At 49.8% G+C, this 57,671-nt stretch carries 47 protein-coding genes, 1 tRNA gene and 1 pseudogene (1 of these 49 running past the window's edge); 8 read left to right on the forward strand and 41 right to left on the reverse strand.

Annotated features, from left to right (window positions below; all coding sequences use genetic code 11):
- The coding region (locus AC506A_RS18220) for a beta strand repeat-containing protein (RefSeq protein ID WP_495462441.1) at positions 1-2,757 on the reverse strand (2,757 nt) is incomplete at its 3' end.
- Positions 2,758-2,944: 187 nt separating this feature from the next.
- Positions 2,945-7,390: a helix-turn-helix transcriptional regulator gene (locus AC506A_RS18225; RefSeq protein WP_495462442.1), complete on the reverse strand. Its 4,446-nt coding sequence runs from the start codon at positions 7,388-7,390 to the stop codon at positions 2,945-2,947.
- Positions 7,391-7,585: 195 nt separating this feature from the next.
- Here AC506A_RS18225 and AC506A_RS18230 point away from each other — a divergent pair, with 195 nt between their 5' ends.
- A complete protein-coding gene (locus AC506A_RS18230) occupies positions 7,586-8,773 on the forward strand; it encodes a chitobiase/beta-hexosaminidase C-terminal domain-containing protein (protein WP_495462443.1) in 1,188 nt (395 codons plus the stop codon).
- On the forward strand, positions 8,686-9,273 hold the full coding sequence (locus AC506A_RS18235; protein WP_495462444.1) for an S-layer homology domain-containing protein: 588 nt from the start codon (positions 8,686-8,688) through the stop codon (positions 9,271-9,273). The genes AC506A_RS18230 and AC506A_RS18235 overlap by 88 nt, the downstream gene beginning before the upstream one ends.
- Before the next feature lie 294 nt (positions 9,274-9,567).
- On the opposite strand, the gene AC506A_RS18240 is transcribed toward AC506A_RS18235, so the two are convergent.
- The 4 genes from AC506A_RS18240 to nrdR form a co-directional block, all read right to left on the reverse strand.
- Positions 9,568-9,640, reverse strand: a tRNA-Ala gene (locus AC506A_RS18240).
- Between the two features lie 110 nt (positions 9,641-9,750).
- Complete coding sequence (locus AC506A_RS18245) at positions 9,751-10,764, reverse strand: glycoside hydrolase family 130 protein (RefSeq protein ID WP_495462445.1); 1,014 nt, start codon at positions 10,762-10,764, stop codon at positions 9,751-9,753.
- A gap of 296 nt (positions 10,765-11,060) precedes the next feature.
- Positions 11,061-11,723 (reverse strand): GOLPH3/VPS74 family protein, encoded by a 663-nt coding sequence (locus tag AC506A_RS18250; protein WP_495462446.1) that lies wholly within the window; start codon positions 11,721-11,723, stop codon positions 11,061-11,063.
- A gap of 165 nt (positions 11,724-11,888) precedes the next feature.
- Positions 11,889-12,353, reverse strand: a complete 465-nt coding sequence (gene nrdR, locus AC506A_RS18255; RefSeq protein WP_494816782.1) for a transcriptional regulator NrdR — start codon at positions 12,351-12,353, stop codon at positions 11,889-11,891.
- 135 nt (positions 12,354-12,488) lie between these two features.
- Between nrdR and AC506A_RS18260 the strand changes: the two genes are divergently transcribed.
- Positions 12,489-12,698 carry an alpha/beta-type small acid-soluble spore protein gene (locus AC506A_RS18260; RefSeq protein ID WP_091214233.1) on the forward strand — a complete coding sequence of 70 codons (210 nt, stop codon included), beginning with the start codon at positions 12,489-12,491 and terminating at the stop codon, positions 12,696-12,698.
- Between the two features lie 62 nt (positions 12,699-12,760).
- On the opposite strand, the gene AC506A_RS18265 is transcribed toward AC506A_RS18260, so the two are convergent.
- The 13 genes from AC506A_RS18265 to AC506A_RS18325 form a co-directional block, all read right to left on the reverse strand.
- A complete protein-coding gene (locus AC506A_RS18265; protein WP_495462447.1) occupies positions 12,761-13,339 on the reverse strand; it encodes a lytic transglycosylase domain-containing protein in 579 nt (192 codons plus the stop codon).
- Positions 13,336-13,935 carry a dephospho-CoA kinase gene (coaE, locus tag AC506A_RS18270; RefSeq protein ID WP_495462824.1) on the reverse strand — a complete coding sequence of 200 codons (600 nt, stop codon included), beginning with the start codon at positions 13,933-13,935 and terminating at the stop codon, positions 13,336-13,338. The genes AC506A_RS18265 and coaE overlap by 4 nt, the downstream gene beginning before the upstream one ends.
- 28 nt (positions 13,936-13,963) lie before the next feature.
- On the reverse strand, positions 13,964-14,680 hold the full coding sequence (locus AC506A_RS18275) for an MntP/YtaF family protein (protein WP_495462448.1): 717 nt from the start codon (positions 14,678-14,680) through the stop codon (positions 13,964-13,966).
- A gap of 97 nt (positions 14,681-14,777) precedes the next feature.
- On the reverse strand, positions 14,778-15,650 hold the full coding sequence (gene mutM / locus AC506A_RS18280) for a DNA-formamidopyrimidine glycosylase (protein WP_495462449.1): 873 nt from the start codon (positions 15,648-15,650) through the stop codon (positions 14,778-14,780).
- A 200-nt stretch (positions 15,651-15,850) separates the two neighbouring features.
- Positions 15,851-17,986 (reverse strand): ADP-ribosylglycohydrolase family protein, encoded by a 2,136-nt coding sequence (locus AC506A_RS18285; RefSeq protein WP_495462450.1) that lies wholly within the window; start codon positions 17,984-17,986, stop codon positions 15,851-15,853.
- Between the two features lie 160 nt (positions 17,987-18,146).
- Complete coding sequence (gene polA / locus AC506A_RS18290; protein ID WP_495462451.1) at positions 18,147-20,804, reverse strand: DNA polymerase I; 2,658 nt, start codon at positions 20,802-20,804, stop codon at positions 18,147-18,149.
- A gap of 721 nt (positions 20,805-21,525) precedes the next feature.
- On the reverse strand, positions 21,526-22,698 hold the full coding sequence (locus AC506A_RS18295) for an EAL domain-containing protein (protein WP_495462452.1): 1,173 nt from the start codon (positions 22,696-22,698) through the stop codon (positions 21,526-21,528).
- On the reverse strand, positions 22,695-24,188 hold the full coding sequence (locus AC506A_RS18300) for a GGDEF domain-containing protein (protein WP_495462453.1): 1,494 nt from the start codon (positions 24,186-24,188) through the stop codon (positions 22,695-22,697). The genes AC506A_RS18295 and AC506A_RS18300 overlap by 4 nt, the downstream gene beginning before the upstream one ends.
- A 146-nt stretch (positions 24,189-24,334) precedes the next feature.
- Positions 24,335-24,994 (reverse strand): phosphate signaling complex protein PhoU, encoded by a 660-nt coding sequence (gene phoU / locus AC506A_RS18305; protein ID WP_495462454.1) that lies wholly within the window; start codon positions 24,992-24,994, stop codon positions 24,335-24,337.
- 22 nt (positions 24,995-25,016) lie between these two features.
- Complete coding sequence (gene pstB, locus AC506A_RS18310) at positions 25,017-25,775, reverse strand: phosphate ABC transporter ATP-binding protein PstB (RefSeq protein ID WP_495462455.1); 759 nt, start codon at positions 25,773-25,775, stop codon at positions 25,017-25,019.
- 15 nt (positions 25,776-25,790) lie between these two features.
- On the reverse strand, positions 25,791-26,678 hold the full coding sequence (gene pstA, locus AC506A_RS18315) for a phosphate ABC transporter permease PstA (RefSeq protein ID WP_495462456.1): 888 nt from the start codon (positions 26,676-26,678) through the stop codon (positions 25,791-25,793).
- On the reverse strand, positions 26,675-27,613 hold the full coding sequence (pstC, locus tag AC506A_RS18320; protein ID WP_495462457.1) for a phosphate ABC transporter permease subunit PstC: 939 nt from the start codon (positions 27,611-27,613) through the stop codon (positions 26,675-26,677). Before pstC (AC506A_RS18320) ends, pstA (AC506A_RS18315) begins: the two co-directional genes overlap by 4 nt.
- Positions 27,614-27,706: 93 nt before the next feature.
- Positions 27,707-28,645, reverse strand: a complete 939-nt coding sequence (locus AC506A_RS18325) for a phosphate ABC transporter substrate-binding protein (protein ID WP_495462458.1) — start codon at positions 28,643-28,645, stop codon at positions 27,707-27,709.
- A gap of 186 nt (positions 28,646-28,831) precedes the next feature.
- Here AC506A_RS18325 and AC506A_RS18330 point away from each other — a divergent pair, with 186 nt between their 5' ends.
- Positions 28,832-29,749, forward strand: coding sequence for a LysR family transcriptional regulator (locus tag AC506A_RS18330; protein ID WP_495462459.1), 918 nt, complete (start codon positions 28,832-28,834; stop codon positions 29,747-29,749).
- Positions 29,750-29,808: 59 nt separating this feature from the next.
- On the opposite strand, the gene phoU (AC506A_RS18335) is transcribed toward AC506A_RS18330, so the two are convergent.
- The 13 genes and pseudogenes from phoU (AC506A_RS18335) to AC506A_RS18395 all read right to left on the reverse strand — a co-directional run bounded on the left by phoU (AC506A_RS18335) (position 29,809) and on the right by AC506A_RS18395 (position 42,176).
- Positions 29,809-30,468: a phosphate signaling complex protein PhoU gene (gene phoU / locus AC506A_RS18335; protein ID WP_495462825.1), complete on the reverse strand. Its 660-nt coding sequence runs from the start codon at positions 30,466-30,468 to the stop codon at positions 29,809-29,811.
- Positions 30,469-30,503: 35 nt separating this feature from the next.
- On the reverse strand, positions 30,504-31,274 hold the full coding sequence (gene pstB, locus AC506A_RS18340) for a phosphate ABC transporter ATP-binding protein PstB (RefSeq protein ID WP_091214203.1): 771 nt from the start codon (positions 31,272-31,274) through the stop codon (positions 30,504-30,506).
- 116 nt (positions 31,275-31,390) lie between these two features.
- Complete coding sequence (locus AC506A_RS18345) at positions 31,391-32,113, reverse strand: methyl-accepting chemotaxis protein (RefSeq protein WP_495462826.1); 723 nt, start codon at positions 32,111-32,113, stop codon at positions 31,391-31,393.
- Positions 32,099-32,554: pseudogene (locus tag AC506A_RS18350) on the reverse strand (CBS domain-containing protein); the annotation flags it as partial. The gene AC506A_RS18345 and the pseudogene AC506A_RS18350, both read right to left, overlap by 15 nt.
- Positions 32,555-32,590: 36 nt before the next feature.
- The gene (pstA, locus tag AC506A_RS18355) at positions 32,591-33,490 is read right to left on the reverse strand and encodes a phosphate ABC transporter permease PstA (RefSeq protein WP_495462460.1); all 900 of its coding nucleotides are present in this window, start codon (positions 33,488-33,490) and stop codon (positions 32,591-32,593) included.
- Positions 33,487-34,434 (reverse strand): phosphate ABC transporter permease subunit PstC, encoded by a 948-nt coding sequence (pstC, locus tag AC506A_RS18360; protein WP_495462461.1) that lies wholly within the window; start codon positions 34,432-34,434, stop codon positions 33,487-33,489. Before pstC (AC506A_RS18360) ends, pstA (AC506A_RS18355) begins: the two co-directional genes overlap by 4 nt.
- Before the next feature lie 81 nt (positions 34,435-34,515).
- Positions 34,516-35,373, reverse strand: coding sequence for a phosphate ABC transporter substrate-binding protein (locus AC506A_RS18365; protein WP_495462462.1), 858 nt, complete (start codon positions 35,371-35,373; stop codon positions 34,516-34,518).
- Between the two features lie 40 nt (positions 35,374-35,413).
- On the reverse strand, positions 35,414-36,805 hold the full coding sequence (locus AC506A_RS18370; RefSeq protein ID WP_495462463.1) for a stalk domain-containing protein: 1,392 nt from the start codon (positions 36,803-36,805) through the stop codon (positions 35,414-35,416).
- 352 nt (positions 36,806-37,157) lie between these two features.
- Complete coding sequence (locus AC506A_RS18375) at positions 37,158-38,003, reverse strand: hypothetical protein (protein ID WP_495462464.1); 846 nt, start codon at positions 38,001-38,003, stop codon at positions 37,158-37,160.
- A 98-nt stretch (positions 38,004-38,101) separates the two neighbouring features.
- On the reverse strand, positions 38,102-38,536 hold the full coding sequence (locus AC506A_RS18380) for a YqhG/Tai3 family protein (RefSeq protein WP_495462465.1): 435 nt from the start codon (positions 38,534-38,536) through the stop codon (positions 38,102-38,104).
- A gap of 412 nt (positions 38,537-38,948) precedes the next feature.
- Positions 38,949-40,490 carry an MDR family MFS transporter gene (locus tag AC506A_RS18385; RefSeq protein ID WP_495462827.1) on the reverse strand — a complete coding sequence of 514 codons (1,542 nt, stop codon included), beginning with the start codon at positions 40,488-40,490 and terminating at the stop codon, positions 38,949-38,951.
- 56 nt (positions 40,491-40,546) lie between these two features.
- Positions 40,547-41,173, reverse strand: a complete 627-nt coding sequence (locus AC506A_RS18390; RefSeq protein ID WP_495462466.1) for a PadR family transcriptional regulator — start codon at positions 41,171-41,173, stop codon at positions 40,547-40,549.
- Between the two features lie 157 nt (positions 41,174-41,330).
- Positions 41,331-42,176, reverse strand: a complete 846-nt coding sequence (locus AC506A_RS18395; protein ID WP_495462467.1) for an amidohydrolase family protein — start codon at positions 42,174-42,176, stop codon at positions 41,331-41,333.
- 118 nt (positions 42,177-42,294) lie between these two features.
- Here AC506A_RS18395 and AC506A_RS18400 point away from each other — a divergent pair, with 118 nt between their 5' ends.
- Positions 42,295-43,062: an endonuclease/exonuclease/phosphatase family protein gene (locus tag AC506A_RS18400; RefSeq protein ID WP_495462468.1), complete on the forward strand. Its 768-nt coding sequence runs from the start codon at positions 42,295-42,297 to the stop codon at positions 43,060-43,062.
- A 42-nt stretch (positions 43,063-43,104) separates the two neighbouring features.
- Here AC506A_RS18400 and AC506A_RS18405 read toward each other — a convergent pair whose 3' ends face one another.
- From AC506A_RS18405 to AC506A_RS18420, 4 genes are all read right to left on the reverse strand, one after another.
- Positions 43,105-44,013, reverse strand: coding sequence for a fumarylacetoacetate hydrolase family protein (locus AC506A_RS18405; protein ID WP_495462469.1), 909 nt, complete (start codon positions 44,011-44,013; stop codon positions 43,105-43,107).
- A 63-nt stretch (positions 44,014-44,076) separates the two neighbouring features.
- Positions 44,077-44,850, reverse strand: coding sequence for an SDR family NAD(P)-dependent oxidoreductase (locus AC506A_RS18410; protein ID WP_495462470.1), 774 nt, complete (start codon positions 44,848-44,850; stop codon positions 44,077-44,079).
- Between the two features lie 61 nt (positions 44,851-44,911).
- Entirely contained in the window at positions 44,912-45,670 is a 759-nt protein-coding gene (locus AC506A_RS18415) for an IclR family transcriptional regulator (protein WP_495462471.1), read from the reverse strand.
- Between the two features lie 1,126 nt (positions 45,671-46,796).
- Complete coding sequence (locus tag AC506A_RS18420; protein ID WP_495462472.1) at positions 46,797-47,498, reverse strand: stalk domain-containing protein; 702 nt, start codon at positions 47,496-47,498, stop codon at positions 46,797-46,799.
- A 184-nt stretch (positions 47,499-47,682) separates the two neighbouring features.
- Here AC506A_RS18420 and AC506A_RS18425 point away from each other — a divergent pair, with 184 nt between their 5' ends.
- Positions 47,683-48,582 carry a helix-turn-helix domain-containing protein gene (locus tag AC506A_RS18425; protein WP_495462473.1) on the forward strand — a complete coding sequence of 300 codons (900 nt, stop codon included), beginning with the start codon at positions 47,683-47,685 and terminating at the stop codon, positions 48,580-48,582.
- 92 nt (positions 48,583-48,674) lie between these two features.
- The gene (locus AC506A_RS18430) at positions 48,675-49,661 is read left to right on the forward strand and encodes a phytanoyl-CoA dioxygenase family protein (RefSeq protein ID WP_495462474.1); all 987 of its coding nucleotides are present in this window, start codon (positions 48,675-48,677) and stop codon (positions 49,659-49,661) included.
- A gap of 59 nt (positions 49,662-49,720) precedes the next feature.
- On the opposite strand, the gene AC506A_RS18435 is transcribed toward AC506A_RS18430, so the two are convergent.
- A complete protein-coding gene (locus AC506A_RS18435; RefSeq protein WP_495462475.1) occupies positions 49,721-50,506 on the reverse strand; it encodes a VOC family protein in 786 nt (261 codons plus the stop codon).
- 241 nt (positions 50,507-50,747) lie between these two features.
- Between AC506A_RS18435 and fabV the strand changes: the two genes are divergently transcribed.
- Positions 50,748-51,938, forward strand: coding sequence for an enoyl-ACP reductase FabV (gene fabV, locus AC506A_RS18440; protein ID WP_495462476.1), 1,191 nt, complete (start codon positions 50,748-50,750; stop codon positions 51,936-51,938).
- Positions 51,939-52,007: 69 nt separating this feature from the next.
- Here fabV and AC506A_RS18445 read toward each other — a convergent pair whose 3' ends face one another.
- The 4 genes from AC506A_RS18445 to AC506A_RS18460 form a co-directional block, all read right to left on the reverse strand.
- Positions 52,008-54,530, reverse strand: a complete 2,523-nt coding sequence (locus AC506A_RS18445) for an apiosidase-like domain-containing protein (protein WP_495462477.1) — start codon at positions 54,528-54,530, stop codon at positions 52,008-52,010.
- Between the two features lie 215 nt (positions 54,531-54,745).
- Positions 54,746-55,861, reverse strand: a complete 1,116-nt coding sequence (locus tag AC506A_RS18450) for a Ger(x)C family spore germination protein (protein WP_495462478.1) — start codon at positions 55,859-55,861, stop codon at positions 54,746-54,748.
- Positions 55,858-56,943: a GerAB/ArcD/ProY family transporter gene (locus AC506A_RS18455; protein ID WP_495462479.1), complete on the reverse strand. Its 1,086-nt coding sequence runs from the start codon at positions 56,941-56,943 to the stop codon at positions 55,858-55,860. Before AC506A_RS18455 ends, AC506A_RS18450 begins: the two co-directional genes overlap by 4 nt.
- 7 nt (positions 56,944-56,950) lie before the next feature.
- On the reverse strand, positions 56,951-57,671 hold the 3' portion of the coding sequence (locus AC506A_RS18460; protein WP_495462480.1) for a spore germination protein. The gene runs 704 nt beyond the window's last position; 721 of the gene's 1,425 nt are visible here — the last part of the coding sequence; its start codon lies off the right edge, out of view — the gene reads right to left on this strand; the stop codon is at positions 56,951-56,953.

The raw sequence follows: 57,671 nt of genomic DNA on the forward strand, positions 1-57,671 counted from the left end.
GTTCGCTGCTACCGTTACCGTTGCGGTATAGCTTTCTGTTGTGCTGTCTGCTGCTGTAACGGTGTACGTTACTGCGTTAGTGAAATCTTGCACGGTCGTTCCGCTCGTTTGAACATTGCTTCCTACCTTCACACTAGCACCCGTTGTTGTAAACGTAGGGACAAGCGCGGTTACATCCGTTCCGTACGGTACGGTCAATGCGATGGTTTTGTTCGTTTCGTCAACCGTTCCATTTACTGTTGGGGTCAATCCTGCGAAATCAAATGCAGTAATGGCCTTCGCTGTGCTAATCCACTTCGCATACAGCGTCGTATCAGCTGTTATCGTGAATGTCGCTGCTGCCGTATCGCTTCCGTCCGCTAACGTGCTCCATCCCGTGAAGGTGTAACCCGTCTTGACTAAATCTACTGTACCGTCATACACGTTAGCTGTTTCTCCTTTCGAGTAGTAAGTACTGTCAAACGGCGCTGTCCCTCCGGTGTTTTCATTACCATCATAGTTCACATAGCTCTGAAAAACTCTCAAATAGGGAAATCCGTCATGACGTAATGAATGTATCCCCCATGTGTCCGAAAAGTCCCAACTTAGATCAGAAGGAGTGCTGCCGTAGAAGCAATTGTTGGTTGATCCATAATTTAGACCAGCCAAGCCATCTACATAATAATCTCCTGTTACAGTTCCTGTCGCGTAGCTGTTGCTAATTGATCCCATACTAATATAACCAACCAAGCCACCTACATAATAACCTCCTGTTACAGTTCCTATAGCGTAGCTGTTGGTGATTGTTCCAGTATTCTTTCCAGCCAAGCCGCCCATATATAAACTCCCAGTCACACTTCCTGTAGCGTAGCTGTTGTTGATTGTTCTATCATTACTTCCAACCAAGCCACCTACACTTTCATTTCCACTTACACTTCCTGTAGCGTAGCTGTTGCTGATTGTTCCATTATTACTTCCAACCAAGCCGCCTACATAATCATAACCTGTAATATTTACATTTTTCAGCCTCATACCAGTAATTGAACTTCCTGTATCTATGCTACCAAATAACCCCACGAGATTCTCTTCAGACCTATGAATCTGTAGCCCTGTAATTGTGTGACCATCGCCGTCTATGTTTCCCTTGAATCGTGAACCATCAGTACCAATCGGTTCCCAGCCATCGTTGTCCTTGTAGGGACTGACGTTCAAATCAAAATCTGCTGTCAGCTTGAAATACTTGCCAGCTTCTAAATGATCCCTGATCTCATTAAGCTGATCAGCGGATGTAATCAGATAAGGATTCGCAGATGTACCTGCTCCTGTTCCTGTATACAACTTGTCCACGAACTGTCTTACTACCGCATCTTCATAACCGGTTGCCGTTACCGTGATCGTATGATTGCCTTTTGCCAGCACTCCGGCAGATATCGTGATCAGCCCGCCTGTGGCTTCGACAGTGTAATCCGTACCGAGATTCAACGTGTTCGCTCCGTCCTTCATCGCTAAGATCGCTCCGCGCCATGTAGCATTATCAGTGAAGGTAATCTCAATGGGATTCACGGTCCAGTTATTCGTCTCGTCCGCTGTTAAATCAGGCGAGGCAAGCCCTCTGATATTCGTTGCATCAACCGATACTATTTTTACGTTTGTTCCAATACGGACGGAGATCGTATTTCCCACACTTACAGCAATTTCGATAGAAGTACCCGTGATCGAAGAATAAGCACCACCGTTAAGCGAATATTCCATATCACTCGAAACACCGTTCAATTTCGTTGTTCCTAGGTTGGTTCCTTTTGCCAATGTAAAAGCCCATAATTGAGGGTATTGACCTGAAAGTATGTACCAATCTGAGCTGAAATTCCAATTACTAAATGTAGCTTGGTCTTTCATGTCTAAAGTTGTTACGCCAATGCCTTGTCCTGCATCTCCCAAAGGTTGTTCTGTTGTATCACTATCGTAGTAGCTATTGATGACTACTCCATTATTAAGGGCAAGCAAGCCACCTATTGTACCAATATCACTAGTCACACTTCCCGTGGCGTAGCTATTACTAATTGTTCCATTATTACTACCAGCCAACCCGCCAACAAAACGGTCACTACCATTCACACTTCCCGTGGCGTAGCTGTTGCTAATTGTACCATTATTTTCACCTACCAAGCCTCCGACAAGTTGACTACTACCATCCACACTCCCCATGGCGTAGCTGTTGCTAATTGTTGCTCCATTACCATTAATACCAACCAACCCGCCTACACCGAAACCACCACTCAAATCTCCACTTATGTGGCTGTTGCTGATTGATCCCCCATTCTCACCAACCAAGCCGCCTACGCGATTCATGTAACTCTGTATAATAATACCTTCAAGAATGATATTACTAATCGAACTAGTCGAACTAGTCGAACCGAATAGTCCTATATACTCAGAATTATTATTATTAATCGTTAGCCCCGTGATAATATAACCATTGCCGTCCATATTCCCTTGAAATCCTGTTATCGGTTCCCAGCCCGCACCGTCTTTGTAAGGACTGACATTCAAATCAATATCTGCTGTAAGCTTGAAATAAATGCCCGTGCCTAAGTAATTCCTCACATTATCGAGTTCAGCAGCAGTTGCAATCTGATAAGGATCAGCTTGTATACCCTGTCCTCCTGCGAAACCCGCCGCATACGCTTTGCCTCCCCCAGGCACAAGCAATCCGAACATTCCACCCATCACCATCGCCATCACTAGCATGATGGATATTCCTTTTTTCAACCTGCGCATGCCAATTCCTCCTAATTTAACCAAATCTAACTCACCAAATAAGCATAAATATAGCTCCTGCACACAAAAAAAGAGTCTTACGAAAGTTATAAAACCGCAGAAAAAGTCGAAAAAGCACCCACCCCGAGCTTCTTAAAGCTCCGGTTGAGTGCTTAGCTGTACATCTATTCGAGGAAAAGATCGTCATCTATGGCGCTATTAATTGCAGATCTCTTGCATGCGCAATCGCCTGCCCGCGCCGCTTAACTCCGAGTTTTCCATATATGCGGAACAAGTGGCTTTTGACCGTTCCTTCCGTTAATTTGAAATGATCAGCGATTTCCTTATTGGATAAACCTTCCGACAGCGCATGCAAAATCTCCATTTCACGATTGGTCAGTGGATCAATAAGCGTCTGAGCGGCTTTTGTGGATATAGCCTCAAAATCATGCTCCGAATCGTTTGTTTCGTTCACGAGAGCACGTGAATCCGTAAGCGACTTCATGTAAACCATGCGGGCCATCATCATATCCAGCACTTCCAGCCGCTCGTTTGTAAAAACGCTGGAAATAAGGTTATTCTCCAAAAATATGACGGATGGCAGCAATTGCCCCGGAAAAAGCACAGGCATACAAAGAATGGATAACGAATGGCTGCGGCGGATGTAAGGATCAGAGGCATAAGCGCTACGGGAGGCATCGGCAAGCACGATCGGTTCACCTGTTCTGACGACATAGCGAACGATAGTTGCTGCATATGAAACTTCTTCCAATGTATCGAACGCGCCGCCCGCTTCCGCTACTATGGCAAATTTGTCTTCCTGACAGCTCAATATGCACCCCTTCACGGCACCTGTATAACGGAGCGCCGCTTCGAGAAAACGAAGCATGAGCTCTCGGCTATCTGCTGCATCTGACCAGTCGGCAATTTGACGTATAACCTTTTCATCCCCTCTAAAGATCACCCTTTCGCGTATGGCTTCCTCCTGATCCTTGTCTGAAACAAACCCGTTACTCGCCTTCATCTCTGATCGTTCCGATGCTATCGCAACTTCCGCTTCTCCAACTCTAGCCAAGTCATTTTGCTGCACTGAAGCGGATGCAGGCAGCTCGGGGTATGCCCCTCTCAGCTTTCTCGCTTTGGCAGCAGCTCCCCATCGCCAATATGCGGCGTAGGCATCCGCCATTAGGACGCCTGCCCCGGTTATACTGCCTGCTTCTCTATAGAACATCGAAGCCCGCTCACAGGCGATCGCTTCCATCAACCCGTTCTCTTCTCTTCGCGCTGCCGCAATCGCGTCATCGTGTCCTTTTGCGGCAGCTATCCGATCTCCTTCGATCCACCGCAATTCAGCTGTGATGAGCAGGTAAGCGGAAGACTCTGATCCCAAATAGCCGGACCATTGCTTCATGGAACTCAGTTGCTTCATCAGCGTGGCACGAATGCCTTTACGCTCTTCCTGTGGTGCTTCCGCATAAAGGGCAGCTAGGGACAGCGACTCGTAAACATGCTGCTTGCGGGATTGAAGCGGGATTTTCTTGGTCTCGAATGAGTTGTAGCTGGAAATATTCACCCATTCAAGCGCTTTTCGGTAACGTTCTGCCAAATAATCCGTTTCCATTTTGCAGGTGCAGTAATGGAACACCTGATTTTTTCGGGACAAGTAAACCTGCTCCTCTTGCACCGGAAGACCGATCTCATCAAGAGCACCGGATTCACCCTGCATTTCCGCCATGTACATACGCGCAATACGAAATTGCATGAGCGTTTCTTTATCCAGCACTTGTCCGAATTTGTCTTCATAATCAGTCAAGAATGCAGACAAAGCATATATGTCGCCGGAATGGTTGAGAATGTGCAGCTCCATTGCATAGCCAACGAACGCACGATCGTTAGCTTCCAACCCATAACCTATCGATTTTTTAAAATAACTCACCGCCTCTTGCGGACTGCGATATTGAGCACCGAGACCCATGAGCAATTGAAGACGCCCCCTAATGAGAAAGCTTTCAAAGCCAATCGAAAGGCCATAAGCGATTTTCATTAATCGTGAACCGGTTGCGGAGCGTGGAGATGTAAAGGTAAGCATAATGCCGTATGAGCCAAGCATAAAGGTAAACGCTTCGTTGTTTCCTTGCTTCAGGCCATATCGGACAAACCTGCATCTCAACACAGCATTCAAGTCAGGATTTGTTACAAATACGGAAACCGACATCGCCATGAACAGATTCGACACTGCGCTATAGACGGGATCACGATTAATCGGCAAACCCGACAGTTCGTGACGCTTCCTATATAAGGCGAATTGTGTCAGGGCCAGATCTTTTAACAAATCAGCTTTAGAAGGTTTCACAGGTATTTCCCAGCCGAATTCTGCTAACGCCTGAAGCCCAATATTTACGGCTATCTCTTCTTTTCTTAAATAAGCATTCATTGCGATCCGAATCAGGTGAATGCGCGAACGTTCCACCAAGTCCTTGGTACGGGCCATCAACTGATCGAGCAGCTCTTCCGCACGATCTATGCGGCCGCACATATACTCGCATTCGGGCAGCTCTAGAAGTAAACGATAGGATAGCGAACCTGTTCCCTCCTCATTTTCCCCTATAAGGGTTAAACCCTTTTCCAAAAAATACACCGCAGCCGTAAATGCCGTAGAAGCTTTGGACTTCAACCCCGCCTGAAGATTATAGGCAGCCAGCTCTCTTTGCTCAGTCTCATCCACCATTTCAGCGGAACCGAGATTCAAGTGATACACGATATCAAAGATCGATTCGTCTTTCTGGTCGATTTCGCGGCCTTGCATCACGCGCCCGATCCGTAGATGCAAGGCTGCTTTATCCGATTCGGGGATGGTTCGATAAGCCACCTGCTGCACGCGATCATGCAAAAAAGTATAAAAACGATCTTCTGCATCTGCTTCCGATTCATCCGTGTCATCCTCGCGCAATATCAAACCTTCTTTCTCGGCTGGGAGCACAAAATTGCGCGCGTCAGACAAGGACAGTTCGCTTACTTGCGCAATCATTGCTAAGCGGAAGCGGTACCCAATGGCTCCTGCTGCGCCGAGCAGCGCGACGGTTTGATGCGGAAGCATACGAAGTCTGGAACCAATTAAATGAAGAATGTCAGGAACTTCAGGCATTTGATTAACCGCATCAGCATCCCAAACCCAGACAGATTGTTCCTCGTCATAATAAAGCTTTTTCTCACGAAACAGGCCGTCCAGAAAACGATGCAAATAAAGCGGATTGCCGCCTGTTCTTTGATATAGAGGCTCTGCTAGCAACCGAACGCGATCCGTATTCTCGTTAAGTACGCAAGAAGTGAATCTCTTAACGTCGGTGTAGGACAAAGGGTTGAGCGTTATATGTCGCACCCGCAGCAGCGCTTCTTCCTTAGTCAAGGAAAGCGCATGTTCAATCCATAAAGCTGCCGCAGCATGATCCTCTCCATGTTCAGTCAAGCACAGCGCCGTTTCCTCTCGGAAACCACCTACAACTAATAATCCATGTAAAGTCTGGTCATGTACGAACGCCCTAAGGACATCTATTGTAGCCGGATCGGCCCATTGAAGATCGTCAAGAAATATAACGAGCGGATGTTCTTTGCTGCAAAAATTCTTAATAAACAAAGGAAACAATCGGCGAAAACGAATAGCAGCTTCAGCAGGAGGCAGCTGTTCCACGGAAGGAAAGTCACCAAGCAGCGCTGCTGCTTCCGGTAGAAGCTCTGTAATTACACCTGCTCCTTGACCTAAATCCTCTGCTAATTGAGCCTTCAATTTCGCAACTCTTTCAGTGGGTTCACTCCAAATTTGCCGAAGCAATTTGCGAAGCGCTTGAAGGAGCGGTGAGAACGGAATATCCCGATTCATCAGATCGCATTTGCCCGCAATGAACTGTCCGCCCACATTGATAACCGGCATTTGAAGCTCGCGGATAAGCGCCGTTTTACCAACGCCCGCCCTACCCGTAACGATCACGAACGCTGTTTCGCCAGCACGAACCTGTTCGAAAGCCGCTTGCAGTTCTTCTTCTTCCTTCTCACGGCCGAAGAGAGTCCCCGGAAGTTTGAACCGACTTCTCTCATCTATGCAAGCAATCTCAAACTCGGTAATGATCCCCGTATCTTCCAGCAAGAACCGGCATTGTTTTAAATCCGCCAGCAGCCCGTATGCATGTTGATAACGCTCCTCAGGTGTTTTTGCTAAGAGCTTCATGATGATGCGGCTCAAGGAAACCGAAATCTCTGGATGCAGCTCGCTTAGCGGCTTTGGCACAATGGCAAGATGCGCATGCACCCAATCTTCCTCACTCTGCGCCTGAAACGGCAAATGTCCTGCAAGCATCTCGTAATACATGACGCCCAGCGCATACAAATTGCTGCGCTCGTCAGGCGTACGATTGATCCTGCCTGTTTGTTCAGGCGATAAATAGGCGAAATCCAGTGTACCGTTCTCTTCAAGAACCGCTGCATCCAGTTCCGACTGCATGCGAATGCAAGCCGGACTCAAATGACCAACCACCCCGTCTCGCTTATGTGCCGCAAGAACCACTTCTGCCAATGCGATTGATATATATATGAAGGATGACACTTCCATGCTCGTCCCATCTAGTAATTCCTTGAGTAGCGTATCCTCACTTAATGTCATGTTGTCCAAGCCTCCATATGAAACTATCATGCGTCCTAAATATTTATTCCTATTATAACTTCAGTGTTTCTCCATGTACAAAGATTTCCACGACTGTATTCGGCTGTCATTGCATTCGTATAGGTCATTGAAAACAGAGCAAATAATCGCCTTGCCCCTTTGTACAATGGCACGCCGATCAGTGTAACAAACGCGATGATGATCAAAGCGATCGCGGTTAAAGCAGGAATGATCGACAGTGCGATCATGGCTGAAAGCTTCACGATCATGGGGCAAGCGTCAGCACCCGTGGCGAATCCGCCAGGCGGAGCGGTAGCGTCTGGCACAGGAGTGACATTATCGACGACGACTGTCGGAGTGGCTGTCTATTATACGACAGATAGCGGCACGCCGACGATCGACAGCACGTTATACAGCGGCACGCCGATTCACGTAACGAGTGCGATGACGATTAAGGCAATCGCAGTAAAAGCAGGTATGACCAACAGTGCGGTCATGGCTGAAAGTTATACGATCCAAGCGGCGAGTGAAGATTCGCCTAATACAGCGGGAACTGCTCCGAGCACCCCAGAGCAGCATGTAGACAAAGGGGTTCAAGTGCTCGTTAACGGCAAAGCAGAAAATGCGGGTACCGCAACAACGGAGACTGTGAACGGACAATCGGTAACAACGATTGTATTAGATCCGGAGAAGCTGGAAAATAAACTTGCGGCTGAAGGTGATCATGCTGTCATTACGATACCGGTGAATACGCAATCCGATGTAGTCATCGGCGAGTTGGAAGGTCAAATGGTCAATAACATGGAGCAGAAGCAGGCTGTTGTCGAAATCAAAACCGAACAAGCGTCTTATAAACTACCAGCGCAGCAAATAAACATTCATGCGATAACGGAGCAGTTTGGAGCAAGCGTAGAGTTTCAAGATATTAAAATAAGAATTGAAATCGCAAACCCTACTGCCGACACGGTGAAGTTTATGGAAAGCTCGGTTGAAAACGGCAAGTTCGAAATTGTTGTGCCGCCGTTGAATTTCACTGTCACGGCTGTCTATAGGGACAAGACGATTGAAGTTTCCAAGTTCGATGCATACGTGGAAAGAACGATTGCGATTCCAGATGGCGTGGATCTTAACAAGATTACAACGGGCGTTGTCATTGACCCTGATGGAACTGTACGCCATGTACCAACGAAAATTGTTGTCATCGACGGCAAGTACTATGCGCAAGTAAACAGCTTAACGAACAGTACTTACTCTATCGTATGGCATCCGCTTACGTTCCAAGACGTTGAGCAGCATTGGGCGAAGGATGCGGTGAACGATATGGGCTCCAGAATGGTCATCGAAGGAACAGGAGGGGGCTGTTTAATCCGAATGAAGCGATGACGCGCGCAGAGTTTGCAGCAGTGATCGTAAGAGGCTTGGGGCTAAAGCTGGCACATGGTGCGAACTCATTTGCTGATATGAAGTCAGCAGATTGGTACAGCAGTGTGGTTCAAACCGCCGCCGCCCACAAATTGATCAACGGGTTCGAGGATGGCACGTTCCGTCCATTGGATACCATTACGCGCGAGCAGGCCATAACCATTATCGCGAAGGCGATGAAAGTGACAGGATTGCAAGCCCAGCTGAAAACCAAAGAAGCTGCTCAGCTGCTGAGTCCGTTTACGGACGCGAGCAGTGTGTCGGAATGGGCGAAGCTCGGTTTAGCCGACTGCTTGCAAGCCGGGATCGTATACGGTGGCAACGATGCGCAGCTTAAGCCGGGAGCTTCTATCACAAGAGCGGAAGTAGCTGCCATTATACAGAGACTTCTTAAGAAGTCTGATCTGATTTATCATCAAAAAGGTTACTCTAGCCGGTTCACTGTATGCACCAGCGGGTAACCTTTTTTACAATGGCTGTTCATTTTGAAGCTATTGCATGCATCCGATTTCATCTGCTTGTGTAAAACACCGAGAAAACCGTTGTTATGCGATAAACTTATGTTGGAGCCTAGGGGGTTGTCCGAATCCTGATTTAAATGGCTGACGAAGCTTAATCGACGAGGACTTTTAGCGGTAGATTCAGACGCCGTGCTCCTCCACTCTGTTCCGTCCGCGCGGGCGAACCCTGAGGGGTTCTCACCCCGTGATCCATACAAAAAACCACGATCCCGAAGGAACGTGGTTTCTATTGTATGGAGCCTAGGGGGATCGAACCCCTGACCTCTTGCATGCCATGCAAGCGCTCTCCCAGCTGAGCTAAGGCCCCGTATAAAAAGTTGAAGACAAAGCAGATTATATCACGCTTTCATCCTCGAGAACAAGCCCTTTCACAAAAGAAATAGAAGCTCCGACTCATCGAAGCTTCTTCCCTCCACTCTACTTCTTGCTTTCAGCCAGAATATAGTCTACCAGCTCATCCAACGGAACCGTCGCCAGACCAATCGCGGTATCTGTGCAGCCATAATAGATATAGAGCAAGCCATCTTTCACCACGTTTGCTGTCGGGAAAACAACATTCGGGATGAACAGACCGAATTTCTCGTAATACTCTTCCGGCTCCATAATAAAGCCCGGTGCGCGAGCGACCACTTTCTCCGGATGCTCCAGATCAAGCAGCATTGCGCCAACACGGTAGATATGGTCTGGCCCTACGCCATGATAGAGCGTCAGCCAGCCTTTATCGGTCTTAATCGGCGGTGTGGAACCTCCGATTTTCTTATATTCCCATTCCTGTTCCACGGTCGCAATCAGAATCGGATCCTCCCAATGGATCATATCCTCGGAATAGGAGATCCACATCGCCGGCTTCTCTGTGCCGTATTCTTCGCCGATGTACTCTTCCGGACGACGAAGTAAAGCATATTTTCCGCCGATTTTCTCCGGGAACAGAATATTATCGCGATCATTGATTTCAAGCGGCGTTGTATCGCATAGGAACTCCCAGTTGATCAGGTCCTTCGATGTTGCAATGGACGAACGAGTCAGCCAATCCTCCGGTTTGCCCCAGCCGTTCGGATACTCAGGCTTAGAGTTGTTCGGGAGGCCTACGCCTGTAGGATAATAGCTCATCGAGCATGGACGAAGCGCATAGTTCATATAGTACGTGTCGTCAAATTTCACGACGCGTGGATCTTGTATGCTGCCATACGGGAAGCCGAACTGCTCCGGGTGAATAACCGGCGTATCCTGCACGTGACGGAAGTTGATGCCGTCATCACTTTCGAGTAAACCCAAGAAACATTGAAACGGATCCAGACTGCCAGCTGTCCGCTCAATCATATAAAATTTATCGCCTTCGATAATAACAGCCGGGTTAAATACCGTCGCTTGGCGCCAGTCGTACAGACCGGGCGTGACGATAGGGTTTGCCTCGCAGCGCGTAATCTTCATCCTGGATCAACCTCTTTCTTGATGAGCTGAATGCGAATACTTCTTCTACCATTCGCAAATGTCACCCCACTATATCACGCCGAACATACCGTGTGAACCGGTTTCGGGCAAGTTCAAACCAAAACAAACCCTATTCAAACATTTTTCCCCCTATTCCATATCCAATCGCTTCTGACTACCGTTCAATCGAAAACCAGCTATAAAAAAGACACTGCAGCAACTTCCCCCGCAGTGTCTCATGTATCACAATCGTATTCGATAAATTTTTCCGTATCGTTATCTTCCATTCCGCTCCCTCAAATCGAAGCTTCGATCTCTTGCAACGCCCTTCGAATCATTCGGATGTGATTCCATTCTTCGCTCTGCGTTTCATGCAGCTCTGTCAGCCTTCTCTTCAGCTCAGTATGCTCATAACGCGAGAAATAATGCTTCAGCTGCTTCGAAATCTCGAGCAACATGGCCAGCGCTGCCGTTTCCCTAGAAACAGGACCATCTTCGAGCAGCTCTGCGCGAAGGTGCTGAATCATGCGATCTTTATGTTCGGTTATGGTGATATATCGCCGATAGGGGAAAATATAAAGGAATTTCTTCTTGTTTATCGCGAGGTCCCCCTCGTCAAACAACGAATTTGTCAGCGAACCGAACATAGCTTGCCGCGGTCTGACACGTGAGTAGAAATAAATAATCCAGCCCTTTAATTTCTTCGGCTTACGGGCGTTTCGGATTAGTTCCACCAGCGAGGTTGAGCTATGATCCAGGAGGCCGTTTACACCGTTGTCCACCACATGCAGATACCCTTTAGCATCCACCAGCAGCCGATCATCCATAATCAGTTCCATAATGGCAGCGCCAATCACGTAAATCTCCATATAGCTTCGACCTAATCCGTAAATACCTCGTGCAGGGAGATCAGCAGCTACGATAGCAAATTGCTCTGCAAGTCCAAACTCGCGGTTCAATTAAATCCCTCCCTCCGTACAGGCGACTTCTTCCTTACATAGAAAATAGCACATTCTCCCTTCACCGTACATCCTAATCATCCACGCTGAATGAAACAATAAACCAAAAAAGCCTGCAAACCACGAAGATCGCGGTGCAGGCTTCTAACGCTCGTCCAATCCAACTTAGCTGAGCGGATGTTTGTTCAGCAAGCTGTTCAATTCCTTCATAAACATGTCAATATCCTTGAACTGGCGGTACACCGACGCGAATCGAACATAAGCCACTTCATCAACCGGATACAGCTGTGACATAACGAGCTCACCGATTTCACGGCTCTCCACCTCAGCTTGTGCCGTTGTGCGAAGTTCCTTCTCTGCCTCGGATACGATAATTTCCAGTTGATCCACGGATACGGGACGTTTCTCGCAGGCCCTTATAAGACCGCGTAAAATTTTGTCGCGGCTGAATTCTTCCCGACTGCCGTCTTTCTTAATCACGATCAAAGGCGTTTCTTCCACCATCTCGAAGGTCGTGAACCGCCGCGTGCATTTCTCGCATTCACGGCGACGGCGTATCGATTTATTTTCGTTAGCGGGTCTGGAATCGAGCACTTTCGTCCCAGCATAATCGCAATACGGACATTTCATCGTCTTTATTCCTCCGTCTACATGCATAGTGAATACGAAATAGCACGCTATTTATCGTTTCCCAATCGTTACCTGTAATGAAAAATGATCTAACGCACATAATACTGTTACCAACCGCAAGGAGGTGAACGACAAATGGCCAACAACGGTAGCAGTCAACTCGTTGTACCACAAGCAGGTGCTGCATTAGACCAAATGAAATATGAGGTCGCACAAGAGCTGGGTATCTCCCTTCCACAAGATGGATACTACGGTAACATCACAACGAAGGATGCCGGTTCCATCGGGGGTAGCATTACCCGTAAACTAGTGCAAATCGCCGAACAATCTCTTGCAGGTCGATAATCGAAGATTGTAATCTCCAAGCTTTGGCCGGTTGCCTGTGGGCGGCCGGCCAAAGTTATTTTTTAGCTTTCCATTAAATCCGGATAAAGGTTCTTGTACTTATTATAATAATAAATGACCCGCTGTATATAGTGTCTTGTTTCCCCGAAAGGCACCTGATCCACCGTCTCCAGCTTTCCATCCCAAGTTCCGTCAGCTAGCCAGCGGCTCACATTGCCGGGTCCCGCATTGTAGGCGGCGATCACCGTATACATATTGCCATCGAACTGTTGGTTTAATGCATTCAAATACCAAGCACCGATTTCAATACTCACATCCGCTCGATTAGAAATCGCTTCGGTCGATATCTTCCCAAAGCCGCCCTTCTGAATAATCCAGTTTGCTGTGTCCGGCATCAGCTGCATAACGCCTATAGCGCCTTTACGCGATACAACCCCAGTCTTATAATTGGTTTCGACTCTTATGATAGCTGCCACCAGATGTGGTTCGAGCTTATAATTATTCGCGCTGATTACGATATCCTCGCGGAAGTGGACCGGATACATCCAGTGGCTCATCCACTCCGAACGAACAAACAGCAGCACGACAAAAGCTAACGTAATAATAAGTATGACTCTTCTTCGAAGTTTTCTCATCGTCATAGCTGCAATCCCTGCCCACGCCAAAACTGCTCGACCTGCTGCGCCGTTTCGGCAATCGTTCCACTGTTGTCAATGACGATATCCGCCAGGCGCCGTTTCTCTTCGATATCCATTTGCAGTGCCGTGCGCTCCTCAGCTTGCTCTCTCGTCAGCGAATTACGCTGCATCAGCCGTTCGATCTGAGTCTCCTTCGGTACATAAACGACCATCACAGCCTCATACAAGGCTGCTTGTCCCGTTTCATATAATAAAGGAATATCCGCTACGATCAGTTGGTTCGGATCTTCCGCCGCATAGGCGTTGATTCGCTCCCACATTCGTTCTCGAATCGCAGGATGCAGAATCCCTTCGAGCTTCGTCAACCGTTCGCGATTGCCGAATACTAGCTTGCCCACCTCAGCTCGATTCATCGTGCCGTCTTCGTTCAAGACAGCTTGTCCGAATTCATCAGCGATTGCTGCCAGCGCTGGCTCGCCGGGGAGTACGACCTCCCGGGCGACCTGGTCGGCATCGATCAGCTTGGCGCCATGCGACACAAGCATGGCGCTGACAGTGCTCTTCCCACAAGCGATGCCGCCGGTTAATCCCAGTATCAATACGTTCACCTCAAATTCTGTCCTTCACCTACATTAAACGCATAACGCCCATTACAATCAGCATAATTCCAGGCAGCACGGACAAAGCGCGCATGCCGCGCCATGCTGCGAACCGGAAACCAAGCCGCATTCCCGCAAGCAGGAATATCCCGCTTGCACCGGAAATGACAACCGCAGTCAACAGTGGATTAAAACCAACCATCGCCGCGCCAAGTCCCGCTCCGAAGCTGTCGAGCGACAGGGCAAAACCAAGCAGTACAGCCTCTGATGCGGAAATAATACCGGATCTGTCCACATCGGCCATTTGCGGCGTCCGCAAGATTTGAATCACAATGCCCAATCGTTTCAATTCCAGAATAACGATCGTGGATGCCGCCATACGAATGTTGCCCGCTGCCATCACAGCACCGGCCTCTTCGTATCCGCCACCTTCGGCGGAAGCTTCCTCCGTATCCACCGAGTCCCCTTCCGTTTTGCGTTTCCAATACTGGATAAGCGCCCAAACGCCTATCAGCATCAGCAGAACTGCACCGATCCATTTCGCTACGTCCGGCGACATATAACCCGTAAGCAGTGAGCCAATTTGCATGGACAGCCATACGACCAATCCCGAACAAAAGGCGATAATAACAATCGACGGCACCGGAATTCGGATACGCCGAAGTCCATACGTAACGCCAACGCCGAATCCATCCAAGCTAACGGCAAAAGCAAGCAGCAGCAATGATGCAGCATGAATGAGCAACTTGATGTCCCTCCCATGATGACGAAAGCGCAGGTTCTGTGCACTCGCCTAGAAAACATGAATGGTACATCATATGCACGCTGCCCGCAGTCGTTCCTTATTTAGAGGTTGGCTTGGCTGCCTCACTGCCGCCCCGCTTCTTCGGGAATGGCTGGCATTTGAGGCAAATATGTGTGCCCCGGCCGCCAACGACGGTCTTATCTATGCTTGCACCGCATTTGCGGCAAGGCTCGTTCTTACGGCCATAGATGAGCAGCTCATGCTGGAACATACCCATTTCGCCTTGGCCATTTACATAAGATTTAATCGACGATCCACCCGCATCTACTGCGCGCGAGAGTGTTGCACGAATCGCTTCATGAAGCTTCGTCCATTCAGCCGGTTTAATGGAATCCGCTGTCCGCTCGGGGTGAATGCCAGCCGTGAAGAGCGCCTCGTCCACATAAATATTGCCGAGTCCAACGATATATTCCTGGTTCAACAGGAGCGGCTTGATCTTCGTCGTACGATGGGCGACTTCCTTCTTGAAAGCCTGCAATGTAAATCCTTCTTCAAGCGGCTCGATTCCCAGCTTGTTCAGAGGTGGAAGGACTAGGTCCTCACCCGGTGCAAACAGATGCATCGTGCCGAATTGCCGTACGTCTTTATAGCGCAGCTCCGTACCATCTTCGAAATGAAAACGAACATGCGTGTGAAGCTCCACCGGTTCATCCGCTTCATAGACGCCATAACGGCCTTCCATGCGAAGATGCGAGACTAGCACAAGGCCATCTAGCAGAATGCGCAGAAACTTACCTCGGCGCTCCACGGACTCAATGGTATGACCCGCAAGCGCAGCAGCGAATATCTCCGGCTCATGCGGTCGTTGTATAATACGCGGAAGCGACACGGTTACCCGCTCGATCCGTTTTCCCCTAATTAACTCGTTCAGCGTCCGCCGAACGGTTTCAACCTCCGGTAGCTCCGGCATTTCATGATTCCCTCCCAAGCCATGGTTCAGACCTCATTATACCTCAGCAAGGCCAAATCTCCTAGCCGCCTTCACGACTTGTAAGCCTTCCACCTATGGAACCTCCCATTCGCACAAAAAGAAGCCTTCCACGCTGATTATTACAGCGAATAGAAGGCCTCCATAGGTTAGTTTGAGCGCAGCTTTTGTAAGCTCATCTTCTACAAACCACGTACTGAAAACTGCTTATAATGGGTATGACTGCCGTGTAGATTTGAGAGTCCGACTTGACCGGTTAAGTAGGGCTGATCCTTATCCTCAAATTGCAGCACTTGCTGTCCGCCGATTGAGATGCTGAAGCGGTTCTCTCTCGCTTCGACCTTGATCGTATAATCTTGGCCATGAACCCACTCATAGTCTACAGCTGCGAGTTCGATGTATCCATTCGCATTCTTATAGAGCTTTAACCGGTTCCCTGTCGCAAGTCCGACAGCATAGGAACGGATGCCGCCTTGTACCCGGAACTGCATATTATGATGGCTGCCGGCTTGAGGCGTAATCACGGCTTCATATTCGTAATCCCGCCACTTCAAATCACCGGTATAACATTCCGCCGGCTCGCCGCTATAGCTTCCGGACAGCTCCCCGTTCTCCAGTGCCCACAAGCCGCGCAAGTAGGTGAACTGGCTTACTTCCTGATGCAAGCCATGCCACCGCTCCGTCCGCTCATGCTTGAAATCAACCGAGTAGTTCGGCACACCGGAGAAATCCATATGATCGACATAAGCAATCAAATGGTCATGCCATCCTTCAAGCGGAATAAGCTCAATTCCCGCTTCCTCCAAGCAGACATTCGCCATAAATGGCAGCTCATACGTAAGCGGCGTCCATTCCCCTTTCGTCAAGAGGACAGACTCACCATAGTAACGAACGTTGGCATTGCCGTCTTTCACATAAAGCCTTGCATGGATTGGAGCTCCAATATACGCAGGCACCATTAGGCTGGCTGTGATTGTTTGGCCCGGATAGATAAGCGGCGAGAAGCTCGGATCATACCGACTGTCATTAAAATGATGCGGGCGATAATACGTCTGATAATAGGTTCGATAACCATAGCCGCCCATCGACCTGTCAAACACGACTTTCAGCGACCGTGAGCCGCTCGCTGCTGCCTCGTCCGAGTTTTGGACGAAGCTCGTGACATGCACGCCGCTGTCATCCCAATCCGTTCGGAATGCATGCGTGGACCCCGGCAGCTCAAAATGAAACTGAGGTGCTTCGCCGCTTAGAATCGCTGCCCATCGTGCCGGCACTTCACTGCCTGCGATTCGGTAACCAAAGCTTGCGATATAAGTAGCACACCAAGGGATATTCAGCATATTTAATGTACCGATCACACTCGAGCAGCATAGGAAATCGTTGATCGGCTGACGCCACGAAGCATCGATCCCCTCAAGGCCGTTCATCACACCCATAATAGTGCCTACATTAGCAACGTTGCAGTCGGTGTCCCAGCCGCACATATTGCAAATATTGATAGCACGGGAGAAGTCGCCTCCACCGTAAAGCAAAGAAAGGATAATAACAGAGGCATTCGGGATGATATGGCATTCGCCCGGATAGAGATGGTAGCCGTAACGCTCTTCTACGAAACGGAATGCATCCCGCCATTGTTCCGGTTGCTCTGCGTGGTAGTCCATCACTGCTCTGGTCATCAAGGCATATTCACAGTTAGCCGGGATCACCGAAAGGCCTGCTCCCAATATCTCGTGAATATCCTTATGGACGAAAGCCGCCGCTATGCAAGCCGCAATAAACATACCGCCGTATTTGCCGTTTCCATCATGGGAAACGCTTGCAATTTTCTCCGCGTACTCGGCTGCTAGCACCGGATTGCCCGGTGCAATCAACCCCCATGTATCGATGAAAATCTGCCCGCCAATTTGCTCCGCCACTGCTGCGCCGTTCTGTGCGATGGAGCCAGAACGTGGGGCCATAATCCCATTTTTCAAATTCTGATAGGCCGTATGCTCCGTCGATTTCCCGTAGCCGCCCCACCAATAGAACCCATGACCGTCCGGCGCATAGTTGAGCCAGGTCAGCCCCATTTGTTCCGCCGTTATGTCGCTTGTATGCGTGTAATCCTCTAGTGCTCGAAGGAAGAACATGGGCCCATTCGTATCATCATCTGCGGCGAAGTTTTTGAACGAATGCAAATAACCGGTTATCTCGCCGAACGTACGCGCTATTCGATCATACGTCCATTGCTCGATATTACCTCCATGCCGCACACCGATGACTTTACCGAGCCAGCCGGCATAAACGCGTTCCACATAGTCGTTAGGAATTGTAGTCATTTTGTCCTCCTCGTCTACTCTTGCCTACTCTCTAGCTTACCTCATCGAAGGAATGGCGAAAATAGCCAATTCTAAAAAAGAAAAGCCCCAGAACGCCCCGCTGCAATATGCAGAGAACGTACTGAAGCTCCTCGATTTTCATATCATTTACATGCATATCTTACTTGGCTTCATACCAGTTATCGCCAAAGCTGACGTCTGCTTTGAGCGGTACATCCAGCTTGAGCGCACCTTCCATCACCTGCGGTACGAGTGTCTTCATCAGCTCCAGCTCCTCGGCCGGCACTTCGAAGACGAGCTCATCGTGTACCTGCAGCAGCATGCGGCTGCGGAGACCGCGATCACGCAGTTCCTTGTCCATGTTGACCATCGCCAGCTTGATGATATCTGCTGCCGTACCTTGAATTGGCGTGTTCATTGCTGTCCGTTCGGCGAACGAACGAAGGTTGAAATTCGACGCTTTAATATCAGTCAAGTAGCGTCTGCGCTCGAGCAGCGTCGTTACAAAGCCATCCGCACGGGCTTGGGCAACGATATTGTCCATGTAAGCCCGTACCCCTTGGAACACTTCAAAATATTGCTCGATAAACTTCGCCGCATCCTTGCGCGCGATGTTGAGGTTGTTCGACAGACCGAAATCGCTGATCCCGTACACGATTCCGAAGTTAACCGCTTTTGCTTGACGACGCATATTCGCATCGACTTGATCTGCTGTAACGCCGAAGACGTCCATCGCGGTTTTCGTATGAATATCGGTATCCTCGATAAAGGCAGTCTTCATCTTCTCGTCACCGGAAATATGCGCCAGAACGCGCAGCTCGATCTGTGAATAGTCGGCTGCGAGAATGGTCCAGCCCGGCTCTGACGGCACGAACGCTTTGCGAATGCGGCGCCCTTCCTCGAGCCGAATCGGAATGTTCTGCAGGTTCGGGAATTGGCTCGACAGCCGTCCGGTAGCAGCGATCGTCTGACGGTAGAACGTATGAACCTTACCCGTATCGCGGCGAATTTCCTTCAGCAGACCTTCTACATAAGTGGACTGCAGTTTCGCCAGCTGGCGGTAGAGTAGGATGAGCTTCACAATTTCGTGATAGGGCTCAAGTTTCTCCAGCACTTCCGCATCCGTCGAATAGCCTGTCTTCGTTTTCTTCCATGCAGGAAGGCCCAGCTTCTCGAAGAGAACCTCTCCAAGCTGTTTCGGAGAGTTAATGTTGAACTCCATGCCGGCATGCATATAGATGTCGCTCATATATTGCGAGATATTCTTCTCCAGCTCTGCGCCAAGATCCTCAAGCACCGAGGCGTTCACCTTAATGCCTTGCTTCTCCATCCCGGCGAGAACAACCGCTAACGGCTGCTCCAGCTCATAGCAAAGCTTGCTCATATGACCGGTCTCCAGCTCTTCGGTCAGCATCGGTACGAGCCTGCGGACAGCATCCGCTTTAGCAGCCAAATGGCCTGCCAGTACATCCGAAGCCGGCACTTGGAACTTCGCGCCTTTGCCATATACGGATTCATCCGTTTGAATGGCTGCAAGACCGTGACGCTGAATGAGCGCAGCTAACGTTTGGCTTGATTCCGTCGGGTCTAGAAGATACGCTGCAAGCAGCGCGTCGAAGGTCGTTCCACATAGCTCTATACCAAGCCAAGACAGGACAAGCTCGGCTTTGTGCAGATCGTAGCCCCTCTTCGGCGCTTGCTCATCCTCAAGCCACTTGCGCACAGGAGCAGAAATCTTCGCATCCATCAGTTCGTCGTAAGTGACGACAACGACGCGTTCTCCGTTCGTCACGGCTAGTCCAATGAACCTCGCTTGATGCGGATTCTCGCCAATCGCTTCAATATAGAAGCTTTCGGAGGTTGCAAGCAGCTCGGTCAGCACACTTGCTGTCAGCTCGCTGGCAGTCACAACCTCATAGGTCGCTTCCGCGAACTCAGCCGCGGAGGCTCCGCCCGCTTCAGGAAGCTGCAGCCGCTCGATCAACGACTTAAACTCCAGCTTGCGGAACATATCGCCGAGCGCGACTTCATCATAACCGTTATACACCAGCTCGTCCGCTTTATTCTCAAGCGGCACCTCGCGGTAGATCGTAGCGAGCTTCTTGCTCATGATGGCACTTTCCTGATGCTCTTCAACCTTATCCTTCATCTTGCCTTTAATTTCGCTCGTATTGGCAAGTACGCCTTCCACGCTGCCGAACTCGTGCAGCAGCTTCAGCGCTGTTTTCTCCCCGACACCCGGAATACCCGGAATGTTATCGGATGTATCGCCCATCAGACCTTTAAGGTCGATAATTTGCAATGGTGTTAAGCCGTATCGCTCTTGGATGCCGATTGGATTGTAACGCTCCACATCCGTGACCCCTTTACGCGTGAGCGCAATGGTGACATGGTCTGAAGCCAGCTGCAGCATATCCTTGTCTCCGGACACGACGACGGTTTCAATCCCGCCCTCATCCGCTAATCGGCTGAGTGTCCCGATAATGTCATCGGCTTCATAACCCGGCAGCTCATATTGCGCAATCCCGAATGAGCGCAGCAGCTCCTTTAGCACAGGAAATTGCTCTGACAGCTCAGAAGGTGTTTTCTCCCGACCGCCTTTATATTCCGCATAACCTTCATGACGGAACGTAACCTTGCCCGCATCGAATGCAACAAGGATATGCGTCGGTTTCTCTTCCTCCAGCAGCTTCAGCAGCATGGTTGTAAAACCGTACACCGCATTCGTATGCAGCCCCGACGAATTCGTAAGCGGCGGCATCGCGAAGAATGCTCTATAAATGATACTGTTCCCATCAATCAATACCCATTTATCCATCCGACAAGCACACCTCACCTTATTATTCCTAGTGCTTATCATAGCATAAAGCGAACACACTTTCCCAGGCAGAATGCTGCGTTGAAACTAAGTTTCAAAGCAGCGTTCTGCCGTGGAACAGAATGATGAGTTGAAGCCAAGCTTCATTCATGATTCTGCCCTGGAACAGAATGATGTGCTCGAAACGGAGTTCCGAATCATCTTTCTGCTTTGGCACAGATTGGCGATATGAAGCGAAGCTACAAATCATCATTCTGCCTTGGCACGATTCAGCCTATTCACACCACTAATATAAAAGGCGGCACAGTGTCCCCCTGTGCCGCCAGCTACCATTTTCGAATCTCTACTCCGCTTTTTGTCATTCGTATTCAACTTGCTGCACTCCGCTTTCATTCATCCACTCTCTACAACACGAGTGCCTCGCAAAATCTAACGAACCGTACAGGTCTTATATGGCCGAATCTCTCGGCTCCTAGAATCTAACGAACCGTACAGGCCTTATTTGGGGTAAATTGGCACCAAAACACCTAAAAACCTTCAAATAAGGCCTCTATGGTTCGTTAGAATTTGTTGAGGGCCATCTGGGGGCGAATAAGCCCTCTACGGTTCGTTAGAGCATTTCGCGCCAGTAAACCGCCGGTACACGCCGCAGTTCGCACGTTCGCGAACCCCCACCTATCCTGCAACTTTTACGCGATTGTCCCCCATTCACTTCAAGTTGTTAAGCAATAGAAGGCTGCGGTCTGCCAAGCAAGAACCCTTGCGCGTAGTGGACGCCGATGGACTTGATATAGTGAAGCTCGCTCTCTTCCTCGATTCCTTCCGCCACAAGCGAGATGCCCATTTTGGCAGCCAGCTCCGTGAACGTTTGGACCAGATGGGCCTTCATGCCATCCTCATGGATGCCATGAATGAGTGAACGATCGATTTTGATATAATCCGGCTCCAACTCTACAATGGACTGCAGCGACGAATAACCCGCCCCCGCATCGTCGATGGCGATTTGATAGCCTTGATGGCGGTAATGCTGCAGAATCTTCTTCGCCGCACCGAAATCCTCAATGGAGCTGCGCTCCGTAATTTCGAACACAACATGATGAGGAGACAACCCGTACTTCTCAAGCAGCAGCATAGTCCGTCCGGTCGTGAAGGAAGGGTCATTCATAATTTTAGCGGTGATGTTGATAAACAGCTTCTGCCCCGCCGACAAACCTGCGCTTCCTTCGATTGCACGCTCCCGAGCCAGCCGGTCAAGCGAATAGGTCAGTCCCTCCTCCGAGGCAAAATCAAACAGCTGCAGCGGTCCGTCAAACCAGCGTTTATCCGGCAAACGAGAAAGCGCCTCATACCCGTACGCCGCTTCCGTCCCACACTGCAGCGAAATAATCGGCTGATAGACGGGATGAATGAGCCGCTCCATAAGGATGTGCTCCAGCGCTCTGCGCTTCAAGCTGCGCTCCGTCGCGCCGGTAGGCTGTCCGTGGATAATCGCGCGTTTAATGCCATCGTACAGCCGCTCTTCCTCCGAAACGATGCTGCCATTCAAGAAGGAAACGCCTGCATGCAGCTTTAGCTCCGGAACCGCTCCACCGAATTCGGCGGCCATAAAGCGCTCCTCCCAGTCCAGCTTCAGTCTGCTGCCTAAGGTCAGCAGTTCCTCTTCCGGAGAATGGAACAGGGTTGGCGGAAGGGAAAGACACACAAATAGATCATCGCGCAGCCACAGCTTCGACAGTCCGGTAACACTGACCGAATCTTGCTCCGTCATGACCTGTTCGGCGAAACGACGCCACTTGGCATCTAGCTTCACCTTTACGTCTTCTTGCTCGATCGCTTTGCCTTGCCATGCGAAATAGATAATGCCCATCTGATTGGTTTCTCTAGTTACTGTCACGTCATTCCCTCTCCCAGCTGCTCTCCGAATACATCGCTGGCAACATAGGCACTGCCGCGAATTCCTTTCGCCTGCTTCTTTACCCGCGCTGCCGCTTGTGAAATGATTGCTGTTGTTACCGGATTGGCCCCATTCCAGCTTAGCAGCGACAGCGATAAAGTGACGCCTTCTTGCTGCACCGCCACCCCGCTCCGGTCAACGACGCTTGGTCGTTCAGTTGTCCCATAATAGGCTTTAACACCGCTATCGAACCTTGCAAGCAGCAGACGGCACAGCTTATCCGATTCTGCTCGATCAGTCAGCATGATGAAATCATCCCCGCCGATATGACCGATAAAATCATCCCGTTTCCCGCCAACCTGTGCAACTTCCTGCAGAACGGAGGCGAGAAACCGAATCAGCGCATCCCCTTGGCTGAAACCGAAGCAATCATTAAACCATTTGAAATAATCCAAATCCGCATAAATAATCGTAAACGGCTTGCCCCCATCGATCCGCCGCTGCATCTCGCGCTGTATAGACGCATTGCCCGGCAGTCCCGTCAGCGGGTTCGCCGTCCGCGCTTCCTCTGTTCGCAGCTGCGTCATGCACTCTAGAATCGAACGGACCGATGCAGCGCCAATAAACTTGTCGCCGCGCGTGATAAGAACGATATGATAGAGCCTGGAGATATCCCTCGCCATCGCCAGTTGTACAACCTGCTCCACAGGCAGATCTGCATCGACGACAAGCGCTTCCTTATCCATAATCCTGGAAATCGCCCGATTCCAATAGAGCGGAAGGCCAAACTGCCCTGCCAGCAGCTGATTCATATTTTCTTTCATCACAAGCCCGATCGGCCTGCTCTCTTGAACAACCACCGCACCTTGAATATGCGGATTTGACTCGAACATGCGAGAAAGATCGGATACGAGCGAGCCCGGGGCAAACATAGGCACCGTCTTGGCCAGAGATCCGATCGTCACGTACGATGGGACGCTGCTGAAGTATGTTTCCTGTTGGTCCTGACTCAAATGCTGTTCATCCCGCTCCCCCACTCTGAAACGGATCACCATCTCATAAGCTTCCTTGATCGCTTCATACACACTCGCTTCCATGGATCGGCCATTTGCCGGCATCGGATAGGAAACCGCATGTCCAACTGCAAAATACGCATGCCCCTCCCGTTCGTCCATGTTGACGATCCGGTTTGCCTCAATGGCCTTGCTTAGATTCACGTTCAACGTATCGATTCCGAGTCTTATCCGTGACTCCAGTTCCTTAGCCGCCGCAAAGCCGCAGGCTAGAAAATAGAACCGGTCATCCCCCATCGTGCTGTGCCAAACGAGCCCATCTTGTTCCTTCACCCATTCATTCAATACCTCGTCAACCACAGCAGGTGTACCCTGTAGCAGTTGTAAGGCAATCACGCCAATGCCGCCCTGATGCCAGCCTTCCTTTAAACGATGCAGCATTGTCTTGTCTAATAATCCGTAGCTGATTTCGTTCATATGAATCCCTCTTAGGCGTGAGTCTTTTTGACTATCCCTTATGTTTCATTGTAGGAAGAAAGTGTGATGGAAGTATTGTCCTATTGTTAACTCCACGTAAAAAATCCGATGCTGCGCATCATGCGCGGCACCGGATCCTCAAAGCCTTACCTATTCAAATCTGGACGTTTGCCTGTCACGAGGTAGACGACGCTTTCGCCTATATTCGTGGCATGGTCGGCAATCCGTTCAATATAGCGGCCGACGAAGCTGATCAAGCTGCCTTGCGTAATGGTCTTCGGATTCTCGATCATCAGTGCGAACAAATCACGAATAACTTCCGCGAACAGCGCATCCACTTGATCGTCGTCCTGGGCCATCTTGCAGGCAAGATTCACATTTTCCTGCACGTAAGATTGGATGGAATCGTGGATCATCTGACCGGTAATCTCAGCCATGCGCGGGAGATCGACCAGCGGTTTCATGAGCGTCTGACCTTCAAGGCGCACAACCACCTTCGCGATATCGACCGTCAGATCGCCCATTCGCTCCAGATCAGCCGCCATCTTGAAGGCGATGAGGATCCGGCGCAAATCCTTCGCCACCGGCTGCTGCGTAGCAATCATACGGGCGCCCAGCTCATCGATGCTCTCCTCCAATTGATTGAGCTTCAAGTCCTCGGCAATAATAATGCGTGCCGAATCGGCGTCCACTTCCTCGAGCGCCTTCATCGCGCGGGCCAGCCCCGTTTCAACGCGGTTACCCATGTCAATCAGTTTCTGCTTCAGAAGCTCCAATCCTTCGTCCAGCTCTCTGCGCTTGATCATCTGCGTCGCCTCCTATGATGGATTACCCGAAACGTCCCGAAATGTAATCGTCGGTTGCTTTCTCGGATGGATTCGTGAAGATTTTGTCGGTTTGATCATACTCCACGACTTTGCCCATATAGAAGAACGCTGTTTTATCCGACACCCTTGCTGCCTGATGCATATTGTGAGTGACGATAACGATGCTGTAATCCTGCTTCAGCTCCGAGATCAGCTCCTCCACTTTCGCAGTCGATACCGGATCAAGTGCCGATGCTGGTTCATCCATCAGAATCACTTTCGGTTTAACCGCAATCGAGCGGGCGATGCAAAGCCGCTGCTGTTGACCGCCTGAGAGTGCAAGCGCGGAATTGTGCAGACGATCCTTCGTTTCATCCCAAAGTGCCGCTTTGCGTAAGCAGTCCTCTACGATTTCATCGAGCTGCTTCTTGTTTCGCACGCCATGGTAACGCGGTCCGAACGCAATATTCTCATATATAGACTTGTGAAACGGGTTCGGGCGCTGCCAAACCATACCGATCTTCTGGCGCAGCAAGACAACATCGACGCCGGATGCATTAATATTCTCACCGTCCATCCAGATCTCTCCGGATGTGCGGACACTGTCAATCGTATCGTTCATGCGGTTCAAGCTGCGCAAGAACGTGGACTTACCGCAACCTGAAGGGCCGATCAATGCCGTTACTTCACGTGGTGCAAATGCGAGCGACACGCCTTTGATTGCTTCCTTCTCTCCGTAGAATACACGTAGATTTTTGGCTTCCAATCCTACTGTTTGCATGTTCGTCACCCTTCCCTATTTGGTTGCTGTAAATCTGCGATGCAAGTATCTTCCAAACCATCTGGCGGCGAAGTTGAACAATAGAACCATTAAGAGCAGGACGGCAGATGCTCCGGCAGCAATCTCCGCTGCATCCGGAGCCAAGCCTTCACTGTTGATTTTCCAAATATGCACGGCCAATGTCTCTGCCGGACGGAACGGATTCAGCGGCGAGAACGGGCTGAGCGGGTTCCAATTCGTGAAATCAAGGCGAGGCGAGCTCATGCCGGCTGTGAAGAGCAGCGCGGCTGCTTCACCGAACACACGCCCCGAAGCAAGAATTGTGCCGGTTACGATCGTTGGCATTGCAATCGGAAGCATTACGGAGGTGATTGTCTTCCAGCGTGACAATCCAAGCGCCAAGCTCGCTTCCTTCTGCTCACGCGGCACACCGCTCAGCGATTGTTCTGTAATTCGAACCATAAGCGGCAGGTTGAACACGGTCAGCGCAAGTGCGCCGGAGAACAGCGAGAACCCGAAGCCGAATAAGTTAACGATAACAAGAAGTCCGAACAAACCGACTACGATGGACGGGAAGGACGAGAGCACTTCGACAACCAACCGAATGGAGTCCGTCAGGCGGCCCGGCTTCGCGTATTCACTCATATAAATCCCGGCGCCAAGTCCGAGTGGAATCGTAATGATAAGCGTCAATACGAGCAGGAACAAGGAATTAAAGAGCTGTGGTCCAATACCGCCCCCCGCTTTAATCGTTTGAGGTGCGGAGGTCAAGAAATGAAAACTGATATGTCCTACTCCGCGGAAGAGGATAAAACCGAGCAATCCCGCCAAAATAAGAACGATAAGGGATGCGACGCCGATAATAACACCTGTGGCAATTCGATCTGCAGTTTTGGCGTTCATCGTTGGTTTCTCCTTTCCAAGAAGCGGACTATGAATACAAATACGAATGTCATGCTAAGCAGAATGAGCGCGAGCGACCACAATACATTATTGTGCGTGGAGCCCATAACGGTGTTACCCATATCGAGTGTGATGACACTCGTCAGCGTCGATGCTGATTCAAACAAAGAATGCGGGATATGTGGCGAGTTACCGATGACCATTTGAACAGCCAGTGCTTCACCGAAGGCACGGGACATCCCGAGAACGACGCCTGTTAACAGTGATGGCAGCGTTGTAGGCAGCACAGTGCGGTAAATCGTCTGCCAGCGTGTAGCGCCAAGCGCGAAGGAAGCTTCCTTCAAACCGCGAGGCAGTGCAGCCAGCGCATCCGTAGCAATCGTTGTTACAGTTGGCAAAATCATGAGCGAGAGCACGATGGCTCCCGCCGCAATCCCGATGCCTTGTCCCGGGAATAAAGCCCGGAGCGCCGGTACAACAACACTAAGTCCAACAAAACCGAAGACGACAGATGGAATACCGGCAAGCAGCTCAATAACCGGCTGCAGAACCTTTTTACCAATGCCAGGCATAATTTGGGTCATAAACACGGCCGCGCAGATACCAAGCGGTGCGGCGAGAAGCGCTGCAAAGAGTGAAGTACTGAATGATCCGAAGATGAATGGCAAGGCGCCATACAGCGGAATATCACCTTCCGGATCCCATTTCAAGCCGCTAAGCAGCCCGCCGAGGCTCACGCCATCCATAATAAACGTAGTCAAACCACGGGAAGAAACGAAATAGACAATAGCAGCGATCGTGATAATGAGGACTAGAATACACAGCGCCGTATAAACTTTACCTACCCATTCCTCCATGACATGCGGTTTTACAAAAGCTCTTGTTGTCTTCCCCGTTTGAATCCGTTTTTTATTAGCGCGAGCGGGCTGCTCCATGAATGTTCTCTCCTTCAACTAGCATTCTCATGACAGCCAATTAGAGGCGGAGTGTATCCACCTCTAATGACTGTACTATTCGTTTTGTGTACCTTATTTTGTGATATTACCGTCCACATCGCGTTTCACTTGCATTTTACCGATTGAAATGTAGCCCAGTTCCACAACATCGCTGTTTTGAATATCATCGCTAACCATATAGTCTAGGAATGCTTTAGTTGCTGCGTCCGGCTCACCTTTTGTGTACATGTGCTCGTAAGCCCATACCGGATAAGTGCCTGTAACAACGTTCTCTTCTGTAGCTTCTACGCCTTCATACTTCACTGTTTTTACAGTGTCGTCGATGTAGGAAAGGGCAAGGTATCCGATAGCGCCCGGTGTTTCAGCAACAAGTTTCTTAACCGTACCTGAGGAATCTTCTTGGATGGAGCCTTGAACATCTTCGGATTTCGTGCCAAGCGCGTATTTCTCGAATGTTTTGCGTGTGCCTGAGCTGCCTGGACGGTTTACGATTGTAATTTTCTCATCTGCGCCGCCAACTTCTTTCCAGTTCTTCACTTTACCAGTGAAGATGTCAACAAGCTGTTGTTTTGTCAGGTTGTCTACTGCGATGTCTTTATTGATGACAGTTGCCATGGCTACGACTGCTACTTGATGGTCAACCAGTTCTTTAGCTTTGTCTGCATCTGCATCTGTGAACTTCTCTTCCGCGAAAATATCGGAGTTACCGATCGTTGCTTGACCGCCGGATACTTGAGTCAGCCCTGTGCCGCTGCCGCCGCCTTGAACTTGAACCGTGATGCCTGCGAACTTCGCGTCTTCCATGAACTTCTTGGATACTTGTTCTACCAGTGGTTGAAGTGCCGATGAGCCGGTTGCCAGAAGCGATCCGCTTAATGCTTCACCTGCACCTGCGTTATTCGTACCGCTATTTTGTGAGTTGGTGTTCGTGCTCTCCTCATTCTTCGAGCCGCAAGCCGCCAAACCGATTGTCAACATAAGTGCCACAACAATTAGTAATGCCTTTTTCATTTCAGTTCGTTTCTCCTTCCGCTCCACCGCGGTTATTTGTTTTACAAGACTTAGTATAGATGTCGCGTATTAAACTGATATTTTCGAAGTGTTAACGCAATGCAAAAACTATATAGAGGAATTGTATAAAATGAATACTTATTATAGAATTATTGAATAAAACGTCATTGATGGAGCGCTAATATTATGAATATATTAAGATTGCAGATTTTGGTATTGATCGAGCGCCTCCGTAAGGTGACAGCCGTTGCCGAAGCACTCGGAATTAAGCAGCCCACTGTCAGCTTTCATATGAAGAAGCTCGAGGAAGAATGGGGCATGCCGCTCTTCGAGATGAAAACAGGGAAGGTACTGCTTACTGAATCCGGTAAACTGCTGTATCAATATGCCGAAGGCATTGACCGTCTTTATCGCGAGGCACAAGAGCGGTTCGCTTCCTATCGTCAAGACGGGAAACATCAATTTGTCATCGGCTGTACGGATGCAGCTTCCTCTGTCCTCTTCAGCGGGAATTGGTATCGACTAGCAGAGGAAGCCACCCCTTTACAAATCAACCTTGTTACCGGTGAAAGCAGCCGCTTATTCGAGCAGCTTCATGCCGGCAAAGTCGACCTTATTGTGTATGGAGATTCGCCGCGATACGAGCAAGAGCTTCAAGGTTGCCAACATGAGCCGCTGCTTGAGGATCGGCTGTCTATGTATACAACTAAGGCTCATTCTCTGCTTGATGCACGTGACAGCACAGCTTCTTCCTTTCTGCTGAACGGTCAAGCCTATGTAAAACTTGCAGATCCATCCATTGAAGAAGCGGTCAACAGCTGGTCCACTAACGAACAGCTCAAACTGATCAGTCCGCTGACAACGGACCGTATCGATTTGGCCTTGAACGCAGTTCGAGCCGGTTCCTTGCTGGCCATTCTCCCCAGCCACGCCGCTCCCCAATTACCCGAAGGAATTGTGCGACTGCAACTGCCGGGTCAGTCGCAAAGCTGGAGGCTGCATGCCGCATGGCGCTCCGATTATTGGAACCCTGCCCAGCAGCAGCGTATGATCGCTTTGCTTAAAGAGCTGCCTAAACTGCAAAAAGCAGCCGATTCGAAGTAAAGATACGCTTCGAATGGGCTGCTTTAGGACATGCTATATGCAGTTATAAGTGCTTGAGCTTAGGAGTTCAAATCCGGTCTTGAACCCGTTACAAGATACACAACGGATTCGCCGATATTCGTTGCATGATCCGCGAAACGTTCAATGTAACGTCCGACGAAGCTAAGCAGATTGGCTTGGGAGATCGTTTTCGGATTTTCCATCATGAGCGAGAACAGCTCACGGATGATTTGAGAATAGAGCGCATCGACCAGATCATCGTCTTTAGCCATTTTGTAAGCCATATTGACATTCTCTTGTACGAACGATTGAATCGCTTCATAAGTCATCATCTGTACGATCTGAGTCATTCGCGGCAAATCAATCAAAGGTTTGATCAACACTTGCCCTTCCAGTCTTAGCACGACTTTAGCCACGTCTACGGCCAAATCGCCCATCCGTTCAAGGTCCGCGGCAATTCGGAAGGCGACTAGGATACGTCTTAGATCCTTAGCAACCGGCTGCTGGGTGGCAATAAGCATCGCGCCTAATTCCGAAATTTTCTCTTCGATTTTGTTGATCGATTTGTCATCTTGTATGATCTGCTTGGCTGTAGGTACATCGATCGTTTCCAGTGCGTTCATCGCCTTCGCGATAACCGCTTCTACGCGTTGACCCATATCGACGATCAGCTCGTTCAGTTCCTCGAGTCCATGATCAAATTCTTTGCGCTTCGTCATCATCGCTTAAATGCTCTCCCTCTATGGTTTAGAAATTAGCCGAAACGGCCGCTGATATAGTCTTCCGTACGTTGATCGCGTGGATTTGAGAACAACTTCTCTGTCTCTGAGAATTCCACCACTTCGCCATTGAGGAAGAATACCGTCTGGTTGGAAACGCGGGCCGCTTGATGCATGTTGTGTGTAACCATGACGATTGTATATTTATCTTTCAGCTCTTGTGCCAGTTCTTCGATCTTCAGCGTCGAGATCGGATCAAGTGCGGAAGTCGCTTCATCCATAAGCAGAATGTCTGGGTTGACGGCAATTGCACGCGCGATACACAGACGTTGTTGTTGTCCTCCGGAGAGGCTGAGCGCGGAACGCTTCAGGTAGTCCTTTACTTCATCCCATAATACAGCGGAACGAAGGCTCGATTCTACGATTTCGTCCAGCTTCTGCTTGCTGCGAATACCGTGCAAGCGCGGGCCGTAGGCTACATTATCATAAATCGATTTCGGGAATGGATTCGGCTGTTGGAATACCATGCCGACTTTCTTGCGCAGTGTTTCCACATCCACTTCTTTCGAGTAGATGTCCGCACCGCCGATTGTAATCTTGCCTTCGATTCTTGTACCTGGAATCATATCGTTCATCCGGTTTAGCGTACGAAGCAGCGTCGATTTACCGCAGCCCGACGGTCCGATGAAAGCCGTGATCGCTTTCTCCGGAATATCCATCGTAACGTCCTTCAAGGCGTGGAATTGCCCATAGTGTAAATTTAATTTATGAATATCGATCAAGGTTTGGGAAGCTGTTGATTGCATGGCGTATTCCTCCGTATTGGGTGGACTTGCTAACCGTCCGTTTCAGGCCTTCCTTGAACTAGGATAGCGTGAATTTGTTTATCGAATATGTTCGTTTTGTAAACGCAGTATTAAATTTATTCGTTCACTTGCAAATCTCGAATCAATTGCTTCATTTGCTCCGTTACACGCTGCGATTGCAAGTAAGCTTGGTTCGACAGCTTGCCAATCTCGCTGGAGCTGTCGCTGCTGCCTGCTGCCGCATGGAACAACTGCTGGAATACATCCGCTGCTTCCTTAATGTACACTTGGCTCGTATCCGCTTCCGATTTCCCGAGTCCGACCAAATGAACCGTTTCCTTGACGGCTTCCATAATGGAGCCAATCATCCGATTGATATCCTCTGCGGACTCCTTGGTCTGCGTAGCCAGTTTCCGAACCTCATCGGCAACGACCGCAAATCCCCTGCCATGTTCACCGGCGCGTGCCGCTTCGATCGCTGCGTTAACGGCCAGCAAATTACATTGATCGGCAAGGCCGCGAATCAGCTTCGACACCTTATCAATCGACCCGGCACGTTCATGCAAATCGCTGATTTGGTTCTCCTGCACGTCAGTCCGTTTGGTTAGATTATGAAAGGCCATCGACACTTTATCGAGCTCGTTCTTGCCTTTGAGCGTTAAATCCAACATCTCTTTGGACATCGATTCGCCTAACAGTGAGGCTTCCTGCACATGGACGATGGAGCGGTCGATTTCCTCGATCATCACTTCTGCGCCGTGGATCATGTTCACCTGTGCCTTTACACTCCGCTGTTGAAGCAGTCTGGACATCTTTAGCAAGTCCGACATGGTCAGCATGCCAATGAAACGATTATTTTCCGTTACGAGCACGCAGTCGTACAAGGTTTTCTCTTCACGGCCAAGCGCGCGATCGAGCAGCTCCTGCATGGAAATCCCTTGATTCACGATGAGCGGCTGACGATCCATCAGCTTCGCGATCGAACGGCTGTAATAGAGCTCCCTGCCGAATCGATGCGTCTGGATGATGGTAAGTTTGTTTCGCATAACAAGCCCAATCGGTTGATCGATGTCATCGCAAACGACAACACATTCATGATCCGGCGTTAACGCAAATTGTGCAATTACATCCTGGCACGTATGCGATACGTTTACGATTGCTGCTTCCCTAATGAAAGCTGTCAATAATGCATGATCTGAAGTCATTACCTGTTCTTCTGCAGTCGGCATATTAGGAAGTAGTTCTTCAGTTGTCGGCCGTTCCAATACAGCTATTGTCATGCATATCTCTCCTTTCAATCCGGCAAGCTTGCTAAATTAACGTGTTCTGCGCGCAGTCAGCCAAAGCGGAACACGGAAGACAATATTAATGAGCAGGACGACGAAGACGAGTACGGCAGCCGCTTTCTCTGCAATAAGCTGCGCATCAGGGACGATGGCTTCTGATTGTACGTACCATAGGTGAACCGCAAGTGTAGCACCGGGGGAAAACAAGCTGAAATCCCACATTTCACCGGAAGAAGAAACACCGGCAGTCAGAATGATAACGGCACTCTCGCCGAAGGCGCGGCCGGCGGTCAGACAGATACCGGTAATGATACCGTTCAAAGCAACTGGAATAAGGACGCTGCGGATCGTTTGCAGATGCGTGCTGCCTAGAGCGAATGAAGCATGCTTCATTTCCTTCGGTACCGCACGAATCGCTTCTTCTGTTACCCGGGTCAGAACCGGCAGATTCAAGAAGGCTAAACTTACAGCGCCGCCAATGATCGTAAGTCCGATATCAAATGCTTCTACGAACAAAGCGATTCCAAACAAACCGAAAATAATCGAAGGTACGGAAGCGAGTCCTTCTACGCAAATCCGAATAAAGGCGATAAACTTCGTCGCAGGTGCGAACTCCGCCAGGTAGATACCAGCCGCCATCCCAAGCGGAATGGAAATGACAAGCGAAATGAAGAGCACATAGAACGAGTTGAATAGCAAGGGACCGATACCGCCGCCTTCTTCCATCTCACTCGGAAGCCCGTACAAGAAGCCCCAATTGAGCTCTGGCAGCCCTTTTTTCAAAATCATGAACAACAAGCCGCAAATAAAAAGGATGGTGCACAGCCCGATAATCCATACCACTGACGTAAACAGCCGATTGCTCAGATGATTGAATCCTCTGCGTGCCGCAAACGGGTGGGGAACCGGCGTCTCTTTGCCTGTACTCATAATTTCACCCCTCTGCCTTGGAATAGTCTTACGATGACAATCATGAGGAGCGAGATAATGAGCAGGATAAAGCCCATCAAATACAGCGCGTAGTTCCAAGTGGAATCAAACGGGACATTCGCGATTTGCATGACGATATTACTTGTTAATACAGCCGTCGGCTTGAACAGCGCGTCCGCCAGCTGCGGAGTATTACCGATAACCATAACGACGGCCATCGTTTCACCGATTGCACGTGCCATACCCAGAATGACGGCATACATGATGCCACTCTTCGCTGCTGGGAGCACGACTCTTACAATGGTTTGAAACCTGGTGGAGCCAAGCGCATACGAAGCATCCCGAAATTTCTTCGGAACCGCTACGATGGAATCGTCCGTGATGCGGCTGATGGTTGGCAAAGTCATAATGGTGAGCACGATAGCCGCAGCCAGGATGCCATCGCCCATATTCGTTCCTGTTACGGTGCGCAGCATTGGGATTAGAACGGTCATACCTAGAAAACCGTATACGACAGATGGAATACCAACTAACAAATCAAGTACAGGGCGCAGCATCGTTTTCAGCCAAGGCGGCGTCATTTCGGATAAGAAAATAGCAATAATGACAGACAGCGGCACGGAAATAACCATTGTCAGCAGAGTTAAGGCGAATGTACCGAAAATAAAGATAAATGCGCCGTATTGATCATTCTCAGGTACCCATTCAGTGGAGAAGAAGAAATCTTTTACGGAAACCGTCTCGAACGTAAGCACGCCCGTGCGGCCCATCAGGAACAAAATCGAGAATAGAATGACGCATACGAAGACAGCACTTGCGATACAAATGATGCGGAACGTACGGTTATAGAACGAAAGCCGTGCTTTGCGGCTGAATTTTCGACCAGATGAATTCTCCAGGCTGCGGCCCAATTCGCTGGATACAGGGACGTCAATCATGCTCATGACGCTGCTCTCCTTTCAAATGTTCAAAGTTAGAGCCGGCTTCGCAGTTGCAAATGCGATAAGCCGGCTCCGCTTCCTATCTTATTTCATGGCCGAGATCGGAATAAATTTAAGCTTCTTGAGCGATCCTGTTTGGAACTTCTTGCTTTGTACATATTCGATGAATGCTTTAGTAGCGCCGGTTGGCTGGCCTTTTGTCATGTAGTAGCCGTAGCCCCATACTTTGTAAGAACCGTTAATTACGTTTGCTTCTGTTGGAGCCACGTTGTTGATTTTCAGACCCGTCATTTTGCTTGTTACATAAACAAGGTCGATATAACCGATTGCGTTTGGCGTCGTTTCGATGGCTGTTTTCATGTCGCCGCTTGATTTTACTTCTTTATAGTTGGAGCCTTTTGTCATGAAATCAGTGCCATTCAGCGCCTTCATTTGGAAGTTAACGCGTGTACCGGAACCGAATGCACGGTTTACTACGATAATGTCTTTATCCGATCCGCCAACTTCTTTCCAGTTGGTGATTTTGCCGGAGAAGATACCTTGCAATTGAGCAGTCGTCAAGCTGCTGATGCCGACGTTGCTGTTCGTGATTGCTGCGAAAGGAATAACGGCTACTTTGTTCGCTACTTGGCCCGTGAATGCTTTGAAGCCAGGAACGTCTTTTGTAGCATCCCAGTCTACAGCGCCGATGTCTGCAATGCCTTTACGTACGGATTGAGGACCTGTGATGGAACCTGCAGCCGATGCGGAAATTCTAACTTTCGGATTGAGTTTCTTGAACTCGTTTGCTGCTTGCAGCGTCAGTGGCAGAAGTGCCGATGAACCGTTAATGACGATGCGGCCGCTCAATTTGCTGGATGCGCTCGCAACGGATACGGAACCGAATGCGACTGTAAGGGCGATAAGGGCGAAGCTTAGACTTTTAAACCATTTTGTTTTCATCTGTGGAAGTTCTCCTCTCAATTGGGACGCTTAGATTGAATTAGTTCGTTACTTTCTTCAGACCAGTGCTTGATTTCACATAAACCGCATCGTCCATCACGAAAGCAATTGGCGTTCCAGCTGCAGCTACAATTGCGCTTACGTTGCCTTCAACATTGCCAAGGGATTGTACAGCGCCTGTTGCGATGTTTACTTCATAAGCGCCAGTTACGTCCGCGGAATCCGCAAGTACATAGATTTTGTCGCCGGCTACAGTTGCTTGTAGGACATCTTTATCGCCAATCAGCTTCGTTACCGTTTTGTCCAGCGCTACCGCTACGAGCGAAGATGGCTTGTTGTCTTCAACGCTTACGTAGTAAGCTTTGCTGCCGTCAGCTGCTGCGCCTGCGAACACTTTGTCATCTGTAGTGCTTGTCAGCTTCACGGGTTTGTTTTCTTTTACCGAAGCATCGTAGCTGTATAGCTGCGGCTCTGTACCTGTGTTGTCGATTGCTACATCATCAGCATCAACTGGTTTGGTGCCATCAGCAGTTACTGCACCCGGTTTGATAACCGTGTAGAAGAACTTCTTGCCGTCAGCGGAAACGGCCAGTCCGGATTTGTAATCCACTTTGTCATCCAATACTTTCGAAATCACGCCATCAGCAACATTCATCTTAGCGATGACGGAGCCTTTGTCACCTTGCAGGAAGTAGATCGCGGAGCTGTCAGCGGACCAGACAAGCTCTGGTTTAATGGAATTATCTGTGGATACCACTTTAGCAGCCGGTACTTTGCTAGTAAGATCAATGATATTTACGATGCCATCGCCATCTGTATAAACAGCTGATTTACCATTAGGCGCTACAGTAAGATCGGATGCCGCTGCAGAAACCATCAATTGTGTATATGCACCTGTGTGAGCGTTAACGATATAGTCGATACGGCCTTCTTCAGTCAATGTGGATGCCAGCAAACGATCTGCATCGATCCAGCGGATGTCGTCAGCGTGGACTTTAGCTACAGCATCGATTGCGATCGTGCCTGAAGCATCTGTCGATGAATCAACACCAAACGCGCTTACGAAATCTTCAAGCGAGACATAGTAACTGCCATTTACACTTTGTACAGCTTGTTGCAAACTTACTGCCTCACCATCAACCAATGCAGCATTCGAACCTGCATGCAGCTCGATCGCATGGTTATTGAAGTAAGCTGTTACGCCCGATTTAACATTGACCATGAATTGCACGCCTGCCGCAGTTCCCAAATCTCTCAATGCGTAAAGCACCGTGTTGTTTGATTGGATGGAACGGACATGATATGCAGTGTCATTGATTGTGAGATCTACCGTCGTTGCGTTCGTTACCGATGCGGCGGAGACTACACTGACTGCCGAAGTGCTCAGCGCTGCGGCAAGTGCGGAAATCATTAGCGTTTTTTTCATAGACATTTAGCTCGTATCACCCTTCTGGAATGGTTTATTGTCGTTTTCGTTATGTACAATTCTGATTATAAGTACCCATTGTAAAGCGGCAGTTAATGGTCAGGCTGGTATTGTAAAGCAGCGGTTAATGTATTGTGAAGGATTTGTTAAGATATGCCATTAGGCCTAGTTGATTGGTTTGCGTACACAATCGTGAGATTGGGTATGCAGCATTCAACTACCCTAGTTGATTGGTTTGCGTACACAATCGTGAGCGCTGATTCAATCTTCGATATGCATAGCAAAAAAAGCCGTCATTCCTGCCTGTCGGCATAGGAAAAACGGCCCTCATCCAAATTTTAGCTAAAGTTTAGGTTGGTTACGTTGGCGTCGATTTTGTAAAGTTAATAATCTTGCTTGTGAGATAGCCCCCATTGCTGATTCCGATTAATCCTATCAGCTCTTCCGGGAGTGCAGGGAAGGTATCGATCGTAGAAAGGTCCTGTGTCATCAAGGTGGAGAAGATCGTCACGGAGTAAACCGTCAAAGCCATCATCGTAAACAGAAACATTTGTACTTTAGCTATGTCGATGTAGGCATGGTTTTGCATTTCTTCCCCTTCGAATATATCGGTGAACTGCGCGTCCTTATAAGACGGATTCGCATAGAGCGTGCCCTGCATGCTTGTTTCGATTTCCTGCGCACTCTTGTTGTAGGCTTCCGCCGCGCTTTGCACAAGCTGATCCTTAAGAGAGTCGTCAATCGCCCGGTTCTTCTTCGCTGCGCTAATCATTGGACTAAAGATCGCCGACACACTGCTGATGCCCATGAGTGCAAGAACAGTCGAATCAAACTTGAGCTGCAGCGGTTCATCCGGATGCAGGGCGAGATTCCCTACAAGGACGGTAAAATAAGTCGATGTGAAGAGCAACGTCCAAAGCGTAATCTGCAATCTCGACAAACTCATCAGGTTTCGTTCATTAATGAGGATGCCAAGGGGATGGTTCAGCTTGCCTTTGCCAATGGCGATGATCATATATAACTCTGATAGAATGACAGCTGACAGATTATAGCCTTTAGGCAGAAACCACGCACTGAGGAAAGCAAGCACAAGTGCAATTGTCAAATGAAGGGTCACTTTAAAAGAATTCCATTGCGGCGGCGCGCTCGGCAGCGGGTTGACACCACCTGTGATCCTCGGTTGCTGCCCTGCTCTGCTAGGCATATCGCTCCCTCCTCCATTGGTCCTAATTTACCAGAAGGAGGGTGATTATACTGTCGGTCGGTGAAGTCGAATTTAGTCTGCTCGGGGATTCTAGCTGGTTAGTCCGTTTGCTCGATCAGCCATTTGTTGTTTTCTTGCTTCAAGACATACATGATTGTCGTAATCATCGGTTTCTTCTCTAATTTACTGTCTACATCTACGTAAGCCACATATTCACCGTTTTGATTTTTCCCCATGTTGCGTAATTTAGCTTCGGAAACGCGAAATCCAGGTGTAAACTCGCTGACTCTAGCTTGGTAGCTCGATGTTAGGAGCGACTTATTGGCGGTATTATCCTCTTCATTCATATAATTGATATTCATATTAATAAGCTTCACACATTGTAAAATCTCACCTTCGTAGTCACGCTCATCGATGTAGATGACTTGTTTGCCTTCCGGTAATGTACTCGGCTCAGCTTGAACACGTTGTCCTAAAGTGGCAGCGATGAGGATAAAAGTCATCAACGCGGCTGATATTCTATTGCCTATCATAGTTTTAAAAACCTCCCTTTGTTATTCAATATGAACAAGAAGAGGCTATCCTAATCCAATTCGGTTCTTTTAACTGTAAGCCAAGCAGCCTGATCTCGCTTATTTCGTTCTAACGAACCGTGATCTGTTGCGCAAAAAAAAACCGCTCTTCGATTCTAACGAACCGTGAGGACCTTATTTAGGGGAAAACAATAGCTTTTCAATTCTAACGAACCATGGAGGCCTTGGGGAAAAGGAGCGGAAAAGGGTGCTTTGACACGAAATAGCGCCTGTAGGGTTCGTTAGATTTTCAAACCCACACAATTTGCTGAAATAAGAGCTCTGTGGTTCGTTAGAGTTACAGACCGCAATTATACAAAAAAAAGCTGCCTCAAACGTCGTAAGTTGCACGTTTTGAGACAGCTTTGGTTCATTAATGTGAGGATGTGCCGTATTCGCTGCTCTCTGCCATAGCGTCGAGCTTCTGGCGGCCCATGAAGAATGCGAACGCCAATGCAAGCACCGATGGAATGATCGCCCACATGAAGGTGTACGTGATCGAAGATGAAAGTGCAGCTACGATCTTATCCAGCACGTCGGTCGGGATCTGTTCTCTCGTTTCCGGCGTCAGAATGGCACGCGGATCGCTAAGATCAAGACCTGCAGGCAGTTCAGCCGCACCGCCTCCCGCACCGGCGAAGGAATCCTTCAATTTATTCGTCATCACATGACTTTGGACGATACCGAATACGGTTATTCCGATGGTCATCCCGAGCGAGCGAAGGAAGTTAAGCGTTGCACTCGCCGCACCGCGCTCCCTTGGTGAGAACGAATAGATGGCGGCGTTGCTCAGTACCGAGAACGACGCTCCAATACCAAGGCCGACCAATATCATAAACAACGTCACGATAAACCGCGTCGAATCGACGCCGAGTGTCGTCAGAAGCACGTTGCCTGCCACAAGAATAGCGAGTGTAGGGATCATAATGGAACGGAAGGTCATCTTCGTCATCAAGAAACCGCCGCCAGTCGCCGTAACGACTGTACCGAGCATCATCGGCAGAAGGACCATGCCGGCATTCGTTGCTTTACCGCCGAGTACGCCTTGAATGAAGATGGGAATGTAAACGGAAGCGGTAATGAACGCAGCACCACTAAACATGGCAATCGCATTACTGCTCCAATACAGCCGTTTCCGGAACATGTTAAACGAAATAATCGGCTCCGACACTTTACGTTCAATCATAATAAAGGCAATCAGCAATACGGCGAAGCCTGCAAACAAACCAAGAATCATGGATGAATCCCATGCATATTTCTTACCGCCCAGCTCAAGCGCGAACATGAGGCACACGATACCCGCCACCAACGTGAAGGCGCCGCCCCAGTCGATGCGCTGCTTGGCATGCTCAACCGATTCTTTATAGAAAATAGCAATCATCAGGAAAGCAATCAAACCAAGCGGCAGGTTAATGTAGAAGATCCATTCCCATGCGATATAATCCGTAATATAAGCGCCAAGAAGCGGTCCAAAGATACTCGACATACCGAATACGGCTCCGAATAGACCGCCTAGCTTACCGCGGCTCTCAAGAGGCACGGCATCGAACATAATCGTGAAAGCAATTGGCACGAGCGCGCCGCCGCCAATACCTTGAATCGCGCGGTAAATACTAAGCTCGATAATCGAGTGAGCGGTACCGCACAGAATCGAACCAAGCATAAAGGTTAAAATCCCAAATATAAAGAACCGTTTGCGTCCATACATATCGGACAGTTTACCGAAGATCGGCATACCTGCCATTTCGGCGACCATATAAGCTGATGTTACCCATACAAATTTGTCCATGCCGCCGAGGTCATGAACGATCGTACCCATCGCCGTAGCTACGATGGTGTTGTCCATGGATGCCATAAGAATGCCAAGCAGCAAACCCGCGACAACAATACCTACATTGCTCTTTTTAGCCATCATTTTGAGTAGTTCCCCTCCATTGTGTACATCCTTGTTCTGTCCAGCCGGTTCGTCTGTCATGCATCTGAGTCCTCATCATCCATAGGCGTCGAATTAATCCACACCTGCTCCCCATCCTCCAGCCTCGTCAAGCTGCCATCCTTGATCTCACGGATAAACGATCGCAGCCAAGCGAGCTCTGACTCCAACTGGTTGACAATAAACTCCTGCTCGATAATGAAAATCCGTGCAAGTCCTTGTGAAACCGCATAATCATTCCCGGCGCGGCGCAGCACGATGTCTTTCTGCACGAAGTTGATACGCTGCTCCAAGAGAGCAGCCGTTTCCTTCGGCGAAATATGGCCGATAAACGATAATGCCACAGGTAATTGAGGATATTCTTTCACTGGGGCATAAATCAACTCTCGGATCCAATCGTGAAACTCTGCAACCCCGGCTTCGGTCGGCGCATAGATCGTCCGCTCGGGATGTTTCCCTTCCCGCTGCGTTTCCAGTGGCACGATCCAAGCCTGCTTGAGAAGAGAATCCACTACCGAATAGAGCGAGCCGTTATTGAGCTTGATTACATCCGGAATTCCGCGTTGCTTCATCGTAGCGGCGATTTCATACGGATGCATCGGTCGTTCATTAAGCAGCGATAAGACGGCTAGAGCCAGCATGTTACTTACCTTTCGTTTGGCCATCCTTCATTGACTCCCTTAAGAAACGATTCGAACTCGTATAGTCCATTTCGACTATACGGAATAGAACGATTACTGTCAACCGTCTTCAGCATGAGAAAATAAAAAAACCTTGGGCTGATGAGCTTTAGGATTTAAGCTCCCCCAAGGTTAGAATGTTCTATAAAGACAGTTTATAGAATACCGCCGCATTGCTGCCGTAAAGCGCCTCGCGCTGGTCCTTACTAAGTGCTTCCGGCAACGCTTCATCCAGCACATCGCATACATCCTTGTAGCTTCCGGCAAGCAGACAAACCGGCCAGTCACTGCCGAACATGATTCGCTCCGTACCGAAAGCGTCAACGATATGTCTCACGTAGCTCATAAATTGCTCCGGCTTCCAGTCGTCATGCGAAGCCTCCGTAATCATACCCGAGAGCTTGCAGTACACGCCGGGATAAGTTGCGGCAATCTCGCTCATTTGTGCAGCCCACGGCTCGAAGATTCCCTCGCGAATTTGCGGCTTGCCGATATGATCGATGACGGCATGCAGACCAGGTACTTGCTGAAGCAAGGCAAGGGTCGCAGGCAATTGATGCGAAACAATGAGCAAATCGACAGGCAGCTTGATCTCGGCCAAGTAGCTAAGCGCCTCCAGCGATTGCGGATTCAGCGCTTCGAATGGATCGCTCATATCTTGAATCATCACGCGGACGCCGACAAATTTCGGATGCTGCCGGAATCCGTCCAACACCTTGCGCCAGTTCGGATCTTGAAAGTCCAACCAGCCCACTACGCCGGCAATCGAGTCCGCATTATCGCTCAGCGACAGCATGTAGGCTGTTTCTTCGTGGGTCGCTGCAGCTTGGACAACGATGGTGCGCGTTACACCGGCAGCCTCGAGCGCCGGTTCTAAATCCGCAGGACCGTAATCGCGGAATAGGATAGGACCTGCTGCCGGCGTCAGCCAGCCATAGTCCCCGCGGTCTAATTTCCAATAATGCTGGTGGGCATCAATTCTTATCATCTTTATTTGGCTCCTTCAGGATCGATTTTTTTGTTGTGAGTTGAAACGCTTCCATGTTATATTTTGGTTTCCTGGATCATGCATCCATTTATTTGATATTGAATGGAGGAACAGCTACATGAAGATCATGACGTTTAATCTGCGTGTCCACGTTGCATCTGACGGCGACAACGCTTGGCCCTACCGAATTCAAGAAGCAGCCGAAGCCATCAAGCAAGCGGATGCGGATGTTGTCGGCACGCAGGAAGGTACTGCTGCTATGCTGCAAGATTTAGGAGCGCTGCTGCCTGACTATCGCTGGCTTGGCATCAGCCGTACCGGCCAGCTTGAAGGCGAGTATTGCGCGATCTTCTATCGCCATGACGTAATAGAGCCAGTGGAAAGCGGACATTTTGGACTGTCCGAATTTCCGGAGCAGCTTGGCTATGAAAGCTGGAATACAGCCTGCCCTCGCATGTGCAGCTGGACCAAGCTTCGCCACAATAACGGCGAAGAATGGATTGTGTTCAATACCCATTTGGATCATATTAGCGCCGAGGCTCGTACGAACGGCATCAAACTGATCGTAGAACGAATGAAACAGTCGTCAGTCACTAGCGGAGATATCCCTGCCATTCTTACAGGGGATTTCAATTGTGGACCTGACAGCGATGTCATCGGTGCTTTGAACGAGCTCGGTCTCATTAACGCCTATGCCTCCCTGCCTGCGAATGCTGCTGGTCTTACCTTCCACGATTTTCATGGAGGCGAAGAAGGCGAACCGATCGACTATATCTTTGTTACGCCTAATGCTCTCGTTCATGACGTTCATATTGACCGCAACCGCTATAACAGCCGCTATCCTTCGGACCATTATCCGGTCGTTGCAAGTGTGGCGCGGCGCTGATTGCAGCTAATAAAAAGGAGTGCCGAGGCACTCCTTTTCTCTTTATTCTGTGTCTGCTACGAAACGGTTCGTCAGCGCACCCAGCTTCTCGATTTCAATCGTTACTTCATCGCCCGGCTTCAAGTAAACTTGCTGCTCGACCGGAAGACCAAGCACAACCCCTTCAGGCGTCCCCGTCAAAATCACATCGCCCGGCACAAGCGTCATATGCTGCGACACGTAGCTGACAATCTCATCACAAGCGAAAATCATATCCGACGTGTTGGAGTTCTGGCGTACTTCACCATTCACGGTGGACTTGATCCACAGATCATTCGGATTGCCAACTTCATCGGCAGTCACAAGGTACGGGCCGAGCGGGCTGAAATCGTCGCAGGACTTGCCCAGCAGCCATTGCTGCGTACGAAGCTGCAGGTCACGTGCGGACAGATCGTTCACGGCGCAGTAGCCGAATACGTGAGAAAGCGCGTCTTCTTTTGCCACATACTTTGTTTTCTTACCGATAACGATCACAAGCTCTGCTTCATAATCCAGCTTCTCCGTTACTTTCGGAACGGCGATGTCCTTCAAATGGCCTGTAAGCGTATTGTTGAATTTATTGAACAGAATCGGGTATGCCGGAATCGGTGCGTTTGTTTCCTCAGCATGCTTGCGGTAATTGAGCCCAATGCAAATGATTTTGTTCGGATGCGTGACGCACGGTCCCCACTCGATTTCACTTTCTTGACGCACATAGGATTCTCCGCCTGCTACTTGAAGTGAATCGATATAGTTTCTAAGGGAAGCTGTTGCCGCCTCTCCGCCTTCAATAACTGCCATCACCGTTGACGGTACTTCTGCGCTTGCGCTTCCTGCAGCGGCTTGAAGTGCTGCCTCTACGTCTACAACACCGTTCTCTGTTACTACGCCAAGTGCGTTACGACCTTGTTTGGAAATGCTAATGAGTTTCATAAGTGAATTGGCCTCCGATCTTATAGTTAGAAGTGAAATAAACAAGTTGAACTTAAATTAGAATTAAGCGTTCTTGCCGAATACAACGCCGCCGTCCACATAGAACGGAGAGCCCATTACGAACGAAGACTCATCGGATGCCAGGAACAGTGCTGCTTTGGCAACATCTTCAGGCAAACCAAGTTCTTCGCTCAATTGACGTTTCTTCAAGCCTGCAATCGCCTCTTCCGGATCGGCGTACGAGGTTTTCAAATAGTTCTCTACGAATGGGGTCATGATTGTGCCCGGTAGAAGTGCGTTAACACGAATATTATAAGGGGCATAGTCGACTTGCATTGACTTCGTAAGCGCAAGAACGGCGCCTTTAGTCGCTGCATAAGAAGCACGGCGTGCTAGTCCGATCTCTGCGATACACGAAGACATGTTGATGATCGAACCGATACGGCGTTCCATCATATGAGGGATGACATATTTGGAAGGCAGGAAGACGCCGCGGATGTTGACGTTGATGACGCGGTCCCAAGCTTCCGGTTCAATCTCATGCAGCAGGCCGACGCCGCTGATGCCTGCATTGTTGAAGAGTACGTCGATGACGCCGTAGTGGGCGATAATTTGATCGACCATGGCAGATACTTCAGTCGGATTGGTGACGTCTGCACGGATGAAGATCGCTTCTCCACCCGCTTCTTGAATCTCCTTAACTGTATCGGATCCGTGCTGTTCGGACAGATCGTTAATGACGAGCTTCGCGCCTTCACGCGCAAACAATAGTGCCGTGCTCTTGCCGATGCCGGAGCCCGAGCCTGTAATGAGAATTACTTTATTTTGCAACCGCATTCTCTCATCTCCCTCATGTGTTGTAATTGATTGTGCGCGATACCTGGGGCAGGTGATCGCTTTACTTCAGTACCGATAATCGCTGGGCAAGCCCCGTCATTTCTTCGATGGCTTGGTTCGCCTTGACTTCCCATTGGTGAAGCAGCATGGAGCAGCTAACTGCTGCAGCTTGGTTCGCGTTTGCGCCGGCCATTATGGGAGCCGCCACGCAGCGAAAGCCCATGACAGACTCTTGATCGTCTAAGGCATAACCTTGCTTGCGAATGACATCCAGTTGGGCAAACAGCTCATCACGGTTGCCGATGGTATTTGGCGTCAGCTTCGGCAGCTCGAGCTGCGGGTACAGGGTGAGTCGTTCTTGCTCGCTTAATTGCGAAAGCATGGCTTTGCCGAGCGCCGTTGCATGTGCGGGAAGCCGCATGCCCGGCTCGGATTGCAGCCGGACCGGCGATATCGCTTCCACTTTGCCCATGTACAGCACGTGGTCGTCTACACGCTTTGCCAGCTGAACCGTCTCCTGCAGCCGATCTCGAACCGCCACTGCTTCGTCCAAGAAATACTGATGCAGATCATACTGCTTCAAATATGACGAGCCGAACTCCGCAAAAGCATGGCCAAGCACATACGTATCGCCTGCCGCCCGCTTCACCCAACCGAGTACTTCCATGGTGCTCAGCATGGAGAACATCGAGCTTTTGTTAATTTCAAGCTTCTTCGATAAGTCGATCAGCTTATGCTTTGCAGGCTCCCGCGCCAATACGGCCAGTACTTTATCCGCCTTCTCCAGCGCAGGCACCCAGTACTTGCGTTCCTCAGACACGCCAATCGCCTCATCCATTGTTGATGATTTGGTTTCGTATAAGAAACCAACTTCTTTATAGTAAACCTAATTGATACATTCACTATAGCTCGCCTAGTAGGGAATTTCAATAAGAAAATTGGAGTATATAGATTGGGATGGGGGGGGGGCGGCTTGGTGCGGTACGTGGGAACGAGAGCAATTGGCGATTCGAGCCAGTTTGCGGTAGAGATAGAGGCTTTAAGCGGCATATCCGCTATCGATGCTTGATTCGGGTTAGTTTGGCGGCTGATAGCGGCATATCCGCTTACAGCAGCTTAAAGTGCGCGGTTCGAGCGGATTAGCGGCGGTTCTGGGGATCGTAAGCGACATATCCGCTATCGATCCTTGATTCGGGTTAGTTTGGCGGCTGAGAGCTGCATATCCGCTTACAGCAGCTTAAAATGCGCAGTTAGAGCGGATTAGCGGCGGTTCTGGGGATCGTAAGCGGTATATCCGCTATCGATGCTTGATTCGGGTTAGTTTGGCGGCTGATAGCGATATATCCGCTTTCAGCCTAGCAGAATCCGAGGCTCATACAGATTATGGGCCGCTCGAGCAATCAAGAGCGCTTATTTCGGGTTCGTTTAAAAGTTGAGAGTCGCTTTTTCCGACTCTCCGTTCTTATTTCCTACGGATTCTCCACTGAGAGTCGTGTTTTCCTACTCTCCGCTTCACGATACGACCGTGCGAGACTGTTTCTAGTTCTGAAAGTCGGTTTTCCCGACTCTCGACTCTTTGTAGTAGCGAATTCCATCCTGAGAGTCGTGTTTTCCTACTCTCAGCTTCACGAGGCGACCGTACGAGACTGTTTCTAGTTCTGAAAGTCGGTTTTCCCGACTCTCGACTCCTTGTAGTAGCGAATTCCATCCTGAGAGTCGTGTTTTCCTACTCTCAGCTTCACGATACGACCGTGCGAGGCTGTTTCTAGTTCTGAAAGTCGGTTTTCCCGACTCTCGACTCCTTGTCGTAGCGAATACCATCCTGCGAGTCTTGTTTCCCAACTCACAGGATGGAATTCGCCGAATCAGCTGGAATGCACACTCCCCCCAACGCAAAAAAGCCGAAAAAAGCGAGAGCGGTCATCCGCTCTCGCTTTTCCAACTAGTCACTTAAACGGACTCGGCTCCTGATTCAGCTTTACTGTGCTGAGGAGGCGTTCCTCATCGATTTTATAAAACAACTGATTGTTAATCACTTCGGTGATGACGGTATACGCCTTCGTAATTTGCTTATAGGCACTATCATCCCCGGGGTTGATGACATTGTAGCGTACCGCGATTTCATAGATCGGCCTGTTCGCAGCGTCGTTGCCGAGCACCCTGCCATCTATAATTTTATAGCTGGAAATACTGCGCATCGAAGAACCTACCATCCCTGAGAAAGGATGCCACACACGTACGTCATCCTGTATCGCCTGCGCCGAGAGCAATAATTTGAAATCTTCATCCGCGTCATAGGAACTGGAGAATGCCCCCTGAAGAGCGGCCATATAGCGGTTTACTACATTAATGACGCTGTTATATTGGATATAGCCGGGAAAAGAGTCATCCTTCCATATATCCACTGCGCCGCTTCCGCCGCCCATGATGCTGACTTCCTTCTTCGCCGAGCTCCATGCGACTTCACCGCCCAACTGTTCAGCAACAATGCGAAGCGGCACGTAAACGCGACCATCTCGCAAATAGGAACCGCTGTCCTTCACATTTATCCCATTTATCTTAAGAGTCAGTTGACCGGCAGCGTAAACAGCCGTTCCTGTTACAAGTGAACATACCACGCACAGGATGGCAATCCATTTCTTCTTCATGACGACAACTCCTCTTATCGGAAATAGTAATGCCTTTCTACTATGGACGCTTCCCAGTACCAAACAGTTGCGAGCTGCTTCGCAAATCTATTGCACCAAGTACTGAACCTCAGCAATAATATACCCAAAGGACACTATATCCCCGATGCACCAACTAAAATCCCGTGAAAAGGAAGTGCGCCACATGCTGCCGAATCCAAACGGCTCACCGATCATCAACAGTATTGGCGATATCATCGTCCAAGCAGGCGGTCACCATGTTGGGCCTCGCACAATTCCCGATTATGAGCTGGTCTATTTTCCGGAGGGTACAGGGACAATCTATGAGCTGTCCGGGATACAGCACAGACTGAGCACACCGTGTTTTGTCTTCACGCAGCCCGGCGTCTCGCACAGGTATATATTTGACCGCGTCCGCAATGTCCGGCATCTATTCGTTCACTTCGACTACGATTCGTTGCGGGAAAGGGATCCGCGTTTCACCGCGCTGCTCAGCAGCATTCACGTGGTTCCGGCCGTGCAAAGCAGCTTAATCGGGGCCATTATGAACCAAATCGTCGTCGTCGCCAATTATCAATCCCACCACTGGCGGCGCAGACTAACCTCCCTCGTAGCCACAGCAATCGAAGAATTAGCCGCATTCGCCGATAAAACGCCGGAGTTCGCCATAAGCAGCTACCCCGTACAAATCGCCAACAGCATCGCCTACATGGAAGAACATCTCACAGAGCCGATTACGATCGAAAATATTGCCCACCAATCCGGCTGGTCCCATGCGCATTTTACAAGGATGTTCGTCGCGGCTGTAGGCATGTCACCTAAACGAATGCTGCTCGAACGCAGACTGCACCGGGCTGAGGAATTGATGATGAAAGGCGCGGGTACGGTCAAACAAATCTCCTATTTGGCCGGGTTTGGCGACGAGCATCATTTCTCCAAAATGTACAAACGTATCCGCGGCATTAACGCAACCGAATACATGGAGCGCTGCAAAGGACAAATCTTCCGGCATACGGCAATTGACGCAGATCCTGCCCGTACTTTCGTCAACCGTCATATTGTCATAAATCCGGATATCAAATAAACACATTGAAAATCGGTTTCCTGCCATTGAAACCGCTCTCTTAATATTGCACAATAATAACATATCATCTCGTTACTGGAGGAATAGAATCGATGGCAACTTACTATACGCCTAAGTCCCGCGAGCGGGTCGATCGTTATCTGGTCAGTGTTGAGGAGTATGCGCATTATCAGCGAAACGGTTACCTCGTCGTAAGAGGTCTTGTGTCAAAAGAAGACATCGCCGAGCTCTTCGAGCTCGCCGAGAAAACAAGAACGAAAAACAAAAAAACGGCTCGTGAATCCCACAGCCATAATCCGCTGGACGACGAATTCCTAGATGCTACACGCGTGCATATGCTCTCACGCATTGAACCTGCCGCAGAACGCGGTATGCTGAACCCGCGCATCCTGGATGTGACAGAGGCTCTGATTGGGCCGGATGTCTACGCGGTGCAATCCATGATGTTCCTCAATCCGCCCGGCCGCGGCGGCCAAGGCTGGCACCAGGACGCTTGCTATATCAAGACGCATCCTGACACCTTGATCGGAGCTTGGATTGCGCTTGAAGAAGTCGACGAAGAGAATGGCTGCCTCTGGGTAGCACCCGGCTCCAACCATGAACCCATCTATCCGCCTGACGGTATGGGCGGAGGCAATGTGCATGCACTGGATGCCTTCTCGAATTTGAACGCCGTGCAGAACGTGAGTCATCTGGATGATGAAGTGAACACGTTATCGAAGGTGGTCGCCAAGTATCCGCCCCCGATCTCCGTCCCCATGCAGCCGGGTGACGTACTGTTCTTCCACTCGCATCTGTTTCACCGGTCTTATCCGAATAAGACGACAGACCGCTTCCGCCGCTCCTATGTCTGTCACTATTGCAATGCCCGCTCCTGGGTACCATGGGATCATGACGGCTACGAAGGCGATTCCGGTAACTACCGCCAAATTCTCGCCCGCGGTCGTACGCACCTTCCTTATGCAGAGCCGGCTTTCGGCACGGAGGTTTATTTGTACGAAGGCGATGACACGGACGGCAGCGTCAGCATGATGGGCATGGACAATGGTATGATGATGCCGATTGGCCAGAAGAAATAAACAAAGAACGGCTTCCCCTCACAGTTCATGTGAAGAGAAGCCGTTCTTTTCTCATCCGCCTACTCCGAACAAATCATAACGACGTTTCCGTCCGGATCCTTCACCGTGAAGAATGCCAGACGATCGCCATGCCGTTCAATATCGGTAAACACGGGGACACCTTGCGATGCCAAATAAGCGCGTGAGCCGTCCACATCATTCGTTACAAACATAAACAACGTCTCATAGTCGTCGCCATGTCTATAACGGTTATTATCGATCAGAATGCCGCTGCCGCTGCTCATCTGCAGGCTGTAGATCGAACCTTCCTCCCCGACATCGTCTAATCGATATGCCAGACCCAGCGCTTCGCTATGAAACTGAATAGCCCGCTTCATATCCGTAACATTTAGAAAAACACTGCCAATCCGATTCATGATAGGACTCTCCGTATCTACTATGCGGTCCACTACTTCTGATTCATAGTCCGATTGCGTAACCATGATCGAATTGCGATCCGGATCCTCGAATCGGAAGAAAGCTAATCCCGGATGCGGGCGATCAATTTCACTGATGCTGCTTATCCCTCGCTCCTCCAGGAATCGGCGAGCCGCCTCAATATCTTCGGTTTTATACATGAATTTGACATGCGGCATATCAGTCGGCGTGTTGCTCTTGTTATCATCCAGAATGATGCCTGTCCCACCTTGCAGGGCCAACCAATAAACATTGCCACCGTTTAGACGTTCCTCCAATACGGGCAGCCCCATCACCATGCTGTACCACTCGGCGGATCGGCGGAGATCTGTAACATGGACAAAAACACTTCCCACAACATGTTGAATCGGACTGATTACATTTTCCATCTGAATCCGCTCCTCACTTCAACTTCGTTAGGTTACAACCCTTGACCCTGCCTGATCCGCGTCTTTCCTCCGGCAACTTAACGTTAGTTCTATTATAGCAAAGGAAAATGTTTCCACCCCATATAAAATCGACGGAAATCGCTTCAAATGTTGCGGATTCGCTTCAATAAGGGTACTATCAGAACATTGAGCATTGACACAAATGCGAGACAACCGTATGAGAGGAATTGAACAGACACACATGATTATCAAACCAAGAACACGCGGTTTTATCTGCACGACCGCTCACCCTACGGGCTGTGCCCTTCAAGTGCAGGAACAAATCAATTATGTCAAAGAGCACGCAGCCATTAATGGGCCTCGCAATGTACTCGTAATCGGCGCATCCGCGGGCTATGGCCTGGCAGCTCGTATTGTCGCGGCATTCGGTGCCGGCGCGAATACCGTTGGCGTTTACCGCCAAAGCGAAAGCAAAGCAAACCGCACCGCGTCCGCAGGCTGGTACAACTCCGCTGCATTCGAACAGGCAGCGCAGCAAGCAGGCCTGAAGTCGTTCAGCGTGACAGGCGATGCCTTCACGGATGAGACGAAACAGAAAGCGGTCCAGCTAATTAAGCAGGAGCTCGGTCAAGTTGATCTGGTTGTATACAGCGTGGCATCCGCGCGCAGAACCGATCCGAAGACAGGAGAAACAGCAAATTCCGTACTGAAGCCAATCGGCGCTACATACACGAACAAGACCGTTAACTTTCATAGCGGCGAAGTGACATCCATCACGATCGAGCCTGCAACTGAGCAGGAAATTCAAGATACCGTTACCGTTATGGGCGGCGACGACTGGCAAATGTGGATTGACGCGCTGCAGCAAGGCGACGTACTCGCTGAAGGTGCAACTACGATCTCCTATTCGTATATCGGCTCGCAGATTACACAAGCAATCTACCGTGAAGGCAGCATCGGCCAAGCTAAGGATCATCTGGAAGCTACCGCGAAGAAGCTGAGCGAACAACTGAGCGCAAACGGCGGACGTGCATTCGTCACTGTCAGCAAAGCGCTGGTCACACAATCCAGCTCCGCTATTCCTGTCGTACCTCTCTACATCTCCGCGCTGTATAAGGTCATGAAGGAGAAGGGGCTTCATGAAGGCTGCATCGAGCAAACCTATAGATTGTTCAGCGAGCGCCTATACGCTGGCGGCGAAGTTCCGGTGGATGCGGAAGGCCGCATTCGCATTGACGATTGGGAGCTTCGCGAAGATGTTCAAGAAGAAGTGGCGAAGATTTGGGATGCCATTACGACGGAAAACATTGAGCAGCTTTCGGATCTCGAAGGCTACCGCAAGGAGTTTTTCCAGCTGTTCGGCTTCGAAACGGACGGCGTCGATTATGAAGCGGATACTGATCCAAACGTAGACGCACCAAACATCCTGTAATCACCACTGAATAATCGAAAGGCCGGGTGCCTCGCCATTAGCGATGCACCCGGCCTTTCCTGCGTTCACTTACTGGTTGTAAACTTCAAACTCGTACACAATCGGTGCGAAGCTGGTTCCCGATGTGTAATAGATACGAGCTTTGCTGCCGGTAACCGCGCTGAACGTAATAACCTTCGGTACGCCGCTTGCTCCGATCGTTGTCCCTGTATAAGCCGTCACCCATGAGGTTCCGTTCCAATACTCAATGCGGTAACCCGTCGTTCGGCTGTCATACTCGGTGAGCACGACCTTATTGAAGGTGGTGTTCGTACCGAAGTTCACCTCCAGCCATTGGCCGCTCCAGCATCCGCTGCATGCCTGCCAGTTGGTCGCTGCAGACCCATCGAAGGCCTTCGGCGCCTGCTGATTGGCATCCCACGAGGAGGAACTGGAGTACGTCTTGCCCAGCGCCAGATTCGGCACATCATAATAAACCTCAAATTCATAAATAATCGGCGCATTCGCTGTCCCCGAAGTAAAGTAAATTCTCGCCTTGCTGCCTGTCACTGCACTAAACGTAATGGTCTTGGGGACAAAGCTCGCGCCGATACTCGTGCCGGTATACGCCGTCTGCCATGTAGAACCGTTCCAATATTCGATCCGGTATCCTGTCGTCCGACTGTCATATTCCGTGAGCACCACTTTATTAAACGTCGTGTTCGCGCCAAAGTTCACTTCCAGCCACTGCCCGCTCCAGCAGCTATTGCACGCCTGCCAGTTGGTTGCCGTTGTGCCGTCGAAGGCTTTCGGCGCTTGCTGGTTTGCATCCCACGAGGAGGAGCTGGAATACGTCTTGTTCAGCGCCAGATTCGTTAAGTTTGGCGCAGGAGTTGACGTCTTCTGAACGAGCAGCACCCAATCGTTCGTATCCGGCTTAGACGGGATGCTCCACTGCCCGGAAGATGCCTGTGCGCTGCTGCTGATCGTCGTGTAGGCACCGGTTCTCGGATTGTACCAACGGGCATTGTACAGATACGCATTATCCATTTGCTTCAATGTACCGGTACTGGTCGTACCGTTAAAGAAGAAAACAGCGTAAACCGAATTGCCGTCGGAGGAGATCAAGGACTTGGACGTATCGCTAAACGCCCCCCAGCTTGCATCATCAAACCGCGGAACCAGCTTCCACCACTCCAGCGACGTATAGAAGCTTTTGAAATACGCCAATTGGTTGCCAGTTACATAGTTCGCGCCATCATACCACCATGTGTACCGTGCCGGAAGCTCGTAGCCGGTCCCGAAATCATCGGCACCACCCGAAACCGAATACACGTCGTTCCACGTGCCCGATGCCCCGTATCCATACCCGTAAATCCCGTATTGGAACGATTTGTACGCTGCGCCTAATGCACCTCGGGAATCTGTCCAGAAGCCGTCGTATGCGCTTTCATACATGACCGAAGGTTTGGCTGTCGCGAAGTTCCAGAAGTCTTTTGCCGTACTCATTCCGGTCATATCCCCTTGCCACTGAACCGCCCAGCCGTCATGATAAGCCTTGCCCGCCCAAGTGGAATTCGATGCGACCGCTGTACTCGTATTCTCCATATGCGGCATAAGAGGCTGGTTGTACGCATCATTGTCCGATATGCTCTGCCCGGCGGCATACCATTTGCTCATCGTCGTAGTGTTGTAGTTGTTGTACATGTTGCGGTCGATCTCCTGCGCGATCGTCCAGATTACCGGATAGGAGCCGTATCTCGCAACCCAATATTTCGCAACTCGCGCCATGTAGGCATCGGTATACACGGCATTACTCGCCGGATCAAGAGCCCATGTGACCTGCGCGTTGGCGTGGACAAGTCCTTGATCGGCAATATACTTGAATTTACGATCCAAGTTATCAAAGCCGGGAAGGTCAGTGCTCGAGAAGCCATCACTGAGGTTCGCTACCGCTTCTTCATCAGCACCGGTATGTGTTCCTCCGCCGTGCGGCTGCCAGATCGGCTCCGATTGGTATACGGTGAACCCTTGGCCTACGCGTTTGTCCACCACATATTTGAACTGTGAGGCAACCCCTGACTTATTGGAGGTCGAGAACCGTTCATGCGGCAAAATCCAATGCGTATCGCCTAGGTAGAAGAACGGCGTACCGTCATTATAAGTAAGATAGCGGCCATTGCTGCTTACCTTTAAGAAGCCTTTCTGATAGATCGCCTGGCTTCCTGTATAGGTATTAGCCTGAATCGTTTTTGTAACATTGTGCAGTCCAGAATCGGATGTATCGTTTGCGGTGGTCGTCATTGTCCAAGCACCGGTCACTGTCGGTGCGAACCGAACCTTCCAACCCGATCCGCCGTTCCAGAATGCCGGTCGGGTAATGATAACCCCGCCGGGTCCGCTGAAGGTAGCGGTCACATCCACATCTTGAAACGGGTTTGTGTACGTCTTGGAGCTGGTCAACGAAATTTCGACGGTCTGCCACTTCTGAACGGTGTAATCTGCCGCGAATGCCTGCTGCGGGATCACAAGCGCCCCCATCATGATCGCGAAGGCTAGCAGCAACGTGCTGAGTCGCCGCCTTTTGAAGCCTAAACGTAAACCGGTTAACATATCATCCACTTCCCCTCTGACAAGTTGATATGACTTCGGTTTCCTGCCGCTTATTTGCGGAAGACGCTGCCCCTCCTTTCTTGCATAACGACCAGCCTGCCATCTAGTCTCCTTAACGCAGGCACTCCTCTCCTCTATTCAAGTATAGAAAACGAGCGCTCGCTCTAACATTGCTGCATTTTTCTATTTATTTGCTTCATTATGGTTCTTCTGCCTTACGCCGACTTCCCGGTATTATTAATCACCACCGTGAAGCTGCATGTTGCCTTTATCGAGGGATAAACCTCAGGCCAGTTCAATTTCTCCCAAGCGGCATAGCTCATATGATTACGAACCGGAATGCCCATTCCAATGCTGTCGACACGGTTTTTCTGCATAAAGGCAATCAGCTTCTGGCCCCGCTCAGTCAGTTTCTTCGCAACCTGCTGCTCGATTCGTTTCTGGTCCCCGGGCTCAGTGAGGGAGAGCTTGCCGGTGTATTCAAGAACCGATCCCTTGATCTTGATGTGAATGTGAACCGAAGGCACTCCGGATGAATCGCGGCCGACTTTCACCCGCCAGCGGCTTATGAGAGAGCTGAACAAGATGGTATCTCCCATACTCTGATGGCCATTCAATTGGACTGCGACCTCGCCCTGCTTGAAGGAACCTCTAAGAAAAGCAAAAATGATCCCTTCCTTGGCAGGAATCATCGTGATGTAGCGGTCATCCCGAAACAAGCCCACACCATCGATATTAATATGCTCACCGGAATCTCTGAGAACAGGCATAACAGGATCAATTCCATCATCATACAGATCTCGTGTGAACGAGTAGAGCGACGTTAAGGGGATCGTCCTGCCCATCGCTTCCTTATCCAGAATCCCATCGATGTATTTACCGGTAATGGGATGCTGCTTGTAGTCCTTCTGCAGCATTTGTTTGGCATTCCCGTTCACGACGGATAGTTTGAGCCGCGGAGAAATAGAAGGATCACGCAGTAAGGTGTCCAAATGCTTGATCATTCCGCTTCTCGCAATTGACATGCTGAATAACGCATTGCGGAGTTGACCACTGACCAGCAGCAGATTGGTCTGTTTCGCGAGCTTGGTTCTGGCCTCTTTCCCGCTCGCTGCGACCGCACTCAGCACCTCGCGCTGCGTGCGTGCTTGCGGATCCGCCTTCGGCATGGAAACGGCAATCTCAAGCCTATTGTCATCCACCAAATCATAGCTGCTCGTTTGGGAGAAACCGAGCTTCTCGAGAATCCGCTGATCGCCGCAGCCCGTTAAGGTCATTGCAACAGTCAGTGTAACCAGCAGCAGCATTATTTTTCTCATGTTCAGCTTCATGCGGACGCCACTTTCTCCCGCGTGAGTGCCAACACTATAATGAGCAGCAGCGGCAAGGTAAACGCAATGATGCACTCCACGGCACTGAACACTTTGAACCATGTCTGCACATCGCTTATCGTGTCAGGGACATAGGCGACAATATAGCACAGCAGCACAATGATGCCGGCAAGCACATTTTCTTTCATTTTCGGAAATATTCTGCGGCCCGTCTCCTTTGCCGACCATAAATACATGACGACTGTAAACACAGTTGTGAATAGGAAGAACCCGCAGAATAAACTCTCCAGCCGCTCGACGAATGGGAATTTTATATACGCCATGAGGTCCAGCAGTGGATACAGCATTCGGTTCAATTGTTTCGGGCTTAAGAAGCCGAATGCGACAAAGCAAATATAGGTATAGATTATCGTTGTCAGCAGACTGCCGAGGATGCTTGAGCGGAGAAATTTAGTCTTGGCATCGGTCGAAGGAAAGGTAAGCATCACTAGCTCATAGCCGAGATAGGCCGAATATATGCCGACAAAGTCTGCCAAAGAGCCTGTTCCACCTTTAAGAAAGAACGGCGTTAACCTCGCAAAGCTGAATTCGCCATAGAAGAAAAACACCAGCAGCAGCATCCACACTGAGAACCAGAAGAACATCGTGGCGGCTTTTGAAATATTGTACAGCCCCTTGATCATCAACCAGAATATCAGCACATCCATGACAAGCTTGAACACCATCGGGTTAGTCGTAGGAAAGGCCAGCATTTGAAAAATAAGCACGTATTCCTTGCCAACCAAACAACCCAGCATAGCCCACACGCCGACAAGAAACAAATAAAGCGGCATCAACAGCATTCTGGGAATCACATGTTCCAAAATATCGAAGATCGATTTACCCTTGCCGAGCTTATAAACAGCCCCGATCAGCAGCAAATTGATGATGACAATCAGCCCATAGCCGGGCAGTACAATCCACCCATTCGTACCGAAGGTTTTGCTCAGCATCTGCGGAAGCATGAAGATAACGACTCCAAACTGCATCATATAGACAAGTATGGTCATATGAAATGCAGACAGCTTCTCTGACCCATTCATAGGCAGCTCACCTCTTCATCTTGTTTCTGATCTTATTCTTCGTGCGCGTCTGAGAAGGACGGTAGTTCAGTTTGTTGAATGGGGCGCGGAAGAGCACATCACGCCACTCGCTGGGTTGAGAAGGTGCGATCGGAGTCAAGTAAGAAGAACCGAAGCTGGTCATACCGCTCAGGTGAATAATGACAGCAGCCAGGCCCATTGCCAGTCCGAGATTCCCCCAGAATCCGGCCAACAAGATCAGACCGAATCGGATGAGACGTATCGAAGCGCTCATGGTATAGTTCGGGATAACGAATGAAGCAATGGTCGAGGAAGCAACTGCAATAATGAGAATATTACTTGTTAAACCTGCTTGCACGCCGGCTTGACCGATAACGATACCGCCGACGATACCGATGGTTTGCCCGATTTTTGTCGGCAATCTGGCGCCTGCTTCGCGCAGTAGCTCGATTGTAAGCTCCATCAGCAGCGCCTCGTATACAGGTGGGAAAGGCACTCTGCTGCGGGATTCCGCCAGAGTCAAAATAAGATTTTGCGGTATCATCTCGTAGTGATAGGTTGTAACCGATACATAGAGAGCCGTGAAGATCATCGTGATGAAGAGGGCAATGAACCTTAATATTCGCGTCGCCGATCCGAGCATCCAGCGCATGTAATAATCGTCAGAAGAGGAGAAGAATTCCATGAATGAGGCCGGGATACTGAACGCAGTCGGACTCCCGTCCATT

The organism is Paenibacillus sp. N22P23 (genome assembly GCF_059383735.1).

Excerpts from the sequence above, each read along its gene's own strand:
- AC506A_RS18225 (WP_495462442.1), bottom strand. The coding sequence starts at position 7,390 with ATGACATTAAGTGAGGATACGCTACTCAAGGAATTACTAGATGGGACG.
- AC506A_RS18230 (WP_495462443.1), top strand. The coding sequence starts at position 7,586 with ATGATGATCAAAGCGATCGCGGTTAAAGCAGGAATGATCGACAGTGCG.
- AC506A_RS18245 (WP_495462445.1), bottom strand. The coding sequence starts at position 10,764 with ATGAAGATTACGCGCTGCGAGGCAAACCCTATCGTCACGCCCGGTCTG.
- nrdR (WP_494816782.1), bottom strand. The coding sequence starts at position 12,353 with ATGAAATGTCCGTATTGCGATTATGCTGGGACGAAAGTGCTCGATTCC.
- AC506A_RS18260 (WP_091214233.1), top strand. The coding sequence starts at position 12,489 with ATGGCCAACAACGGTAGCAGTCAACTCGTTGTACCACAAGCAGGTGCT.
- AC506A_RS18265 (WP_495462447.1), bottom strand. The coding sequence starts at position 13,339 with ATGACGATGAGAAAACTTCGAAGAAGAGTCATACTTATTATTACGTTA.
- mutM (WP_495462449.1), bottom strand. The coding sequence starts at position 15,650 with ATGCCGGAGCTACCGGAGGTTGAAACCGTTCGGCGGACGCTGAACGAG.
- AC506A_RS18285 (WP_495462450.1), bottom strand. The coding sequence starts at position 17,986 with ATGACTACAATTCCTAACGACTATGTGGAACGCGTTTATGCCGGCTGG.
- polA (WP_495462451.1), bottom strand. The coding sequence starts at position 20,804 with ATGGATAAATGGGTATTGATTGATGGGAACAGTATCATTTATAGAGCA.
- AC506A_RS18300 (WP_495462453.1), bottom strand. The coding sequence starts at position 24,188 with ATGAACGAAATCAGCTACGGATTATTAGACAAGACAATGCTGCATCGT.
- phoU (WP_495462454.1), bottom strand. The coding sequence starts at position 24,994 with ATGATCAAGCGCAGAGAGCTGGACGAAGGATTGGAGCTTCTGAAGCAG.
- pstB (WP_495462455.1), bottom strand. The coding sequence starts at position 25,775 with ATGCAAACAGTAGGATTGGAAGCCAAAAATCTACGTGTATTCTACGGA.
- pstA (WP_495462456.1), bottom strand. The coding sequence starts at position 26,678 with ATGAACGCCAAAACTGCAGATCGAATTGCCACAGGTGTTATTATCGGC.
- pstC (WP_495462457.1), bottom strand. The coding sequence starts at position 27,613 with ATGGAGCAGCCCGCTCGCGCTAATAAAAAACGGATTCAAACGGGGAAG.
- AC506A_RS18325 (WP_495462458.1), bottom strand. The coding sequence starts at position 28,645 with ATGAAAAAGGCATTACTAATTGTTGTGGCACTTATGTTGACAATCGGT.
- AC506A_RS18330 (WP_495462459.1), top strand. The coding sequence starts at position 28,832 with ATGAATATATTAAGATTGCAGATTTTGGTATTGATCGAGCGCCTCCGT.
- phoU (WP_495462825.1), bottom strand. The coding sequence starts at position 30,468 with ATGACGAAGCGCAAAGAATTTGATCATGGACTCGAGGAACTGAACGAG.
- pstB (WP_091214203.1), bottom strand. The coding sequence starts at position 31,274 with ATGCAATCAACAGCTTCCCAAACCTTGATCGATATTCATAAATTAAAT.
- AC506A_RS18345 (WP_495462826.1), bottom strand. The coding sequence starts at position 32,113 with ATGCTGACCATGTCGGACTTGCTAAAGATGTCCAGACTGCTTCAACAG.
- pstA (WP_495462460.1), bottom strand. The coding sequence starts at position 33,490 with ATGAGTACAGGCAAAGAGACGCCGGTTCCCCACCCGTTTGCGGCACGC.
- pstC (WP_495462461.1), bottom strand. The coding sequence starts at position 34,434 with ATGAGCATGATTGACGTCCCTGTATCCAGCGAATTGGGCCGCAGCCTG.
- AC506A_RS18365 (WP_495462462.1), bottom strand. The coding sequence starts at position 35,373 with ATGAAAACAAAATGGTTTAAAAGTCTAAGCTTCGCCCTTATCGCCCTT.
- AC506A_RS18370 (WP_495462463.1), bottom strand. The coding sequence starts at position 36,805 with ATGTCTATGAAAAAAACGCTAATGATTTCCGCACTTGCCGCAGCGCTG.
- AC506A_RS18375 (WP_495462464.1), bottom strand. The coding sequence starts at position 38,003 with ATGCCTAGCAGAGCAGGGCAGCAACCGAGGATCACAGGTGGTGTCAAC.
- AC506A_RS18380 (WP_495462465.1), bottom strand. The coding sequence starts at position 38,536 with ATGATAGGCAATAGAATATCAGCCGCGTTGATGACTTTTATCCTCATC.
- AC506A_RS18385 (WP_495462827.1), bottom strand. The coding sequence starts at position 40,490 with ATGATGGCTAAAAAGAGCAATGTAGGTATTGTTGTCGCGGGTTTGCTG.
- AC506A_RS18390 (WP_495462466.1), bottom strand. The coding sequence starts at position 41,173 with ATGGCCAAACGAAAGGTAAGTAACATGCTGGCTCTAGCCGTCTTATCG.
- AC506A_RS18395 (WP_495462467.1), bottom strand. The coding sequence starts at position 42,176 with ATGATAAGAATTGATGCCCACCAGCATTATTGGAAATTAGACCGCGGG.
- AC506A_RS18400 (WP_495462468.1), top strand. The coding sequence starts at position 42,295 with ATGAAGATCATGACGTTTAATCTGCGTGTCCACGTTGCATCTGACGGC.
- AC506A_RS18405 (WP_495462469.1), bottom strand. The coding sequence starts at position 44,013 with ATGAAACTCATTAGCATTTCCAAACAAGGTCGTAACGCACTTGGCGTA.
- AC506A_RS18410 (WP_495462470.1), bottom strand. The coding sequence starts at position 44,850 with ATGCGGTTGCAAAATAAAGTAATTCTCATTACAGGCTCGGGCTCCGGC.
- AC506A_RS18420 (WP_495462472.1), bottom strand. The coding sequence starts at position 47,498 with ATGAAGAAGAAATGGATTGCCATCCTGTGCGTGGTATGTTCACTTGTA.
- AC506A_RS18425 (WP_495462473.1), top strand. The coding sequence starts at position 47,683 with ATGCTGCCGAATCCAAACGGCTCACCGATCATCAACAGTATTGGCGAT.
- AC506A_RS18430 (WP_495462474.1), top strand. The coding sequence starts at position 48,675 with ATGGCAACTTACTATACGCCTAAGTCCCGCGAGCGGGTCGATCGTTAT.
- AC506A_RS18435 (WP_495462475.1), bottom strand. The coding sequence starts at position 50,506 with ATGGAAAATGTAATCAGTCCGATTCAACATGTTGTGGGAAGTGTTTTT.
- fabV (WP_495462476.1), top strand. The coding sequence starts at position 50,748 with ATGATTATCAAACCAAGAACACGCGGTTTTATCTGCACGACCGCTCAC.
- AC506A_RS18445 (WP_495462477.1), bottom strand. The coding sequence starts at position 54,530 with ATGTTAACCGGTTTACGTTTAGGCTTCAAAAGGCGGCGACTCAGCACG.
- AC506A_RS18450 (WP_495462478.1), bottom strand. The coding sequence starts at position 55,861 with ATGAAGCTGAACATGAGAAAAATAATGCTGCTGCTGGTTACACTGACT.
- AC506A_RS18455 (WP_495462479.1), bottom strand. The coding sequence starts at position 56,943 with ATGAATGGGTCAGAGAAGCTGTCTGCATTTCATATGACCATACTTGTC.